General features: G+C 67.1%; 53 protein-coding genes and 2 pseudogenes (1 of these 55 cut by a window edge). 25 read left to right on the forward strand and 30 right to left on the reverse strand.

Going from position 1 to position 57373, the window contains the following annotated elements; genetic code table 11:
* The 13 genes from aceE to dctA all read right to left on the reverse strand — a co-directional run.
* The coding region (aceE, locus tag G9373_RS03400; RefSeq protein ID WP_346842801.1) for a pyruvate dehydrogenase (acetyl-transferring), homodimeric type at window positions 1-2123 on the reverse strand (2123 nt) is incomplete at its 3' end.
* 84 nt (window positions 2124-2207) lie between these two features.
* Window positions 2208-2936: an aspartate/glutamate racemase family protein gene (locus G9373_RS03405; RefSeq protein ID WP_005571378.1), complete on the reverse strand. Its 729-nt coding sequence runs from the start codon at window positions 2934-2936 to the stop codon at window positions 2208-2210.
* A gap of 12 nt (window positions 2937-2948) precedes the next feature.
* Window positions 2949-4472, reverse strand: a complete 1524-nt coding sequence (locus G9373_RS03410) for an NCS1 family nucleobase:cation symporter-1 (protein WP_167113870.1) — start codon at window positions 4470-4472, stop codon at window positions 2949-2951.
* Between the two features lie 201 nt (window positions 4473-4673).
* Window positions 4674-6017: an allantoinase AllB gene (gene allB, locus G9373_RS03415; protein ID WP_005571373.1), complete on the reverse strand. Its 1344-nt coding sequence runs from the start codon at window positions 6015-6017 to the stop codon at window positions 4674-4676.
* Window positions 6010-7407 (reverse strand): NAD-dependent malic enzyme, encoded by a 1398-nt coding sequence (locus G9373_RS03420; RefSeq protein WP_005571371.1) that lies wholly within the window; start codon window positions 7405-7407, stop codon window positions 6010-6012. The genes allB and G9373_RS03420 overlap by 8 nt, the downstream gene beginning before the upstream one ends.
* A gap of 36 nt (window positions 7408-7443) precedes the next feature.
* Complete coding sequence (alc, locus tag G9373_RS03425) at window positions 7444-8502, reverse strand: allantoicase (protein ID WP_005571369.1); 1059 nt, start codon at window positions 8500-8502, stop codon at window positions 7444-7446.
* Window positions 8499-9650: a glycerate kinase gene (locus G9373_RS03430; protein ID WP_065492301.1), complete on the reverse strand. Its 1152-nt coding sequence runs from the start codon at window positions 9648-9650 to the stop codon at window positions 8499-8501. Before G9373_RS03430 ends, alc begins: the two co-directional genes overlap by 4 nt.
* An 8-nt stretch (window positions 9651-9658) precedes the next feature.
* Window positions 9659-11464 carry a glyoxylate carboligase gene (gcl, locus tag G9373_RS03435; protein WP_005260931.1) on the reverse strand — a complete coding sequence of 602 codons (1806 nt, stop codon included), beginning with the start codon at window positions 11462-11464 and terminating at the stop codon, window positions 9659-9661.
* 36 nt (window positions 11465-11500) lie between these two features.
* Entirely contained in the window at window positions 11501-12385 is an 885-nt protein-coding gene (locus tag G9373_RS03440) for a 2-hydroxy-3-oxopropionate reductase (protein ID WP_005565676.1), read from the reverse strand.
* A 33-nt stretch (window positions 12386-12418) separates the two neighbouring features.
* Window positions 12419-13240: a TIM barrel protein gene (locus tag G9373_RS03445; RefSeq protein ID WP_005565677.1), complete on the reverse strand. Its 822-nt coding sequence runs from the start codon at window positions 13238-13240 to the stop codon at window positions 12419-12421.
* A gap of 26 nt (window positions 13241-13266) precedes the next feature.
* Window positions 13267-13674, reverse strand: coding sequence for a gamma-glutamylcyclotransferase (locus G9373_RS03450; protein ID WP_005565678.1), 408 nt, complete (start codon window positions 13672-13674; stop codon window positions 13267-13269).
* Window positions 13675-13678: 4 nt separating this feature from the next.
* The gene (locus G9373_RS03455) at window positions 13679-14461 is read right to left on the reverse strand and encodes an MTAP family purine nucleoside phosphorylase (protein WP_005565679.1); all 783 of its coding nucleotides are present in this window, start codon (window positions 14459-14461) and stop codon (window positions 13679-13681) included.
* Entirely contained in the window at window positions 14454-15887 is a 1434-nt protein-coding gene (dctA, locus tag G9373_RS03460; RefSeq protein WP_005260936.1) for a C4-dicarboxylate transporter DctA, read from the reverse strand. The genes G9373_RS03455 and dctA overlap by 8 nt, the downstream gene beginning before the upstream one ends.
* 213 nt (window positions 15888-16100) lie before the next feature.
* Here dctA and G9373_RS03465 point away from each other — a divergent pair, with 213 nt between their 5' ends.
* The 4 genes from G9373_RS03465 (at window position 16101) to G9373_RS03480 (ending at window position 18974) form a co-directional block, all read left to right on the forward strand.
* Complete coding sequence (locus G9373_RS03465; protein WP_005260937.1) at window positions 16101-16871, forward strand: IclR family transcriptional regulator; 771 nt, start codon at window positions 16101-16103, stop codon at window positions 16869-16871.
* A 59-nt stretch (window positions 16872-16930) separates the two neighbouring features.
* Window positions 16931-17146: a hypothetical protein gene (locus tag G9373_RS03470; protein WP_005565680.1), complete on the forward strand. Its 216-nt coding sequence runs from the start codon at window positions 16931-16933 to the stop codon at window positions 17144-17146.
* Complete coding sequence (locus tag G9373_RS03475; RefSeq protein WP_054248722.1) at window positions 17143-17634, forward strand: Clp protease N-terminal domain-containing protein; 492 nt, start codon at window positions 17143-17145, stop codon at window positions 17632-17634. The genes G9373_RS03470 and G9373_RS03475 overlap by 4 nt, the downstream gene beginning before the upstream one ends.
* Window positions 17635-17735: 101 nt before the next feature.
* Window positions 17736-18974: a LuxR C-terminal-related transcriptional regulator gene (locus tag G9373_RS03480; RefSeq protein WP_167113873.1), complete on the forward strand. Its 1239-nt coding sequence runs from the start codon at window positions 17736-17738 to the stop codon at window positions 18972-18974.
* Window positions 18975-19053: 79 nt separating this feature from the next.
* Here the strand turns inward: G9373_RS03480 and fdhD are convergent, their stop codons facing one another.
* Genes fdhD through G9373_RS03500 form a run of 4 tightly spaced genes read right to left on the reverse strand, consistent with a single transcriptional unit; the run spans window position 19054 to window position 23903 of the window.
* Window positions 19054-19875 (reverse strand): formate dehydrogenase accessory sulfurtransferase FdhD, encoded by an 822-nt coding sequence (fdhD, locus tag G9373_RS03485; protein ID WP_005260941.1) that lies wholly within the window; start codon window positions 19873-19875, stop codon window positions 19054-19056.
* Window positions 19875-22184, reverse strand: coding sequence for an FdhF/YdeP family oxidoreductase (locus tag G9373_RS03490; RefSeq protein WP_167113876.1), 2310 nt, complete (start codon window positions 22182-22184; stop codon window positions 19875-19877). The genes fdhD and G9373_RS03490 overlap by 1 nt, the downstream gene beginning before the upstream one ends.
* 4 nt (window positions 22185-22188) lie before the next feature.
* On the reverse strand, window positions 22189-22821 hold the full coding sequence (locus tag G9373_RS03495) for an MBL fold metallo-hydrolase (protein ID WP_167113879.1): 633 nt from the start codon (window positions 22819-22821) through the stop codon (window positions 22189-22191).
* Window positions 22818-23903 carry an S-(hydroxymethyl)mycothiol dehydrogenase gene (locus G9373_RS03500; RefSeq protein WP_005571858.1) on the reverse strand — a complete coding sequence of 362 codons (1086 nt, stop codon included), beginning with the start codon at window positions 23901-23903 and terminating at the stop codon, window positions 22818-22820. Before G9373_RS03500 ends, G9373_RS03495 begins: the two co-directional genes overlap by 4 nt.
* 256 nt (window positions 23904-24159) lie before the next feature.
* On the opposite strand from G9373_RS03500, the gene G9373_RS03505 reads away from it, so the two are divergent.
* The 5 genes from G9373_RS03505 (at window position 24160) to G9373_RS03525 (ending at window position 29156) form a co-directional block, all read left to right on the forward strand.
* Window positions 24160-25656, forward strand: a complete 1497-nt coding sequence (locus G9373_RS03505; RefSeq protein ID WP_005571859.1) for an aromatic amino acid ammonia-lyase — start codon at window positions 24160-24162, stop codon at window positions 25654-25656.
* Between the two features lie 65 nt (window positions 25657-25721).
* Window positions 25722-26837, forward strand: a complete 1116-nt coding sequence (locus G9373_RS03510) for an ATP-binding cassette domain-containing protein (protein WP_167113882.1) — start codon at window positions 25722-25724, stop codon at window positions 26835-26837.
* The gene (locus G9373_RS03515) at window positions 26834-27484 is read left to right on the forward strand and encodes an ABC transporter permease subunit (RefSeq protein WP_005250988.1); all 651 of its coding nucleotides are present in this window, start codon (window positions 26834-26836) and stop codon (window positions 27482-27484) included. Before G9373_RS03510 ends, G9373_RS03515 begins: the two co-directional genes overlap by 4 nt.
* Window positions 27481-28236, forward strand: a complete 756-nt coding sequence (locus G9373_RS03520) for an ABC transporter permease (RefSeq protein ID WP_005260948.1) — start codon at window positions 27481-27483, stop codon at window positions 28234-28236. The genes G9373_RS03515 and G9373_RS03520 overlap by 4 nt, the downstream gene beginning before the upstream one ends.
* 11 nt (window positions 28237-28247) lie before the next feature.
* Complete coding sequence (locus G9373_RS03525; protein ID WP_167113885.1) at window positions 28248-29156, forward strand: ABC transporter substrate-binding protein; 909 nt, start codon at window positions 28248-28250, stop codon at window positions 29154-29156.
* 18 nt (window positions 29157-29174) lie between these two features.
* Here the strand turns inward: G9373_RS03525 and G9373_RS03530 are convergent, their stop codons facing one another.
* Both G9373_RS03530 and G9373_RS03535 read right to left on the reverse strand, forming a co-directional pair.
* Window positions 29175-30314: an EstA family serine hydrolase gene (locus G9373_RS03530; RefSeq protein ID WP_007301550.1), complete on the reverse strand. Its 1140-nt coding sequence runs from the start codon at window positions 30312-30314 to the stop codon at window positions 29175-29177.
* A gap of 133 nt (window positions 30315-30447) precedes the next feature.
* The gene (locus tag G9373_RS03535) at window positions 30448-32226 is read right to left on the reverse strand and encodes a CocE/NonD family hydrolase (protein WP_269591688.1); all 1779 of its coding nucleotides are present in this window, start codon (window positions 32224-32226) and stop codon (window positions 30448-30450) included.
* 398 nt (window positions 32227-32624) lie between these two features.
* Here G9373_RS03535 and G9373_RS03540 point away from each other — a divergent pair, with 398 nt between their 5' ends.
* Entirely contained in the window at window positions 32625-33011 is a 387-nt protein-coding gene (locus G9373_RS03540; RefSeq protein WP_240960341.1) for an FCD domain-containing protein, read from the forward strand.
* A 57-nt stretch (window positions 33012-33068) separates the two neighbouring features.
* Window positions 33069-33413 (forward strand): annotated as a pseudogene (locus G9373_RS46200) (deaminase); the annotation flags it as partial.
* A gap of 70 nt (window positions 33414-33483) precedes the next feature.
* Here G9373_RS46200 and G9373_RS03550 read toward each other — a convergent pair.
* Window positions 33484-34671, reverse strand: a complete 1188-nt coding sequence (locus tag G9373_RS03550; protein WP_167113890.1) for a serine hydrolase domain-containing protein — start codon at window positions 34669-34671, stop codon at window positions 33484-33486.
* A 225-nt stretch (window positions 34672-34896) separates the two neighbouring features.
* Here G9373_RS03550 and G9373_RS03555 point away from each other — a divergent pair, with 225 nt between their 5' ends.
* The 5 genes from G9373_RS03555 to G9373_RS03575 all read left to right on the forward strand — a co-directional run bounded on the left by G9373_RS03555 (window position 34897) and on the right by G9373_RS03575 (window position 39443).
* Window positions 34897-35412 (forward strand): YlcI/YnfO family protein, encoded by a 516-nt coding sequence (locus tag G9373_RS03555; protein ID WP_167113893.1) that lies wholly within the window; start codon window positions 34897-34899, stop codon window positions 35410-35412.
* A 73-nt stretch (window positions 35413-35485) separates the two neighbouring features.
* Window positions 35486-36331, forward strand: coding sequence for a DUF4097 family beta strand repeat-containing protein (locus tag G9373_RS03560; RefSeq protein ID WP_167113896.1), 846 nt, complete (start codon window positions 35486-35488; stop codon window positions 36329-36331).
* 30 nt (window positions 36332-36361) lie between these two features.
* Window positions 36362-37318: a daunorubicin resistance protein DrrA family ABC transporter ATP-binding protein gene (locus G9373_RS03565; RefSeq protein WP_005566636.1), complete on the forward strand. Its 957-nt coding sequence runs from the start codon at window positions 36362-36364 to the stop codon at window positions 37316-37318.
* Complete coding sequence (locus tag G9373_RS03570) at window positions 37315-38145, forward strand: ABC transporter permease (RefSeq protein WP_005566633.1); 831 nt, start codon at window positions 37315-37317, stop codon at window positions 38143-38145. Before G9373_RS03565 ends, G9373_RS03570 begins: the two co-directional genes overlap by 4 nt.
* Window positions 38146-38216: 71 nt before the next feature.
* Window positions 38217-39443, forward strand: a complete 1227-nt coding sequence (locus G9373_RS03575; RefSeq protein WP_005566631.1) for a cytochrome P450 — start codon at window positions 38217-38219, stop codon at window positions 39441-39443.
* Here G9373_RS03575 and G9373_RS03580 read toward each other — a convergent pair.
* Window positions 39418-40236 (reverse strand): alpha/beta hydrolase, encoded by an 819-nt coding sequence (locus tag G9373_RS03580; protein ID WP_005566630.1) that lies wholly within the window; start codon window positions 40234-40236, stop codon window positions 39418-39420. The two genes, G9373_RS03575 and G9373_RS03580, sit on opposite strands and share 26 nt — an antisense overlap.
* Window positions 40237-40314: 78 nt before the next feature.
* On the opposite strand from G9373_RS03580, the gene G9373_RS03585 reads away from it, so the two are divergent.
* Window positions 40315-41226, forward strand: coding sequence for an amidohydrolase family protein (locus tag G9373_RS03585; protein WP_167113899.1), 912 nt, complete (start codon window positions 40315-40317; stop codon window positions 41224-41226).
* An 80-nt stretch (window positions 41227-41306) separates the two neighbouring features.
* Window positions 41307-42197, forward strand: a complete 891-nt coding sequence (locus tag G9373_RS03590; RefSeq protein ID WP_005260962.1) for an alpha/beta hydrolase — start codon at window positions 41307-41309, stop codon at window positions 42195-42197.
* A 9-nt stretch (window positions 42198-42206) separates the two neighbouring features.
* On the opposite strand, the gene G9373_RS03595 is transcribed toward G9373_RS03590, so the two are convergent.
* The 4 genes from G9373_RS03595 to G9373_RS03610 form a co-directional block, all read right to left on the reverse strand.
* Complete coding sequence (locus G9373_RS03595; protein ID WP_167113902.1) at window positions 42207-42662, reverse strand: hypothetical protein; 456 nt, start codon at window positions 42660-42662, stop codon at window positions 42207-42209.
* A gap of 5 nt (window positions 42663-42667) precedes the next feature.
* Complete coding sequence (locus tag G9373_RS03600; RefSeq protein WP_005260964.1) at window positions 42668-44614, reverse strand: primary-amine oxidase; 1947 nt, start codon at window positions 44612-44614, stop codon at window positions 42668-42670.
* Window positions 44611-46101, reverse strand: a complete 1491-nt coding sequence (locus G9373_RS03605; protein WP_167113905.1) for an APC family permease — start codon at window positions 46099-46101, stop codon at window positions 44611-44613. The genes G9373_RS03600 and G9373_RS03605 overlap by 4 nt, the downstream gene beginning before the upstream one ends.
* 169 nt (window positions 46102-46270) lie before the next feature.
* A complete protein-coding gene (locus tag G9373_RS03610; RefSeq protein ID WP_133985227.1) occupies window positions 46271-47776 on the reverse strand; it encodes an aldehyde dehydrogenase family protein in 1506 nt (501 codons plus the stop codon).
* Window positions 47777-48198: 422 nt separating this feature from the next.
* Here G9373_RS03610 and G9373_RS03615 point away from each other — a divergent pair, with 422 nt between their 5' ends.
* The gene (locus G9373_RS03615) at window positions 48199-49653 is read left to right on the forward strand and encodes an APC family permease (protein ID WP_346842799.1); all 1455 of its coding nucleotides are present in this window, start codon (window positions 48199-48201) and stop codon (window positions 49651-49653) included.
* On the forward strand, window positions 49650-50405 hold the full coding sequence (locus G9373_RS03620) for an IclR family transcriptional regulator C-terminal domain-containing protein (protein ID WP_005260968.1): 756 nt from the start codon (window positions 49650-49652) through the stop codon (window positions 50403-50405). Before G9373_RS03615 ends, G9373_RS03620 begins: the two co-directional genes overlap by 4 nt.
* A 2-nt stretch (window positions 50406-50407) precedes the next feature.
* Here G9373_RS03620 and G9373_RS03625 read toward each other — a convergent pair.
* Window positions 50408-50830 (reverse strand): annotated as a pseudogene (locus G9373_RS03625) (SDR family NAD(P)-dependent oxidoreductase); the annotation flags it as partial.
* Between the two features lie 204 nt (window positions 50831-51034).
* Between G9373_RS03625 and G9373_RS03630 the strand changes: the two are divergent.
* The 3 genes from G9373_RS03630 to G9373_RS03640 all read left to right on the forward strand — a co-directional run bounded on the left by G9373_RS03630 (window position 51035) and on the right by G9373_RS03640 (window position 52817).
* Complete coding sequence (locus G9373_RS03630; protein WP_167113913.1) at window positions 51035-51892, forward strand: SGNH/GDSL hydrolase family protein; 858 nt, start codon at window positions 51035-51037, stop codon at window positions 51890-51892.
* Window positions 51893-51968: 76 nt separating this feature from the next.
* The gene (locus G9373_RS03635) at window positions 51969-52268 is read left to right on the forward strand and encodes a hypothetical protein (protein ID WP_054247699.1); all 300 of its coding nucleotides are present in this window, start codon (window positions 51969-51971) and stop codon (window positions 52266-52268) included.
* 243 nt (window positions 52269-52511) lie between these two features.
* Window positions 52512-52817 carry a WhiB family transcriptional regulator gene (locus G9373_RS03640; protein ID WP_005260971.1) on the forward strand — a complete coding sequence of 102 codons (306 nt, stop codon included), beginning with the start codon at window positions 52512-52514 and terminating at the stop codon, window positions 52815-52817.
* Between the two features lie 21 nt (window positions 52818-52838).
* On the opposite strand, the gene G9373_RS03645 is transcribed toward G9373_RS03640, so the two are convergent.
* Window positions 52839-53351: a PadR family transcriptional regulator gene (locus tag G9373_RS03645; protein WP_005260972.1), complete on the reverse strand. Its 513-nt coding sequence runs from the start codon at window positions 53349-53351 to the stop codon at window positions 52839-52841.
* Here G9373_RS03645 and G9373_RS03650 point away from each other — a divergent pair.
* The gene (locus G9373_RS03650) at window positions 53341-53853 is read left to right on the forward strand and encodes a peptide deformylase (protein ID WP_005260973.1); all 513 of its coding nucleotides are present in this window, start codon (window positions 53341-53343) and stop codon (window positions 53851-53853) included. The two genes, G9373_RS03645 and G9373_RS03650, sit on opposite strands and share 11 nt — an antisense overlap.
* Before the next feature lie 398 nt (window positions 53854-54251).
* Here G9373_RS03650 and G9373_RS46205 read toward each other — a convergent pair whose 3' ends face one another.
* Window positions 54252-54818, reverse strand: a complete 567-nt coding sequence (locus tag G9373_RS46205; protein WP_231137704.1) for a hypothetical protein — start codon at window positions 54816-54818, stop codon at window positions 54252-54254.
* Between the two features lie 52 nt (window positions 54819-54870).
* Here G9373_RS46205 and G9373_RS48085 point away from each other — a divergent pair, with 52 nt between their 5' ends.
* Window positions 54871-56505: a protein kinase gene (locus tag G9373_RS48085; RefSeq protein ID WP_005260975.1), complete on the forward strand. Its 1635-nt coding sequence runs from the start codon at window positions 54871-54873 to the stop codon at window positions 56503-56505.
* Here the strand turns inward: G9373_RS48085 and G9373_RS03665 are convergent.
* On the reverse strand, window positions 56483-56917 hold the full coding sequence (locus tag G9373_RS03665) for a response regulator transcription factor (protein ID WP_043787868.1): 435 nt from the start codon (window positions 56915-56917) through the stop codon (window positions 56483-56485). The two genes, G9373_RS48085 and G9373_RS03665, sit on opposite strands and share 23 nt — an antisense overlap.
* Window positions 56918-56972: 55 nt before the next feature.
* Window positions 56973-57373: the end of a DUF4118 domain-containing protein gene (locus G9373_RS03670; RefSeq protein ID WP_005260977.1), read on the reverse strand. 1141 nt of this gene lie beyond the right edge of the window; 401 of the gene's 1542 nt are visible here — the last part of the coding sequence; the start codon falls outside the window, past its right edge; its stop codon occupies window positions 56973-56975.

Genomic DNA, 57373 nt, shown 5'->3' on the forward strand with positions numbered 1-57373 from the left:
CGGCGCAGCCCGTCCTTGACGATGTGCGCGATCTCGTAGGAGAACGCCGGGTCGTAGGCGACGGCGGCCGGGTTGGTCGAGGCCAGCAGCAGCGAGTGCCCGTCGGCGTGCTGGAGGCCTTCGCCGGTGAGGGTGGTGCGGCCGGCGGTGGCGCCGAGCACGAAGCCGCGGGCCATCTGATCCGCGGCGGCCCACAGGCCGTCGCCGGTGCGTTGGAACCCGAACATCGAGTAGAAGATGTACAGCGGGATCATCGGCTCACCGTGGGTGGCGTAGGAGGTGCCGACCGCGGTGAACGAGGCGGTCGAGCCGGCCTCGTTGATGCCCTCGTGCAGGATCTGCCCGATCTCCGACTCCTTGTAGGCGAGCATCAGGTCCGCATCCACCGCGGTGTACAGCTGGCCGTTGCGGTTGTAGATCTTCAAAGAGGGGAACCAGGAGTCCATCCCGAAGGTGCGGGCCTCGTCCGGGATGATCGGCACGATCCGCTTGCCGATCTCCTTGTCCCGCAACAATTCCTTCATGATCCGCACCAACGCCATGGTGGTCGCGACCTGCTGCTTGCCGGAGCCCTTGCGGACCACGTCGTAGGTCGAGTCCGCCGGCTGCGGCAACGGCGCCGGGCTGGTGCGGCGCTGCGGCAGGAACCCACCCAACGCGCGGCGCCGGTCGAGCATGTACTGGATTTCCGGGGCATCGGGGCCGGGGTGGTAGTACGGCGGCATCTTCGGGTCCTTCTCCAACTCTTCGTCGGAGATCGGGATGCGCTGCAGGTCCCGGAAATTCTTCAGATCATCGAGGGTCAGCTTCTTCATCTGGTGGGTGGCGTTGCGGCCCTCGAAGTGCTTGCCCAGGGTGTAGCCCTTGATGGTGTGCGCCAGGATCACCGTCGGCTGCCCCTTGTGCGCCATCGCCGCCGCATACGCGGCGTAGATCTTGCGGTAATCGTGGCCGCCGCGCTTGAGGTTCCAGATGTCCTGATCGGACAGGTTCGCGACCAGTTCCTTCGTCCGCGGATCCCGGCCGAAGAAGTGCTCGCGCACGTACCCGCCGTCGTTGGCCTTGTAGGTCTGGTAGTCGCCGTCCGGGGTGACGTTCATCAGGTTGACCAGGGCGCCGTCGCGGTCCGCGTGCAGCAGTGCGTCCCACTCGCGGCCCCAGACCACCTTGATCACGTTCCAGCCGGCGCCGCGGAAGAACGACTCCAACTCCTGGATGATCTTGCCGTTGCCGCGGACCGGGCCGTCGAGGCGCTGCAGGTTGCAGTTCACCACAAACGTGAGGTTGTCGAGGCCCTCGGTGGCCGCCACATGCGCCAGACCCCGCGATTCGGGTTCGTCCATCTCGCCGTCACCCAGAAACGCCCACACGTGCTGGTCGGAGGTGTCCTTGATGCCGCGGTCGTGCAGGTAGTGGTTGAACCGGGCCTGGTAGATCGCGTTCATCGGGCCCAGACCCATGGACACGGTCGGGAATTCCCAGAAGTCCGGCAGCAGCCGCGGGTGCGGGTACGACGGCAACCCGCCGCCCTCGTCGGCGTGCGAGTGTTCCTGCCGGAACCCGTCCATCCGCTCCGCCGGGATCCGCCCCTCCAAAAAGGCGCGGGCGTAGATGCCCGGCGAGGCATGCCCCTGAATGAAGATCTGATCCCCACCACCGGGATGATCCTTGCCGCGGAAGAAGTGGTTGAACCCCACCTCGTACAGCGCCGCCGACGACGCATACGTCGAAATGTGGCCACCGACCCCGACCCCCGGCCGCTGCGCCCGGGTCACCATCACCGCCGCGTTCCACCGGATGAACGCCCGATACCGGCGCTCGGTCTCCTCGTCACCCGGGAACCACGGCTCGTTCTCCGTCGGGATGGTGTTCACATAATCGGTCGACGTCAACGCCGGCAGGGCGACGTGCTTCTCCCCGGCCCGCTCGAGCATCCGCAACATCAGATACCGGGCACGGGTCGGTCCGGACCGGTCCAACAGTCCGTCGAACGATTCCAACCACTCCGTGGTCTCGTCCGGGTCGATATCCGGCAGATAAGACGCAACACCCTCACGGATGACGCGAACCGAGCCGGCGCGGCCGGTGTCTACGGAGGTCGTGGTCTGTTCGAGCAAAGGGATACTCCATCGTTGCGGGCGCGGGATAGGGCGCCGTAGTGGCCGTCCGGGGTGAGGACGAAGCTGTACAACTCACTGCACAGGTGACTACCGCGGTTTCGCGAGCGGCCATCCCGTGATCTGCTTGGGACGCGGGGGCGCGTAGGTGCGCACCTTCGAAGTCGAGAGACCCAACCCTACAAGAGATTCCGCTAACTTGACAGCCGCACTGACGCCGTCGACCACCGGAACGCCGGTGCGATCCCGGATTCGGTCGTCGAGGCCGGCCATTCCACCGCAACCGAGGCAGATCACCTCGGCCTTGTCTTCGCGCACAGCAGCTTCGGCCTCGTCGACGATCGCCTCGATCGTGCGCTCGGGGTCGGATTCCAGCGCGAGGACGGGCAGACCGCTCGCGCGTACACTCGCGCACTTGACGTCGAGGCCCGCGAGCCGGAGCCGGTCTTCGATGAGCGGCACGGTGCGGTCGAGCGTGGTGACCACGGAGTACTTGTGCCCCAGCATCATTGCGATACTTGCGGACGCCTCGGTGATGTCGACGACGGGTACGTCGAGCAACTCCTGCAGGCCTTCCCGGCCGTGTTCGCCGTATCCGGCCTGGATCACCGCGTCGTACGGTTCCGGGTACGACCGCACCCGGTCCATCACCGCGATCGCGGCGAGGTAGCTCTCGAAGTTTCCTTCCACGGATTCCGCACCGATCTCCGGTGTGAGCCCGACGATCTCGGTACCGGGTGCCGCGGCGGCCTCGGCCTGTTTGGCGATGGCGTCCGTGATGGACGTGGTGGTGTTGACGTTGACGACGAGAATGCGCATCGAAAGCTCCTGTCAGTGGTCGCCGTGGCCGCTGTCCACGGCGATGGACTCGCCGGACACGTCCACGTACTGCCGGGTGCGGTCGCCGACGACCGCGTAGATTGCTGCCGCCAGGCCGGCGCCGATGAACCAGGAGAACGGGGCGACGAGATGGAAGGCGGGGACGATCGCGAACAGGGTACTGACGAGCGCGGCGGGAACGAGGGCATAGATCGCCCGCAGGTTGAATCCCTTGCGGTAGTAGTAGGGTCCGGTCGGGCTGTCCGAGTAGAGGGCGGGTACGTCGACCTTCGTGCGGCGGATGAACCAGTAGTCGACGAAGATGATGCCGAACAGCGGGCCGAGGACGGCGCCGAGGCCGCCGAGGAAGTAGTTGATCACCACGGGGCTGTCGTAGAGGTTCCAGGGCAGCAGGACCACGCCGATGCAGGCGCTGATGATGCCGGCCTTGCGGAAGCTGATCTTCTCGGGTGCGAGGTTCGACAGCACGTACGACGGTGCGACGAAGTTCGCCATGACGTTGACGGCCATCGTCACGATCACGAGGGCGAGGCAGGCCAGCGACAGGAACAGGGTGTTCGGGATCGCCGCGACGATGTCGGTGGGGCTGTCGATGATGGTGCCGTCGATCTGGAACTGGGCGCCGCACAGGATGAACGCGATGACGGCGAACGCGAGGACGTTGACGAACAGTCCCCAGAAGTTGCCGCGCACGACGGCGGTCTTCGACGGGGAGCGCCGCGAGAAGTCGCAGAAGTTGAGGATCAGGGTGCCGTAGATCGACATCCAGAGGGCCGCGCCTGCGAAGACCTGCCGCCACATCTCCCCGCCCGAGGCGGGCTGATCGGACGTCCACGCGATGGAGAAGTCGGCGCGGAACAGCATCCACAGGGCGAGCGAGCCGACCGTGACCAGGATCAGCGGGCCGGCCAGGCTCTCGAATCGGCGCACGGCCTCCATCCCGTAGACGAGGACGACGATCTGGATCGCCCAGATCCCGATGAAGCAGATCCATCCGAGGCTGGAGAGTCCGAGGATCGAGTTCTGGTCGAAGCGGTCGAGCGACGGCGCCACGGCGACGAGGAAGATCCGGAAGACGATCGACGCGAGGTAGGTCTGGATTCCGAACCAGACGATCGCGATGACCGCGCGGACGATGGCGGGAATCTGGGCGCCGCGGATTCCGAAACTGATCCGGCTCATCACGGGGAAGGGCACGCCCGTCTTCTGTCCCATGAAGCCGGCGTAGGTCATCGCGACGCAGACGATGACCGCTCCGATCATGAGCGACAGGATCATGTGGCCGCCACCCAGTCCGAGCGCGAACAGGCCGATGGCGAACGAGTAGTTCGCGATGTTGTGGACGTCGTTGGTCCACAACGTGAAGATGCTGTAGCTACCCCAGCGGCGACCCGAGGCCTTCGTGGGTGCCAGGTCCAGGTTGTAGAGTGTGGTACTCGTCTTGGTCGCTGTCGGCGTCGGCGTCGGCGTCGCGACGGTAGCGGTGTGCCGCGAGACTGTGTCGTCTATGAGCATGTGCCTGTCCTTGCGTGGCGGCGAACGAACTTCCGTATCACGGAAAGCTTGTTCCATTGTCCCTCCAAGTGTGAGCCAGGCAACAGTGACCGGTCAATGATTTCCGCAGGATATATCTTGGTTCCCTACCACCCGGAACACGACAAACCCGCTGTAGCACTAGATCTTTCGGATCCAGACCCATGCAAGGGTGCGGCGGCGTCAGGCCAGACCGCGGCTGAGCAGCCGGCCCCGGGGGGCCTCGTCGAGGTCGATCCGCTTGCCGGCCAGCCAGGTACTGCGCACGACGCCGGCGAGGGCACGCCGGTCGTAGGCGGAGACGGGATTCTTGTGCTGCAGGGCGGCCGCGTCGACGACGAACGCCTCCTCGGGCGCGAACACGGCGAAATCCGCCGCATACCCCAGCGCGATGTGCCCTTTCGTGTTCAGCCCGACCTGTTCGGCGGGGTTCTCCGCCATCCACCGGACCACGTCGTTCAGGCTGTGCCCGCGACGTTTGGCCTCCGACCACACCGCGGACAGTGACACCTGCAGCGAGGCGATGCCGCCCCACGCCACACCGAAGTCGCCGATGTCGAATCTCTTGAGGTCGACCGTGCACGGGGAGTGATCGGTGACGACGCAGTCGATCACGCCGTCGGCCAGTCCCTGCCACAGCAGCTCACGGTTCCCGGCCTCGCGGATCGGCGGGCAGCACTTGAATTGCGTTGCTCCCGAGGGAATCTCCTCCGAGACGAACGACAGATAGTGCGGGCACGTCTCCACGGTGAGCTTCACGCCGTCCTTGCGTGCCGACGCGATCATCGGCAACGCGTCGGAGCTCGACAGGTGCAGAATGTGCACCCGGCACCCGGTCCACCGCGCCAGCTCGATAACCTCCGCGATGGCGAGATTCTCGGCGCCCCGCGGCCGCGAGTCGAGGAAGTCCGCATAGTTCTCGCCGCCGGGTGACGTCGCGCGGTCGATGGCGTGCGCATCTTCCGCGTGCACGATCATCATCGCCCCGAACCCGGCGATCTCCTTCAGCGCCAGTTCGAGCTCGGCCGGATCCAGCGGCGGAAACTCGTCGACGCCGGAGTGCAGAAGGAAGCACTTGAACCCGAACACGCCCGCGTCGTGCAGTGCCCGCAGGTCCGGGACGTTGCCGGGCACTGCGCCGCCCCAGAACCCGACGTCGACGTACGCCTGATCGGCGGCGACCCGGCGTTTCACGTCCAGTGCCAGGGCGTCGACGGTCGGTGGGATGCTGTTGAGCGGCATGTCGACGATCGTGGTCACTCCACCGGCGGCTGCGGCCCGGGTCGCGCTCGCGAACCCCTCCCACTCGGTGCGGCCCGGTTCATTGACGTGCACGTGCGTGTCCACGAGACCGGGGATCAGCACCTCGTCGTCGCCCAGCTCGACCACCACCTCGGCGTCGAGCTGAGCGCCGATCGGTTCGATGACGACGATCCGGCCGTCCCGCACACCCACGCAGCGGGCGACCTCTCCCGCCGCGGTGATCACCCGCGGGGCACGGAACAGCAGGTCGAGCCGGTCAGACATCGTCTTCACGACCTGCGCCGGCGACGCCGCGCACCGCCGCCGCCACGGCCGGGGCGACTGCGGCATCGAACACGCTCGGCACGATGTACGTGGGGTTGAGTTCCGACGGAGACACCGAATCGGAGATCGCGCGGGCGGCCGCGATGAGCATGTCGTCGGTGATCTCGACGGCGTGCGCGTCGAGCAGGCCCCGGAACACGCCCGGGAACGCGAGCACGTTGTTGATCTGGTTCGGGAAGTCCGACCGGCCGGTCGCGACGACCGCCGCGTGCCTGCCGGCCGCGACCGGGTCGACCTCGGGCACCGGGTTGGCCAGTGCGAACACGACCGACCGCTCCGCCATCGTCTCGATGTCGCTGCCGGTCAGGATGTCCGGGGCAGAGACACCGATGAACACGTCCGCGCCGACCAGTGCGTCCCGCAGCGATCCGGACCGCGCTTCCGGGTTGGTGTTGTTCGCGATCCAGGAACGGAACGAGTCGGACGTGTCGTCCGGCGAGAGGATTCCGTTCCGCCCGCACGCCACGATGTTCGTCGCACCCTGCGCGACCAGCAGTCGGATGATCGCGTGTCCGGCGGCGCCGACACCCGAGACCACGATCTTCACCGTGTCGAGGCTCTTCTCGACCACCCGCAGGGCGTTGGTCAGTGCGGCGAGAACCACGATGGCGGTGCCGTGCTGATCGTCGTGGAACACCGGGATGTCCAGCATCTCGCGGAGCCGTGCCTCGATCTCGAAGCAGCGCGGGGCGGAGATGTCCTCGAGGTTGATTCCGCCGTACACCGGAGCGAGGGCCCGGACGATCTCGACGATCGCGTCCGTGTCCTGGGTGTCCAGGCAGACCGGCCACGCGTCGACGTCCGCGAACTGCTTGAACAGGGCCGCCTTGCCCTCCATCACGGGTATCGACGCGGCGGCGCCGATGTTGCCCAAACCCAGCACGGCCGAGCCGTCGGTGACGACCGCGACGGTGTTGCGCTTGATCGTCAGCCGCCGCACGTCCTCGGGGTTCTCCGCGATCGCGGTGCAGACCCGGGCGACGCCGGGTGTGTACGCGCGGGACAGGTCGTCGCGGTGCTTGAGCGGAACCTTCGGCACCACTTCGAGTTTCCCGCCGAGATGGAGCAGGAACGTGCGGTCACTGACCTTGCCGACCACGACGCCGGGCACGTCGGCGATCGCGGACGCGATCTGCTCGGCATGTTCGACGTCGGAGGCGTCGCACGTCACGTCGATGACCATGTGGTCGGGGTGGCTCTCCACCACGTCCAGCGCGGTCATGGCGCCCTTCACGGAGGCCACCGCCCCCGCGAGAGTCGAGGTGGTGCCTGCGCCGACCGGGGCCGTGACGCGAACGGTGATGGAGTAACCGGGACTGGGATTGGGCATGCGTGTTTCCTCGGGTTCGTCAGGTAGGGGCTCGGACTAGCGCGGCGCCTGGTCGGCGACGAGCGCTTGATGGCTCTGGGGAAGGGCTTCCCACCAGGTGCGGCGCGTCTCCGACAGCGCGGTCGCGTCGAGGTCGCCGAACAGCCGCAGCCGGGACAGGCCGCCGTCGGGGTAGACGTCGAGTCGCAGGTGCGTCGCCGCATCGGTGGCGTCCAGAACGAAGCGGTGCCTCGTGTCGGGCTGCACGGCTGTGCGGGACAGCAGTTCGGTCCACGCGCTCTCGTCCGCGATGTCGGCGGTCCGCGCGTCGGCGGTGCTCAGCCGCACCCAGCCGGGCGCATTCCCCACGTAGTAGCTGGTGTCGATCTCGACGTGCCGGGGAATGCCGGCCGCGGCCAGCGAGAACACCGCGAAGTCGTTTCCGCCGCCACGACGCCGGGAGTTCTCCCAGCCCTCCCCCATGTTCCGCGCCCGCCCGGGAAGGATGATGTTCGCGGGCGACGCGTAGAACGCGTCGGAGCAGCCGACGAGGCGTCCGCCGTTCTCCGCGGCCAGCAGGTCCACCGTCCCGTCGAGGAACCGGGGGTCGGGCACGACCTCACCGTGCACACGCAACCGCGCGACGCCGCCGTCGGGGTAGATCGACAGCCGCACGTGTGTCCACCGGTGCCGGTCGGCGACGGCGTAGGCGTTCGCGGCATCACCCTCGGCCGGGGACTTCTCGACGATGGTCTGCCAATCCGCCTTCATGACCTCCTCGATGGACGGGTAGCCCTCGATCGACGCCGCCTCGATGGAGATGAAGGGCGGGTAGTTGCCCTTGAAGTGCGCGGTGTCCACGACGATCCCGTGGATGACGCCCGCGGCCCCGAGTCGGACGATCGCGTAGTCGTGGCCGTCGTCGCGGCGGCGGCGGGTCTCCCACCCGTCGTACACCTTGCCCTTGTGCCCGAAATCGGACGGGTCGAAGAACGGCGCCTCCGCCTTGATGAGGTTCTCACGCTGGGCGAACAGTTCGTCGTTGGCCGCGGATACGCTTCCGCCGAGGGCGCGTGAGGCGAGGTCGGGTAGTGCGGTGAAGTCGGGTGACGTCATGATTCTCCTCGTGTGCTGAGTGGTGCGGGTTCGGCAGTCGATGCCGCGATCGTGCAGCCGATCCGGCGCAGTAGTTCCGCCGCATCCCTGATCGATCGATGAAGGTCCGGTTCCAGGTCCGCGAGCGCGTATGCCGCGGAAATACCGGCGCTGTGCAATTGAATGTCGCTGAGCAGGTTTCGGCCACATACGGCGAGGACGGGGATTCCGGCCCTGCGCGCCTCGGTCGCGACGCCGATCGGCGCCTTGCCGTGGAGGCTCTGCTCGTCGAGTGACCCCTCACCGGTGATGACGAGGTCCGCCCCCGCGAGTCTTCCGGGAAAGTCGACGAGCCCGAGGACCGTGTCGATGCCGGGCCGGGTGTCGGCCCCCAGCACCGAGATCGCGCCGAACGCCGCGCCTCCCGCAGCGCCCGCCCCCGCGACCCGGCTGTCGTCGCGGCCGGTCGCGGCGCGCACGACCTGCGCCCACCGGGTCATGGCGTCCTCGAGCACGACCAGTTCTTCTGCGGCCGCGCCTTTCTGGCTTGCGTACACGGCGGTGGCCCCGGTCGGGCCGAGGAGCGGATTGTCGACGTCGCAGGCGAGCCGGAAGTGCGCCGCACGCGCCGCCGGGTGGAGACCGGTCAGGTCGACCCGGGCGGCCCGGCGCAGCGCCGCTCCCCCCCGCGCGACCTCGTTGCCGTCGGCGTCGAGGACTCGCACGCCGAGGGCCTGTAACAAGCCGGCACCGCCGTCGGTTGACGCGCTGCCCCCGAGACCGACGGTGATCTCGCGAGCTCCCCCCTCCAGCGCGTGCCTGACGACGGTGCCGAGTCCGAATGTACTGGCACCCAAGGGGTCCGCCACACCGTCCGGGAGCAGCACCAAGCCCACGGCCGAAGCCAGTTCGACGACAGCGGTCGAGCCGCGCACCGCGTAGGACGAGGTGACGGGCCGACCCGTCGGCCCTGTGGTGGCCACCGTGACCGGAGACCACCCTGCGGCGACGGCCGCAGCGACGGTGCCGTCGCCGCCGTCCGCGACCGGGACACGATCGATCACCCAGGACGGATCACCGGCCAGGAGTCCGTCGGCGAGGGCGTCCGCCACTTCCGCGGCCGTGAGAGACCCCTTGAACTTGTCGGGTGCGACCAGTACACGTGTCACGGTGCCCCCTAGTCCAGCAGCATGAGGGCTGTGGGAGCGTGCTCCCAGCTCTCCGCCAGATCCTCGAACTCGGCGACGTTGTCGAGTTCGGTTCCCATCGCGATGTTGGTGACCCGCTCGAGGAAGACCTCGACCACCACCGGCACCTTGTGCTCACCGGCGAGCTCACGGGCCTTCTCGAGGGCGCCGGCGATCTCGCCGGGCTCGGTGACCCGAAGCGCCTTGCAGCCCAGCCCCTCGGCGACCTTGACGTGATCGACGCCGTACCCCTTCGGGACCGCGGGCAGCACGTCGTGTTCGGTTGCTTCCTGGGTGTTGATGTTGTCGAAGCCCAGCTGCACGCAGAAGTCCATGTCGAAGGCGCGCTGCGCCTGACGGATCAGTCCCAGGTAGGAGTTGTTCACCACGACATGGATGTACGGCAGGTTGAACTGGGCGCCCACCGCCAGTTCCTCGATCATGAACTGGAAGTCGTAGTCACCGGACAGCGCCACGACGGGCGTCTCCGGCTCCGCGGCAACCACTCCGAGGGCGGCGGGGATGGTCCAGCCCAGCGGCCCGGCCTGCCCGCAGTTGATCCAGTTACGCGCCTTGTAGACGTGCAGGAACTGGCCGCCGGCGATCTGCGAGAGCCCGATCGTACTGACGTACCGGGTGTTGCGCCCGAAGACGCGGTTCATCTCCTCGTACACCCGCTGCGGTTTGACCGGGACGTCGTCGAAGTGGGTCTTGCGCTGCATGGTCCGCTTCCGGGTGGCACAGTCCTCGACCCAGGTGCTGCGGTCCGCGAGGGTTCCGGCGGCCTTCCGCTCCTTCGCGACGGCGACGAACAGTTCGAGCGCCGCCTTGGCGTCGGACACGATCCCGTAGTCCGGTGCGAACACGCGCCCGATCTGGGTGGGTTCGATGTCGACGTGAACGAACTTGCGCCCCTTGCGGTAGGTGTCGAGACCGCCCGTGTGCCGGTTGGCCCAGCGGTTGCCGATGCCGAGGACGAAGTCCGACGCCAGCATGGTGGCGTTGCCGTACCGGTGGGCGGTCTGCAGACCGACCATGCCCGCGGCGAGGCGGTGGTCGTCCGGGATGGTTCCCCAGCCCATCAGCGTCGGCACCACCGGAACGTCCAGCAGTTCCGCCAGTTCCACGAGCAGATCCGCGGCGTCGGCGTTGATGATGCCGCCGCCGGCGACGATCAGCGGGCGGTCGGCGGCCCCCAGCATGTCGAGGGCCTTCTCCGCCTGCGCCCGGGTCGCGGCCGGCTTGTACACGGGCAGCGGCTGGTAGGTGTCCGGGTCGAAGTCGATCTCCGCCAGTTGCACGTCGATCGGCAGGTCGATGAGAACAGGTCCGGGCCTGCCGGACCGCATCAGGTGAAATGCCTGCGCGAACGCTCCCGGAACCTGGGCGGGCTCGAGCACCGTCATCGCCATCTTCGTGACCGGCCCCGCGATCGCGGCGATGTCGACGGCCTGGAAGTCTTCCTTGTGCAGACGCGCGACCGGGGCCTGCCCGGTGATCGCGAGGATCGGGATCGAGTCCGCCATCGCCGAGTACAGACCGGTGATCATGTCGGTCCCGGCCGGCCCGGACGTCCCGATGCAGACGCCGATGTTCCCGGCCTTGGCGCGGGTGAATCCCTCGGCCATGTGGGATGCGCCCTCGACGTGGCGGGCGAGGACGTGCTTGATCCCACCGTGGTCGCGCATTGCTGCGTAGAACGGGTTGATCGCCGCACCGGGGAGGCCGAAGGCCTGGGTGGCACCTTCGAGTTCCAGAATCTTGACCGCTGCATCAGCGGCGCGCATACGAGGCATATCAGTTCTCCATCGAGGATTACGAGTTGAGGCGGGTCACTGGGAGGGGCGGCCGGACAGCCGCTCCACTCCGCGCAGCAGACCCGAATGATCCAGGCCACCATCACCGTTCGCACGGGCGGAGGCCATCAGCTGGGCGACGACGGCGCCGAGGGGTGTCACGACGCCGGCCTCACGGGCAGCGCTGGTCACGATGCCGAGATCCTTGTGGTGCAGGTCGATACGGAATCCGGGTTCGAACGACCGGTCCAGCATCTTCTGCGCCTTCTGGTTCAGGACGGCCGATCCGGCGAGCCCGCCGCCGAGTACCTCCACCGCGGCCGCGGTGTCGACACCGTAGGCCTCGAGGAAGATGATCGCCTCGGCGAGCAGCTGAATGTTGCCGGCGACGATCAGCTGGTTCGCTGCCTTCACCGTCTGCCCGGATCCGTTCGGGCCCACGTGGACCACCGTCTTCCCGACGACGTCGAGGATCGGCCTGGCCGACTCGAAGTCTTCCGAGGCGCCGCCGACCATGATCGACAGTGCGGCGTTGACCGCCCCGGCCTCGCCACCCGATACCGGGGCGTCGATCAGCCGGAATCCACGCTCGGCCGCCTGCGCGGCGAGTGCGGTGGTGACGTCGGGCCGGATGCTGGAGAAGTCGATGATCAGAGCGCCTGCCGGGGCGTGCTCGAAGACTCCGTCCTCACCGGCGAGTACGGCCTGCACGTCGGGCGAGTCGGGGACCATCACGGCCACGACGTCGGCGCCGGCGACTGCCTTGGCGATGGAGTCCGCTGCGGTGCCGCCGGCTTCGACGAGTGCCGCGGTGCGCTCGGGCGAGCGGTTGTATCCGACCACCCGGTGGCCGGCCTTGGCGAGATGAACGGCCATGGGGCTACCCATGATTCCGAGTCCGATGAATGCGATAGTGCTCACGAGTCTCCTCGATTCCGTCGAAAGTGGTGTGTGTCAGTGGGCGGCGCGGGACGCGCGCTGTTCGCGGGGCAACCAGTCGAAGGTGTCCGGCCGGGTGGACTTGTATTCGAGCCCGACATATCCGCGGTAGCCGTGTCCGGCGAGCCTCTTCAGGTAGCCGTCGATGTCGAGCGTTCCGGTGCCGGGTTCTCCGCGTCCCGGAGCATCCGCGATCTGGACGTGCCCGATGCGGTCGGCGTACGCGTCGATCGCGGCGCCGACGTCGTCGCCGTTGACCTCGAGGTGGTAGAGGTCCGCGAGGAGCCGGAGCGAGTCGACACCGTGCTCGGCCTTCACCCGGTCGATCACGGCGATCGCCTCGGCCGCGCTCTTCAACGGGTACGCCGGCGTGCCGCTGACCGGTTCGACGAGCACGACCGCACCGATGCGGTCCGCCGCCTTGCCCGCCTGGGCGAGGTTCTCGGCGGCCGTGTCGTCCTGAATCTTCGGATCCGTGCCGTCGATACGATTACCGTACAGGGCGTTGAAAGCTTTGGTGCCCAGTCGTTCTCCGATTCCGATGGTGATGTCGATGTTGTCGCGGAACGCCGAGACCTGCGCCGGGTCGGACAGCAGTCCGCGGTCCCCCGCCGGCATGTCGCCCGCCGCGAAGTTCAACCCGGTGAGCTGCACTCCGGCGTTCCCGATCGCGGCCACGAACGCGTCGACGTCGCTGTCCCGCGGTACGGCGGTGTCGAAGGGCCACCAGAATTCGACGGCGTCGAACCCGGCGTCGCGGGCAGCCTGCGGGCGCTGCAGGAGTGGCACGTCGGTGAGCAGGATCGAGCAGTTCAAAGTGTAGGCCAAGGCATCCATCGGTTGTTCTTTCACTTTCCGGGTGTTCAGGAGACTGTGGTGTTGTCGGGCTCGGGCAGGCCGCGATAGCGTCGCCAGCCGCCGTGATCGGTGATCTCGGTGAGCTCGCCGGCTCTGCTCTCGAGGAGGCCCGGTCGCAGACCTACCGCCAGAACCGAACGGCCGTCGGACAGTTCGATCACGGTGAGCTCGAGTTCCTCGGGCTCCTCGGGGAGGAAGTCGGTGCGAATGTCGCCGATCGGCACGTCGTAGAGCTCGCCCTCGATCGAGGCTCCCCCGGCCTCCGCCAGCAGTAGCGCGGGGAATTCGTCACGTACGGAGAAGAATCGGTACTTCGGTGCGGTCCGGACCGTGCCGAGGAACGTGTGCGCGGACACGTTGTGATGCAGGTTTCCGCCACGCATCGCTCCCCCGTTGCAGAACAATTCGGCCATCGTGTCAGCTCCTTCTTCCGTGGGCAGGTGTCGCCGGTTCGGGCTTCCCTGCCAGTTCGATCGCTACCTGAAGCAGCGCTTCGCGTAGTCGTTTGGTGTTGGCGTCGAGTTCTTCGCGCACCAGGTCCTGGGTGACCGGCCACGGGGTGTCGCTGATGACGTCGTGATCGGTGACCAGGGCGATGCAGGTGTAGGACATGCCCAGTTCACGGGCCAGCGCCGCCTCCGGGTACGGGGTCATGCTGATCAGGTCCCATCCCTGGGCCGCGTACCAGCGTGATTCGGCGCGGGTCGAGTATCGGGGACCGCGGATCGCCACCATCACGCCGCCGTCGTTGACCACCCATCCGCTCCTGCGGAGCGTCGAGACCGCCGCCTGGCGTCCGCGGACGCAGAACGGCTCCGCGAAGGACACGTGGACGTCGTCGTCGTGGAAGGTGTCGTCGGTGCGGCAGGTGCGGTCGACGAGCTGGTCGGGCACGACGACCGAGCCGACGCCGATCGCCGGTCGCAGCGAGCCGGACGGGGTGGGCGCGAGGATCGTGCGCACGCCCAGGCTGTGCAGGGCCCAGATGTTCGCGCGAGCATTGATGCGGTGGGGCGGGATGTCGCGGTGCCGTCCGGTGCGGGTCAGGTAGGCGAGCCGGCGGCCCCCTGACGACCCGAGGACGATGCTGTCCGACGTCGGACCGTACGGGGTGTCGACCCGAACCTGCTCGGCGTCGTCGAGGAGTCCGTAATAACCCCAGGTGCCGAGCACTGCGACGGTGGGCTGGGTGTCAGGCATGGTGGTTCACCGTTCCTTCCGAGGCCCCGTTCGTGGTCAGCGCTTCGCGCCTCTCGATCGCCGGCCGTGCCGGGCCGTCCTGGAGGTGTTCGTGCCCCGGGTGCGGGTGGATGGTGACGTCGTCCGGGTCGTCGGGTGTGACCTTCCCGTCGAGAACCGCTCGCATCTTGTCCTTGTCGAGCATGCCCTCCCAGTTCGCGACCACGAACGTGGCGAGGCAGTTACCGAGCAGGTTCGTGAATACGCGCATGGAGTCCATGAGCCGGTCGGCGCCGAGCAGCAACGCGACGGCGGCCACGGGGAACGCGCCGATCGCGGCAGCGGTCGCGGACAGGGCGACGAAGGCCGACCCCGGCACACCCGCCATACCTTTGGAGCTGAGAATGAGGATGCCCATGATCGCGAGCTGCTCGCCGAAGCCGAGGTCCACCCCGACCGCCTGCGCCAGGAACATCATCGCCAGCGACAGGTAGATCGCGGCTCCGTCGAGGTTGAACGAGTAGCCGGTAGGGATCACCAGACCGACGACGGCGCGGTCACATCCCGCGTTGTCCAACTTCTTGATGATGCGGGGCATGACCGCCTCGGACGATCCGGTGCCCAGGGCGAGCATGAATTCTTCGCGGCAGTACTTGATGAACTTCCACGCGTTCACTCCGGTGATCAGCTTGACCACGATCGACAGGACGACGATGAAGACCAGTGCAGCGCCGTAGCACGCCAGGATGAGTACTCCGAAGGACTTCAGCGAGCCGGCGCCGTAGTTGCCGACGGTGAAGGCCATCGCACCGAACGCACCGAGCGGTGCCAGGTACATGATGTAGCCGACGATGCGGAAGATGACGTGCAGCGTCTGGTCGATCACATCCATCAGGATCGGCGGAGCCGATTCGCTGAAGGACGCGAGCGCGACACCGAACAGGATCGCGAACAGCAGCACCTGCAGCAGGTTGTTCTGTGCGAACGCATCGAACACGCTGGTCGGGATGATGTGCATGACGAACTCGACGCCACCCGGCAGGTGGCCGCCCTGCGTCTTCTCGTCCAGGGCGCTGGTGTCCAGCGTGGCCGGGTCGATGTTGAGCCCGCTACCCGGCTTGACGAGGTTTCCGACGAGCAGGCCGAGCCCGAGCGCGAAGGTCGTCGCGGCCGTGAACCAGAGCAGCGCCTTGCCGCCGATCTTTCCGAGCGCTTTCATGCTGCCGACTTTGGCGATGCCGGTGACGATCACCAGGAAGATCAGCGGGGACACGACCATTTTGATCAGCTTGATGAAGCCCTCACCCAGCGGCGCCAGGTGATGGGAGAACTCCGGAAACAGGATTCCGGTGGCGATGCCCAGGGCAATTCCGATCAGGACCTGGACGAAAAGTGATCTGTACCAACGCTGCTTTGTGGGTTTCGCAGCGATTTCGACTTCAGACACGGGGCCCTCCCTCGGGGCTTGGTGTTTTCCATATTATGGAAGTTGTATTTCGTATCTCGATATAGTGAACGCCGTCACACCGAGGTTTGTCAACCGATGTAGCGAAGGAATCGTCGCGATCCGCCGCGCCCGCGCTATCGTCATACGGAGCGCCCTTTCCGTCTGACGGAAAGAATGTGGGGGCTCTCGGGCAGTCAGAGGATGGAGACAGACATGACGAACGGTCAGAGTCCGGCCGGCGGCGTGCAGTCGGTCGAGCGCGCATTCGACATACTCGAGATCATGGCGAGCGCCGGCGGGTCCATCGGGGTCAGCGAACTCGCCGACCTGGCCGGACTCCCCCTCCCGACCATCCACCGGCTCATCCGCACACTGATGAACCGCGGATACGTGCGGCAGCTACCGACCCGGCGGTACGCGCTCGGGCCCAAGCTCATTCGCCTCGGCGAGAGCGCCACCCAGCTGATCGGCGCTTGGTCACGGCCGCACCTGTCCGAACTGGTGCGAGGCACCGGCGAGACCGCGAACATGGCCGTCCTCGACGGCACCATGGCCGTCTACGTCGCACAGGTGCCGTCCGAGCACGCGATGCGCATGTTCACCGAGGTCGGCCGACGCGTCTACCCGCACTGCACCGGCGTCGGCAAGGCCATCCTCATGCAACTCTCGAATGACGCCGTGCGCTCACTGGTCGGCCGGACCGGCATGACGACGTACACCGAGAACTCCCTGACCGACCCCGACATGCTGATCGCCGATCTCGAATTGAGCAGAAACCGCGGGTTCGCGATCGACGAGGGCGAGCAGGAGATCGGTGTCCGCTGCTTCTCGGTGCCGGTGCCGAACGCTCCGACCCCCACTGCCATCTCCGTCTCCGGCCCCGCGGCCCGGGTCACCCTCGAGTCGGCCGACCACATCGTGCCGCTACTCAAGCGCGTGGCAAAGGAACTCGGCACCGAGTTCGACAAGAACGCCGCGCTCTGAAGCCGGACGACCCATCAACAAAGGTTGACGGATCCGGATCATCAACTTAAGTTGATAGTGTGAGTGACGATCCGAACCCGGCGACCGCTTTCGCTGCCGTCGTCGCGCTGCGGCGTCAGGCCGATCAGCTCGAGCGTGACGCCGTCGCACACGCACTGTCCGCCGGCTGGACCTGGGCGGACATCGGTCAGGCTCTCGGCGTCTCGGGTCAGGCGGCGCACAAACGCCTCGGCCCCGGACGATCCTCCGACACGAAGACGAGGGGCACACGATGAAGTTCACCCGGGCATGGCGCGACATGCGGACGATGAAGACGCTGTTCTCCGAAACGGAGGCCGAAGCCGACCGGCTGGGCGACCGGGAGCCGGGCCTCGAGCACCTGCTGCTCGCCTCGTTCGCGCTGCCGGACGGTACGGCACGCCGGGTGTTCGAGCGTCTCGGATCGAACCGGGACGCACTGCGCGAGGAGGTCATTCGCGTACACGGGGAAGCCCTCGCGGCGGCAGGCATGACGGACGCGCGCGTCGCCACCAGCGCACTGAGCCGCCCCCGCACCGGGCCACTGCGGCTGACCGAACCGGCCCAGGCCGCGTTCCGAAATGCGGTGGCGCTCGCGAAGTCGGAACGGCGACCGATCGTCGGAGCCGACATCGTCGCAGCCGTCGCCACCATCACGCACGGCACCGCGGCGCGGGCACTGGAATCGCTGGGGCTCGTCCGGTCCGACGTCGTCGACGCCGCCCGGGCCGAACCGGCATCGTGAGCGGACGGCCCAGGCCCGGTGTTCGCCGCCTGCGCGGATAGGCTCGACACGTGGTTCTTCCCAGCTCGACTTCTGTGTCCCCTGCAGATGTTCTCGGTTCCATGCGGGACGTCATCGACGGTCCGCTGCCCGACATCGCCGTCCGCTTCTCCAAGTTCCTCGCCGACATCTGGCCGCACACCGCGCTGGTGATCTTCACCCGGGAATGCACGGGACGCCCCCGCAAGGTCAGCGGCGATCCGTCGGTGGTCGAACGCGTCACCATCGCCGAACTGGAGGCGTTGCGCACCCGCCTGACGGAAGGCACCCCGTTCGACGACCAGACCGTGATTGCCGGCGTGAAGCGGAAGGTGTGGGCGCTGCTGGACGCGACGGGCACCCTTCTCCTCGTTCTCCCGAAGCCGCGGCAACGCATTCGTGAGGTCCCGCTGGTGGCCGGCGCCTTCGGCGTCGTCGCCGTGTCGATCCGGCATCAGGTGGCGCAGGCGAGCCCCGCGTACCTGGCGGAGTCACGGGCGGCGTCGAGCGAACGGGCCAGGACCATCGTGGAGCTGACGGACCTGCACGCGGCGACGCTCGAATCGATCCTGTCGACGCTGCGATCCAAGGACCTCGACGACCGCCGGTCGCGGATCACGGCGAGCGAGACGGCGTCCGCGGCGCTGGTGACCCTGCGTTCCGCGGGCGAGTCCGACCGCAACCTCGCGGAGGAAGCCGTCACCACCGCGTTCGCCCGGCTGCAGGGCGAACTGCGGCCGCTGCTCCAGCACCGGCCCGTGCGCGTCGACTACGTCGATCCGCCGGTGGACGGTCGCGCGCTGCCCGGCGAGGTCGCCAGCGCGGCGCGGGCCGTCGTGCGGAGCGCCGTCCTGGCGTTCGCGGCGCAGGCCGCCCTGGAGCGAATCCGCATCGCCTGGGACTGCGACGGCGCGAACCTCCTCGTCGAGGTCCGCGACGACGGCGACGGTGGTCTCGACACCGACGCGCTGGTGCGGCAACTCTCCGGCCGGGTGCACACACTCGGTGGCCGGATAGACGTCGAGTCGGTCGACGGGTGGGGCTCCCGGGTGGCCGTCGCGATCCCACTCGACATACCGATGGCGCGACCGGACGAACAGCAACTCGGCGACCTCAACCCCCGCGAACTCGAGGTCCTGGGTCACCTCGCCACCGGAAAGCGGAACAAGGCGATCGCCGACAGTCTCGGTATCAGCGAGAGCACGGTCAAATTCCATGTCGCGGGTGTGCTGAAGAAGCTCGGGGTGGCGTCCCGAGGCGAGGCGGGCGCGATCGCCCTCGAGGCCGGCATCCGCGCCGACACCACCGGCAGGCACGCATGAGCGTCGAGGCGCTGCCGATCCGGCACTGACCCCCGCACGTGAGTGGCAAAGTGTGCGTGCGCACGCTTTGCCACTCACGTCAGGTGATGCGGTCCGGGTGGGTGTAGATGTTCATGGTGGTGCCGCGGAGGAACCCGATGAGGGTGAGCCCGGTGTCGTGGGCGAGGTCGATCGCCAGCGAGGAGGGGGCGGACACGGCGGCGAGGACCGGGATGCCGGCCATCACCGCTTTCTGCGCCAGTTCGAACGACGCCCGGCCGGACACGAGCAGGATGCTGCCCCGCAGCGGGATCCGGTTCTGCTCGGTGGCCCAGCCGATCAGCTTGTCGACGGCGTTGTGCCGCCCCACATCCTCCTTGATCGCGAGCAGTTCCCCGGTCCGGGTGAACAACCCGGCCGCGTGTAAACCCCCGGTGGTCTCGAACACCTTCTGTGCGGCCCGCAGCCGGTCGGGCAACTCCGAGATCGTCGCGGCCGGCACCCGCACCGTGTCGGTGGCCGGGGAGTGCTTCGTCCGCTGCCGGATCGCATCCAGCGACGCCTTCCCGCACACCCCGCACGAGGAGGTGGTGTAGAAGTTGCGTTCGATTCCGGTGTCGGGCAGAAACACCCCGGGCGCGAGATCGACGTCGAGGACGTTGTAGGTGTTGACACCGTTGTCGTCGACGCTGTTGCAGTAGCGGATCGACGCGATGTCCGCGCGGTCGGCGATGATGCCCTCGGTCAGCAGGAAACCCTGCGCCAGTTCGACATCGGAACCGGGGGTGCGCATGGTGACCGCCAGCGGTGTCCCGTTCACCCGGATCTCGAGCGGCTCCTCCACCACCACGGTGTCCGGTCGGGTGGACTGCCGGGTGTCGGTGATCCGGGTGACCGGGGTCCGGGTGGTCACACGCCCCATCAGGGCCGCCGTTCGAGGCGGATGGTGATCGCCTTCGACACCGGGGTGTTCGATGTGCGGGCCACGTGATCGAGCGGGATCAGCGGATTCGTCTCCGGGTAGTAGGCGGCGACGTTCCCGACCGGCGTCGGGTAGGGCACCAGCCGGAAATCATCGGCGCGGCGCTCCTGCACCGTCCCGTCGGGGGTGGTCCATTCGGAGATCAGGTCCACCCGGTCGCCGTCGGTGTACCCGAGGGCGGCGATGTCCTCGGCGGCGATGAACAGCACCCGGCGGCCGCCCTTGACGCCGCGGTAGCGGTCGTCGAGGCCGTAGATGGTGGTGTTGTACTGATCGTGGGAGCGCATCGTCTGCAGGATCAGCTTTCCCTGCGGGACGGGCAGCCAGTGCAGCTCGTTGACGACGAAGTTGGCCTTGCCCGTGTCGGTGACGAACCGGCGTTCGTCCCGCGGTGGGTGCGGCAGCCCGAATCCGTCCGGCCCGCGGACTTTGGTGTTGAAGTCCTCGAACCCGGGAATGACCCGGGCGATGGAATCGCGGATGCGGTCGTAGTCGGCGGTGAATTCCGCCCAGGGCACTGAGTGGTCGGGTCCGAACAGGGCCTGCGCGAGCCCGCAGACGATGGCGACCTCGCTGCGCAGATGGTCGCCGGCGGGTGTGAGGCTGCCGCGGGACAGGTGCACCATCGACATCGAGTCCTCGACCGTGACCTGCTGTTTCTTCCCGGACTGCACGTCCTTGTCGGTGCGGCCGAGCGAGGGCAGGATCAGCGCGGTCCGCCCGGTGACCAGGTGGGAGCGGTTCAGTTTCGTCGACACCTGCACCGTCAGCGCACAGCCCCGCAGCGCGGCCTCGGTGGTGTCGGTGTCCGGGGTCGCCGAGACGAAGTTGCCGCCCATTCCGATGAACACCGACGCCGTCCCGTCCCGCATCGCCCGAATCGAGTCGACCGCGTCGAGGCCGTGCTCGCGCGGTGACCGGATACCGAATTCGGCGTCGAGCGCGGCCAGGAACGATTCGGGCATCTTCTCCCAGATGCCCATCGTCCGGTCGCCTTGGACGTTGGAGTGCCCGCGGACCGGGCACACCCCGGCCCCGGGTTTGCCGATCATCCCGCGCATCAGCAGCAGGGCGACGGCGTCCTGGATGGTCGCGACCCCGTGGGTCTGCTGGGTCAGGCCCATCGCCCAGCAGATGATGGTCTTTGTCGAGGCGATCAACGCCTCCGCGGTCTGCTGGATCTGGGCCAGGGTCAGTCCGGTGGCGGCGATGACGGTGTCCATGTCCACGCTCCGGCGGAGGTGGGCGGCGTAGTCGTCGAACCCGGCGCAGTGCTCGCGCAGGAAGTCGTGGTCGAGGACGGTGCCCGGGGCGGCGTCCTCGGCGTCGAGGACCAGTTTCGCCAGTCCCTGGAACAGGGCCTGGTCGCCGCCGATCCGGATCTGCAGGTACTCGTCCGCGATCTGCACACCGTCGCCGACCACCCCGTGCACCTTCTGCGGGTCCTTGAACCGCAACAGTCCGGCCTCGGGCAGCGGGTTGATCGCGATCACCTTCGCCCCGTTGGCCTTCGCCTTCTCCAGGGTCGAGAGCATCCGCGGGTGGTTGGTGCCGGGGTTCTGCCCGGCGATCAGGATCAGGTCGGCGTTCTCGAGGTCGGGAACCGACACCGACCCCTTCCCGATCCCGATCGTCTCCACCAACGCACTGCCCGACGATTCGTGGCACATGTTCGAGCAGTCCGGCAGGTTGTTCGTCCCGAACGCCCGGATCATCAACTGGTACACGAACGCCGCCTCATTGCTGGTGCGGCCGGACGTGTAGAACACCGCCTCGTGCGGTGACGTCAACGCCCGCAACTCGCCGGCGATCATCGCGAACGCCGCGTCCCAGCCGATCGGCTCGTAATGCGAGGCCCCCGGCAGCAGCACCATCGGATGCGTCAACCGGCCCTGCTGACCCAACCAGAACTCGGTCCGACCCAGCAGATCCGACACCGAATGCGCGGCGAAGAACTCCGGCGTCACCGTTCGGGTGGTCGCCTCCTCCGCGACCGCCTTCGCCCCGTTCTCACAGAACTCCGCATGCTTGCGGTGCCCCGGAGTCTCCGGCCACGCACACCCCGGACAGTCGAACCCGTCGCGCTGGTTCAACCTCATCAACGTCCGGGCCGTGCGCACCGGACCCATCTGCTCGAGCCCACGACGCAACGACACCAACACCGCAGGAACACCTGCCGCATAGGATTTCTCGTGCGTGACGACGACATCGTCCTCGTCGAAGGTGTACCTGTCGGTGGTGTCGGTCATGGAGTCAGTTTCCTCGTGCAATCCATTCGGCGAGGTGCGGGGCCTCGGTGCCGATCGTGGTTCCGTCACCGTGACCGGTGTGGACGAGTGTTTCTTCGGGAAGAGCGAACAACCGGTCCCGGATCGACCCGATGATGGTCGGGAAATCCGAGTACGACCGGCCCGTGGCGCCGGGGCCACCCGAGAACAGGGTGTCACCGGAGAACAGCGCCCCCGCCTCGGGCAGGTACAGGCACACCGACCCGGGCGAGTGACCCGGTGAGTGGATCACCTGGATCTCGGTGCCCGCGATCGCGATCCGCTGTTCGTCCTCGAGCTGCCAGTACTTGGCGTCGGGGTGGCTCATCTTCCACAGCACATCGTCCCCGGGGTGCAGCAACACCGGGGCGTGCAGACGCTCGGCCAGTTCGGGGGCGACGGTGACATGGTCGTTGTGACCGTGGGTGCAGATCACGGCGTTCACGTGCCGGTCCCCGACCGCGTCGATGATCGGCTGCGCGGTATGGGCGGCGTCGACGATCACGACGTCGGTGTCGTCACCGATCAGCCAGATGTTGTTGTCGACGTTCCACTCCCCGCCGTCGAGGGCGAACGTTCCCTCGGTGACGACCCGCTCGATCCGCAGCGCCCCGCTCACAGGACGACCACCGAACGCAGCACCTCACCGGCGTGCATGCGGTGGAACGCCGCCTCCACCTCGTCGATCTTGATGCGCTCGGTGACGAACTTCTCCAGCGGCAGCCGTCCCTGCTGGTACAGGTCGACGAGCATCGGGAAGTCACGCTCGGGCAGGCAGTCGCCGTACCACGAGGACTTCAGGGATCCGCCGCGGGAGAAGAAGTCGATCAGCGGCATCTCGAGGGTCATGTCGGGGGTCGGGACACCGACCAGCACGACGGTGCCGGCGAGGTCGCGGGCGTAGAACGCCTGCTTCCACGTCTCGGGGCGGCCGACCGCATCGATCACGACGTCGGCGCCGAAACCGCCGGTGAGTTCCTGGACCGCCTCGACGGCGTCCACCTGGCCGCCGTTGATCGTGTGCGTCGCGCCCAGGTCCTTCGCCCACTCGAGCTTCTTGTCGTCCCGGTCGATCGCGATGATCTTCACGGCGCCTGCCAGGCGGGCGCCCATGATCGCGGCGTCGCCGACACCACCGCAGCCGATGACGGCGACGGTGTCACCGCGGGAGACGTTGCCGGTGTTCACGGCGGCACCGAGACCGGCCATCACGCCGCAGCCGAGCAGTCCGACGACTGCCGGGTCGGCGGAGGGATCCACCTTGGTGCACTGTCCGGCGTGGACGAGCGTCTTGTCGGCGAACGCGCCGATCCCCAGGGCGGGCGTGAGTTCGGTGCCGTCCTCGAGCGTCATCTTCTGCGCAGCGTTGTGTGTGTCGAAGCAGTACTGCGGGCGACCACGCTTACAGGCGCGGCACTGACCGCAGACGGCGCGCCAGTTCAGGACGACGAAATCACCGACCGCCACCGACGTCACACCCTCACCGACACTCTCGACGATCCCCGACGCCTCGTGGCCGAGCAGGAACGGGAACTCGTCGTTGATCCCGCCGTCGCGATAGGTGAGGTCCGTGTGGCACACACCGCACGCCGCGATATCGACCACCACCTCACCCGGACCGGGATCCGGAATGTTGACGGTCGCGATCTCGACGGGGGCACCCTTGGAGCGGGCGATGACGCCTCGTACCTGCTGCGGCATTGGACTCATTCCTTCGGTCGATCAGTCATAGCGGGATCGATGCATGGCCATATATGCACCTCTCCCGAGACCCTACGTTCTGGAACATCACGGAGGGACTGATCGAAGTGAGAGGTTGACCTAGCCGGAATGCCAGCCGCTCGCGGCGGTATTGCGATAGAGGTCATGGCGGGAAACTGACGGTTGACACGTCGCGGTATATACAGGACTATACATCTCGACGAGTGAGGCACACCACATCGATCACGGAGTTCTGATGACCCGGAGAGATTCCAGCTCGACCGAGGAACCGCACCCGCCCCTTCCGGTGGTGCTCGACGGCGCCCAGCTCACCGTCGACCAACTCACGGCGCTCGCCCGGGAGCCCATCGTGATCGAGCCCGACCCCGCAGCGCTCGACCACACACGCCGTTCGTGGGAGACAGCCGTGCGCATCGCCGAACGGCAGCCCATCTACGGACGCACCACGGGCGTCGGGGGCAACCGGGACACCTCCGTCTCCGACGGCGTCGACCAGGACCTTCGACTTCTCCGCAGCCACGCCACCGGCTCGGGCCCCTCGCTGCCGGATCACGTCGTCCGAGCCGCCATGATCATTCGCGTCAATCAGATTCTCAACGGCGGATCCGGTCTGCACCCCGACATCGTGACCGCGCTGATCGCTGCCGTCGCGGCGGACGAACAGCCCACCGTGCACGCTCGCGGGGCGATAGGCACCGGCGACCTCAGCGCGTTCTCCGAGATCGCGCTCGGGTTGATGGGCGAGGCACCTCTGCGGGACGGTCGATTCGTCAGCCGGTGGACCGCACACCAGGGTGACGCACTCCCGCTGATCTCGACCAACGCGATGACGGTCGCGCTCGCGGCCTCGGCCACCGACAGCGTCGCGAACTGGCTGGAGCACTCCCTGATCGTCGGTGTGCTGTCGCTGTTGGCGACGCGCAGTTCCGTCGAGCCGTTCGCGGCACGGGTGCAGGCTGCCCGCAGGCACCTCGGCCAGGAGGAGGTGGCCGGCCGGGTCCGGGAACTCCTCGCGGGCCACCGCGTACAGGCTGCCCGCGTGCAGGATTCCTACGGGTTCCGCGCCCTGCCGCAGATCCTCGGGGCGACCTGGCAGGCGCTGCAGCGGTTGCGAGGCACGCTCGCGATCGAGATGAACTCGTCCTCCGAGAACCCCCTCATCTCCGTCGAGGACGACGCCGTGTTCCACAACGGGAACTTCCACGGAATGCCGATCGCGCTCGCCGTGGACGAGGCGAAACTCGCGCTGTCGAGCGCGGCGCTGTTGTCGCAGTGCAGGCTTGCCAATCTCTCGGATCCGGTGGTCACCGGACTCCGGCCGTTCCTGGCCGACGGTCCGGCCGGCAGCAGCGGCACCATGCTGCTGGAGTACACGACGTCCGCGGCCATCGCCGAGATCCGGATGGCCGCGGCGCCGGGGTCTCTCGGACACACCGTGATCTCCCGCGGAACCGAGGACCACGCGAGCTTCGCCTCGCAGGCCGCCACCCAGCTCACCGACATCCTCGCCCAGTCCCGCATCGTGCTCGCGTGCGAACTGATCTCGGCGGTACGCGCCCTCGGCCAGCAGAACCACGAACTCGACACCACAACCGAACTCGGCGCGTACCTCGACCGGGCGCGCAGGTGCCTGGACCCGCGGACGACCGACCGGCCTCTGAGCGACGACCTGAAAGCAGCGGTGAAGTTTCTGGAACAGATGCCGAATCCGGAGAAAGACGTTACTCGGTAAAGCAATCCCACGAGGCCGAACTTCCGAGTGTGTCACCACTCGGATTACACGAAAGTAGCACGCGAATGATCACATTCGACAAAGTCACCAAGGCGTACCCGGACGGCACGAGAGCGGTGAACGAACTGGACCTCGAGTGCCCGAGCGGGAAGATCACAGCACTCGTCGGGCCGTCGGGATGCGGCAAGACTACGTCGCTTCGCATGATCAACAGACTGATCGAACCGACCTCCGGAACCATCTCCCTCGACGGCGAATCCACGGCGGACATGGATCCCGCGCTGTTGCGCAGGCGGATCGGGTACGTCATCCAGCAGGCCGGACTGTTCCCGCACCGCACCATCGTGGACAACGTCGCGACGATGCCGAAATTGCTGGGAAAGACGAAGAAGGAGGCCCGAACCCGGGCGATGGAGCTGCTCGAGACGGTCGGTCTCGCGGCGAACTTCGCGGACCGGTATCCGTGGCAGCTCTCGGGTGGCCAGCAGCAGCGAGTGGGGGTCGCGCGCGCCCTCGCCGCGGACCCGGCCTTCATGCTGATGGACGAACCCTTCAGCGCTGTCGACCCGGTGGTCCGGAGCCAGCTCCAGGACGAATTCCTGAGACTGCAGAAGGACATCGGCAAGACGATCATCATCGTCACGCACGACATCGACGAGGCCCTCAAGCTCGGCGATCAGGTCGTCGTGTTGCGGACCGGCGGGATCCTGGCGCAGTCGGCGACGCCGCTGGAGTTGCTGACCGAACCCGCCGACGAGTTCGTCGCCGACTTCGTCGGACGCGACCGCGGCTACCGTTCGCTGGGTTTCTCGAACCTCGACGGCCGCGTGGAGACGGTTGCCGAACCCGTTGCGCGTCTCGGTGATTCGGCATCCGACGCCCGCACGCGGACCACGGACGACTGGTTGCTCGTCGTCGACCCGGCGAACAAGCCGATCGGCTGGGTGCAACCGGCGACGGTCGTCGACCGCATTCGCCCGGACGACGTGAATCTCAGTGGCACGGTCGCCGATGCGCACGGGACGATGCGGGCCCTACTCGACGCCGCCCTGTCCGCACCCAGCAAGCGCGGTGTCGTCGTCGACGGCGACGGTGTGCTCGTGGGAACCGTGACGGCACACGCGGCGGTGGCGGCGATCGAGTCGGCGGATCTCGTGGCCACGGAGGCGATGGCCCGATGAACATCGAATGGCTGGGCCGCCAGTCCGATCGCATCGCCGAACTGGTCGGCTGGCACATCCTGCTCTCGCTCGTGCCGCTCGTCGTCGGCGTGATCGTCGCGTTGCCGATCGGCTGGCTGGCGCATCGCAGTCGCCGGATCAACCCCTATGTGGTGGGGACGGCCGGCCTGCTCTACACGATCCCGTCGCTGGCGCTGTTCGTCCTGCTCCCGCCGATCCTCGGAACGAAGATCCTCGATCCGATGAACATCGTCGTCGCGCTGACGATCTACACCGTCGCCCTGCTCGTCCGCGTCATCGCCGACGCCCTGGATTCGGTGCCGCAGGAGACGGTGCTCGCCGCCACGGCGATGGGCTACCGGCCCTACCAGACTCTGCTGAAAGTCCAGCTGCCGGTGGGCGTTCCCGTCATCTGCGCCGGACTGCGCGTCGCGGTCGTGTCGAACGTCAGCCTCGTTTCTCTCGCCGCGCTGCTCGGGATCCCGCAGATCGGGTCACTGTTCACCCAGGGCTTCCAGTTGCGTTTCTACACACCCATCATCACCGGTATCGCGCTGTGCCTGCTGCTGGCGCTGGTTCTCGACCTGCTCATCGTGCTCGCCAATCGGTTACTCACACCGTGGACCCCGAAGGTGGTCGCATCATGATCGACTTTCTGCTCGACGGTGCTCATTGGACCGGGCCCGAAGGCATTCCCGCTCTCCTCCTCCAGCACCTGATGTACACGTTCCTCGCCCTGTTCGCGGCGGCGCTGATCGCGGTTCCGCTCGGTCTGTACATCGGGCACACCGGTCGCGGCGCGGTCGTCGTCGCGGGCCTGGCCAACTCGCTGCGCGCCCTTCCCACCATCGGCTTGCTGATCCTGCTGGTGCTCGTCATCGCGCCGTCGTTCTCGACCAAGCTGGCCTATCTGATTCCGAGCCTGATCGTGCTGGTCTTGTTGGCCATCCCGCCGATTCTCACCAACACGTACGCGGGCATTCGCTCGGTCGACCCGGCCGCCGTGGACGCTGCGAGGGGCATGGGGTTCCGGTCGATGCGGATCCTCACCGAGGTGGAGATGCCGTGCGCGCTGCCGCTGATGCTGTCAGGTGTGCGCAGCGCCGTGCTGCAGATCGTCTCGACCGCGACCGTCGCGGCCTACATCTCGCTGGGCGGACTGGGACGTCTCCTCATCGACGGCAAGGCGCAGAGCGACTACGCGCAGATGGCCGCCGGAGCGGTCCTCGTGTCGCTCCTCGCGCTCGCATTCGACCTGGCGATCGGATTCCTCACGGTTCGGGTCGTCTCACCCGGCCTGACGCGACGCGTCCGGAGCGGCGCGACGAAGCGATCCGGTTCCGACGACACCGCAGTCGCGGCCCGACCCACATCCGCTCCCGAGCCCTCGCTGATCTGAAGGACATCATCATGAAGAAGGCATTGATCGTCGCGCTGACCGGCGCCACCCTGATGTCGTTGACGGCATGCGGGATCGGCAAGGACCCGTTGTCGTCCGACGACGGCGGAAGCAGTGACGGCGCCATCGTCGTCGGCTCCGCGGACTTCCCCGAAAGCCAGCTGATCGCGACGATCTACGCGGAGGCGCTGCGCGCGAACGGCATCGACGTCACCGAGAAGCTCAACATCGGGAGCCGGGAGGTGTACGTCCCGGCCATCCGGGACGGCTCCATCGACCTGCTGCCCGAATACTCGGGTGCGTTGCTCCAATACCTCGACAGCGCCACCACCGCGACCGCCTCGGACGAGGTGACCGCGGAGATCAAGGCCAAGCTGCCCGCCGGGCTCGTCGCACTGGAACCGTCCCCTGCCGAGGACAAGGACGTTCTCGCGGTGCGGCAGGAGACCGCGGACGAGTACTCGCTCGAGACGATCGAGGACCTCGTGCCCCACGCCGACGAACTGACCCTCGGCGGCCCGCCCGAGTGGAAGACCCGGGAGAACGGCGTCGCAGGCCTGAAGGACAAGTACGGCCTGACGTTCAAGGAGTTCCTGGCACTGGACGCGGGCGGTCCCCTGACGCTCAACGCCCTGCTGAGCGGCCAGATCGAAGTGGCGGACGTGTTCAGCACCGACCCGGCGATGCGTTCGGAGAACCTCATGGCGCTCGAGGACACCAAGCACCTGTTCCTGGCGGAGAACATCACCCCGATCATCAACGAGAACAAGGCAGGCGACGACGTCCGCGGCGTCCTGGCCGACGTGTCGGCCGCATTGACGACCGAGGATCTCATCGAGATGAACCAGCGGGTGGCCGACCTCGAGGACATGGGCGACATCGCCCGGGAATGGCTGGAGGACAAGGGGCTGGCGTCCTGATCACGCCCCGGGCGCGCGTCACCTCAGCGCATCGAACGTCGCCGTCGCATATTGGGCGGTCCGGTCGGAGCCGAGAAGTCCCGGACCCATCTTGTTCATCACGTACGTCATGGTCATCCGTCGTTCGGTGTCGACGACGACCTGCGAGCCGCCCCAGCCACCCCAGAAGCAGATGCGGCCCTCGGGGACGAACGGCACGGACACGGGCGTCGGCAGTCCGTAACCGATGCCGAATCGAATCGGTTGCCCCAGAGCCAGATCCACACCGTTCGACTGCTCGTCGAAGATCAGGGAGATGGTGTCCGGCGACAGCAGACGGACGCCGTCGAGCTCGCCCCCGCAGGCCACGACGGACTGGATCCGGGCGAGCGACCGGGCGTTGCCCTGGCCACCGGCCGCACCGTTCTCCGCCTTGCGCCACTCGTCGGACCACGACGCGGACGCGTCCGGTCCGGGGCCGGTGAACGTCCTGACGATGACACTGGCGGGGTCGAGGGAGGCCAGGTCGATCGGCAGCGGAGGCGGCGGGACCACGTTCGACACCCGGCCGAACTCCGACGGGTCCAGTCCGATGTGGAAGTCGGCACCCAGCGGTCCGGCGATCTCCTCCGCGACGAAACGGCCGAGCGTGCGCCCGTCGATTCGGCGGACGACCTCGCCGATCAAATGGCCGTAGTTCAGCGCGTGATATCCGGACGCCGTGCCCGGCTCCCACCACGGCGCTTGGGCGGCAAGTCGTTTCGTCGACCCGGCGAGGTCGAACGTGTCCTCGACCGTGATCGGCTGATCCCATCCCGAGACACCCGACGTGTGCGAGAGGAGATGGCGGACCTCGACGCGTTCCTTGCCTGCCGCGGCGAATTCCGGCCAGTACTTCGCGACGGGCGCGTAGACATCCAGCAGTCCGCGATCGACGAGCATCAGTGCGGCGAGCGCGGTGACCGTCTTGGTGCACGACCACACATTGGTGATGGTGTCGCGCTCCCATTCGGTGGCGTGATCGGTGTCGGACCATCCGCCCCACATGTCGACCACCGGATCTCCGTCGAGGGTCACGACGATCGACGCGCCGAGTTCCTCACCGGAGTCGAGGTTGTCCTTCAGGGCCTCCTGCAACGCCGTGAAGCGCTTGTCGCACACTCCTCCGAGCTTGGTCACCTGCGGTTCCTCTCCACCAGCCGATGCAATTGATCTTGACATCGGGTTCAATTGAGGGTTCCAGTGTGAGCCCGCTCCTCGTGTGATGTCAATCACTCGTTCGTGACGACTCGCGTCCGGACGGGGCCCGACCTCAGCCGGTCACGGGCAGCATCAGCGCCTGACCCGGATCACCCGAGGCGATGGTGACCTGGTGCGGCACGAGACTTCCACGGAAGCTCGGGTCTCCCCCGGATACCACGAGGCGTACGCGGTGGCCCTCATCGAAGCGGTGGACGATGGCCGGCATCGTGACGCGGACGGGCTCACCGGGTGCCACGATGCGCACCGGCGCGACCTGTCCGTTGATCAGCGTTTCCGTGCCGTCGGGAGCCACGTCGTACAGCTTCGCGAAGACCACGACCGAATCCTCGACACCGGCGACCGCGGGTGCGGCCGTGACGCGGACGTCGAGCGTCGGGGCTCCGACCACGTCCACCGGGGCGCCGAGGATGACGGACGACCATTCGGCCTGGGTGCCGGGGACCACGCCCTGCGGGACCTGATTCTCCGGCCGGGTGTCCGGCGCTTCCCGGTCGGTGGGGAGGCCGACCGGCAGCGTGTTCAGCGTCTGTGCACCGGGAACGATGCCGTCGAGGCGGTCGGTGAGTGCGCCGTCGCCGGAGAGGTAGAGCGAATAGTCCTGGCCCACCGAGACATCCGAGGATTCGGCGTACGCGGGTGCGGCGTTGCCGGTGTAGTCGACCCAGTTGCGGAAGTAGCTGAACACCGGCCCGGTGTCGACCTCGCTGTCCTTCAGATAGTGGTCGAACCAGTCGACCATCCGGCCCGTCTCGTACTGGGTGTCGGGGTTCGGATTCTTCATGCTGATCTCCCCCTCGGCGGGAGTGAGATCGGAATGACCCCAGCTGTGCCAGATCATCTTCACGTCGTTGCCCTGCGCCTGCAGGGTCTCGAACGTGGCCGTCGATTCGTTGAGATCGAACAGGGTGTCCTGCTGTCCCTGCATGATCAACACCGGGATCTTCACCCGGTCCGCGTACGACACCACGGACGACTGGCGCAGGAACTCGACGGACCCCGGGTCCGGGTAGCCCTGCACCGCGGACTGCGCCAGTGCGGGGCACGCGGGGTCGGCGAAATTGGGGCAACCGAAGGCCCGCGCGGGGTCCTGCGCGTAGCCCTCCGCCCGGGGGTTGGTCGCGCCGATGGCCCCGAACATGAGCGACCACACCACCTTCGACGCCCCGGGAATCGACGTGCTGACCCCGGTCGTCTGGTCGGTGCCGTTGGGCGCGAGCGAGTAGCTGAGGTCGTTCCAGGTGATCATCGGGATGATCGTGTCGATCCGGGGGTCCACCGAGGCCGCGGCGAACTGCACGGCCCCACCGTAGGAGCCGCCGACCATGCCGACCCGCGGATCGTGCGCCTCGGCGGCGCCGTGGTGCGCGGTCGCGTCCTGCACCACGTAGTCGAGACCGGGGACGGGAACGGTGTGCGCGGGATCGACGAACGCCATCCCGTCGCGTCCACCGAGGAAGCTCACCAGTTCACTCGCCGCTCGCCCGTCGTACTCGGGATTGTCCATGTGGATCTTGCAGCCGGAACCGCCGAAGCCCAGCCCGGAGTACGCGAGCACCGCGTAACCGCGGGACGCGAGGAACGAGGCGATACCGGCCTGGTCATTCTTGGAACCGCCGAAGCCGTTGGTGGTGAGGACGGCGGGCACCCGATTCGACGCCGACGCCGAATCGGGCTTGTACACGTCGCCGATCACGTCGCACGGCTCGTCTCGGTTCGGTCCGACGAGAACCTGGAAATGGAGCGTGGTCTTCGTGAAACCGAGCGGATCGGCTGTCGCCGGAGCCGCCGCCGCGATCGGTGTCAGTACCGCGGCCGCCGCCGTCACCACCGCCAGAGTCGATCTACGCGCCCTGTGTTTCACAGCCCACCCGCCGTCCGTCACTCCGCCCCGAGCACCTCTGACGAGCGTAAACGCTCTGGACGCACGACCAACTCAGGCTGCCGGTGTGTCGCGGGCATCGGTGTGGACCGCGGCTCGCAGACTCGCGCAGGTCGTCTGGCACACGGCTGCGCCCCTCGTGCGGTTTATATGTGAGCTGTGGTAGTGACCAAGCGCGCCGAAACGTCCCTGTTGACCGACCAGGTCTACGAGACGATCCGACGGCTCGAGGAAGCCGGTCTGGCCGAGCGTGTCCCCCACAAGGGCGCGGTCGTGAAAGGCCTGACCCTGGCCGAACTGGTGCATGCCTACGACGTCCGCCGGTTGCTCGAGGTGGAGGCCCACGATTGGGCGCCCAGCAGATCGGCCCCGCCGACGTCGACCGGATGCAGACCGAGTACGAACTCATGCGGGCCGCCATCGCCGAACGGCGGGTGGTGGCGCTTCTCGATCACGACGAGGCACTGTTGACCATTCTCTACGAGGCGGCAGCGAACCCCGTGCTCGTCGATTCCATCCGTTCCCTGTGGCAGCACTGCCGCGCCTACAAGATCGTCGGCGCGCAGGGCACCCTGGACACGGCGGGAGACGACTCGTTGTGGAGGTACCAGGAACGTCTCGTCGAGGCCGCCCGCAAGGGTGACGCCGACGCCGCGGTCGCCGTCAACAATGAATCGTTGATCGATGACGTCGCGGATCAGGATTCAACTCGCCACTCAACAGGATGCCGGTAGCGCCAGCGACAACGGATCTCACCGATCATCGAGAGCGCAGGAGGACACACCGACCCTGGGAAAATGTTCGCCTGGGCCGGTGCCACGGCGAGCTGGCCCATGCGAACCGACCCCGGCGGAAGCCGCGGCCTCGACGACTACTTCACGCGGGACTTCACCCGCAACATCGGCGCCGAGTTCATGGGCCGCAACAAATTCGGCCCGCAGCGCGGTCCCTGGCACGACCACGGCTGGCGCGGCTGGTGGGGTGACGAGCCTCCGTTCCACACTCCGGTGTTCGTGTTGACCCACCACACCCGTCCGTCGTTCACCCTCGGCGACACCACGTTCCACTTCGTCGACGCCGATCCCGCAACGGTCCTCGATCAGGCGCGGGATGCGGCCCAGGGCAAGGACGTCCGGCCACCATCTGTTCTGGCGAAAGTCGCACTAGACCACGAACGGTCCGGCGACCACGCCGGTGCCGGTTCGATCAGGGCACCTTCGGCGGGTTGTCAGGGAAGAGGAGTGCACCGATCTCCTTGCCGATCGGCACAGTGTTATTGGCGTTGGCATTGGCCGTCGGTCCGAGCGTGGCGTAGACGACGATCGTGGTCTTCGACTCCGTTTCGTAGAGGGCGATGCCGTTGTAGCCCCCGAATGCCGGGTTCATGAGCAGCCAACTGCCCAGGTGAACGGTTCCGAATGCGAAGTACTTGTCCGCAGTCAGCGGGCCCAGCCCGGCGGTCTTGTCCGCCATCATCTCCGTGAACGCCGTGTCGGACAGGAGTTCGCCGGTGCCGAGCGCACGAACCCACCGCGCGACTTCGGCCACCGTCGAGTTCATGTTGCCGCTGTTGAGGAACGCCGTGGGATTCCAGAACGTGGAGTCCTCGAAGACGCCACGTTCGTTGGTATAGCCGTGCAGGATCGGTTCACTCATCTGGGGTGTCAGCACCACGCTGCTCGCGTCCATCCCCAGCGGCGTGAAGATCCGCTCCTTCAGGAGGTCGCCCAACGGCTTTCCCGCCGCCTTCTCGAGTACCACACCGAGCAGGCACAGGTCGCTGTGCGCGTAGGCAAAGCTGGTTCCCGGTTCGAACAGCGGCGGGCGGGCGTTCGCCAAGTCGAAGATCTCCTGAGACGTAAAGCCTTTGATCGGATTTGCGTAGAAGATCTTCAGGAAATCGGGGTTGGTCACGTAGTCCGAAATGCCGGTGGTGCTGTTGGCGAGCATCCGCGGGGTGATCTTGTCGGCTCGCGGAAAGTCGGGCACCCACTTGGCGATCGGCTCGTCCAGGCTCAGCGTTCCGGCCTCGCCCAGCTGCAGCAGAATTGTCGACAGCATCGGTTCCATCGGCTGGCCGACTCGCAGTTGCATGTCACGCGTCGCGGGAACGCCGAGCGGAGACTCCCCCACCGCCCCGGCGGCGATCTCCTCGTCGCCGCGCCACACACCGAATACGGCGCCGCTGAGATCGAGCTCCGTCAGCTTGTCGCGAACGATAGCGACGATCTTGTCGGCGTTGGGATCATCGGTGTGCGCGACGTCGGGACCGTTTTCCGCTGATTGCTGTTCGCCGCTGCGACCGTCCGATCCGCACGAAACGGTGGCGAGGGCAAAAACGATGCTGAGCGCGGTGGCCGTTCGACGCAGCCGGCTACGAGTCGACAAGCTCATGGGGTCGATCCCTTCGTACGCAGAGGTCGAGTGGGAGTCGCTGCTCACTGGGATTCTAGGCGCAGACCGTCGTTGCCCAGGGAGGTTCCGGCCGTTATCCGATCGGCTGGTCGAGCGGCAACAACCAGCACTTTTCATCCCAGAACGGCCAGGTGATGCCATGTGGCACCACACTTGAGCCACTTAACCCTTGTGGTGATGCCATTGTTGTGCCACGATGGCACCATGGATTTGACACCGTATGTGAGCAACCTCGGACGTGAATTCGCCACCCTCGCCGAAGCCGGCGGTGACGAATCCCGTGCGTTGGTCGAGCGCCTCACCGGGTCGCTCGAGTCGGCGATCCGGATGACGCTGCTGGACGCGCTGTCCGCTGCCACGGACGAGATCACCCAAGATCTGGCCCCGGGATCGGTGGAGTTGCGCCTGCGCGGACGCGATCCGAACTTCGTCGTGACCGCACGGCCCGCCGAGCCGATCGAGGAAGCGGCCGAGGACGATGCGGCACCGGCCGACAGCGGCACACCGATCGCCGAGGACGGCCCGACCGCGCGGATCAACGTGCGCCTCCCCGAACAGCTCAAGGCCGCGGTCGAGGAGGCCGCAGCCAAGGAGGGGCGCTCGGTCAACGCCTGGCTGGTCCGCGCGGCCTCGACCGCGCTGCAGCAACCGGACCGCGTCCAGCACGCCCAGCAGCGCGGCAAACAGACCAAGCAGAGCCTCACCGGCTGGGTGCGCTAGCCACACCGCCCACCACCACACCACGTCCCCGACCTGCGGGGATGTTTCACCAACTCATCCCGAGGGGACAGCTATGCCCAATTTCGATACACCCGAACCGATTTCCGTCACGCTCGAACTCGGCGTCGGCAATGTGCGGATCACCGCGAGCGACCGCACCGACACCACCGTCGACGTGCGCCCGAGCGACGAATCCGATGAGTCGGACGTGCAGGCCGCCCAGCGGGTCCGCGTCGACTACGCGAACGGCGTCCTCCAGGTCATGGGGCCGAAAGCGCGCGCTCTCGACTTCTCCCGCAAATCCAGGTCGGTGGAGGTGTCCATCGACCTGCCCAGCGGTTCGCAGGTTTCCGGCGAGGTGCAGGTCGGAGACGTCAGCGGCACGGGCCGGCTCGGGCAGTGCAGGTTCAAGACCTCCGCCGGAAACGTCCGGCTCGAGCAGACCGGTCCGTTGCGTGTGGATACCGCGGCCGGTCACGTCACCGCGGACGGCGTCGCGGGCAACGCCGAAATCCGCACCGGCTCCGGGAAGGTCCGCATCGGCGAGATCGAAGGCTCCGCAATCGTCAAGAACTCCAACGGCGACACCACGATCGCCGCGGTCACCGGCGACGTCCACGTGCGCTCGGCGAACGGCGACATCTCCGTCGACCGCGCCGGCGCGAGTGTCGAGTCGAAGACGTCCAACGGCAGCATTCGCCTCGGCGAGGTGGCCCGCGGTTCGGTCGAGCTCGGGACCGCGATGGGCGACCTGGAAATCGGCATCGCCGAGGGCACCGCCGCCTGGCTCGAGGTGAACACCAAGTTCGGGCAGGTACACAACCTGCTGGACAACACCGCCCGGCCCGAGGCGTCCGACGAGACCGTCGAGGTCCGCGCGCACACCTCGTTCGGCGGCATCACGATCCGCCGTTCCTGATCCACTTCTGACCCTCGAGAAAGGGAAACCATGACCACCAGGCAATCTCAGCCGGCCATCGCGGTGACCGGGTTACGCAAGTCGTTCGGCGACCACGTCGTGCTCGACGGCATCGATCTGACCGTCCCGCAGGGAACGGTCTTCTCCCTGCTCGGCGCGAACGGCGCCGGGAAGACCACCACGGTCAACATCCTGTCCACATTGATCAGCGCCGACGCCGGTGTTGCCCGGGTCGCCGGCCACGACCTCACTCGCGAATCCGACGCGGTGCGCGCCGCGATCGGTGTCACCGGCCAGTTCTCGGCGGTGGACAACCTGCTCACCGGCAGGGAGAACCTGCTGCTGATGGCGGATCTGCACCACCTCGCCCGCAGCGACGGCCGGCGGCGCGTCGCCCAGCTGCTCGAACAGTTCGACCTGGTCGATGCGGCCTCGAAGCCGGTCTCGACATACTCCGGAGGCATGCGGCGGCGGCTCGACCTCGCGATGACCCTGGTCGGCAGCCCGCGCGTGATCTTCCTCGACGAGCCGACCACCGGCCTGGACCCACGCAGCCGCCGGGCCATGTGGCAGATCGTCCGGGACCTGGTGGCAACCGGCGTCACCATCTTCCTGACCACCCAGTACCTGGAGGAGGCCGACGAACTGTCCGACCGGATCGCGGTCCTCGACCACGGCCGCCTGGTCGCCGAGGGAACCGCGGACGAGCTCAAGCGCCGCATCCCCGGGAGCCACGTCCGCCTGCAGTTCGCCGACCCGCGCGGCCTCGAAGCGGCCGAGCGGGTCCTCGACCAGGTCGCGCGCGACCCCGACGCGCTCGCCCTCCGTGTGCCCAGCGACGGCAGCCTCCGCTCGCTCAAGACTCTGATCGACCGGCTCGACGACGAGGCCATCGAGGTCGACGAGCTGTCCGTGCACACCCCCGATCTCGACGACGTCTTCCTCGCCCTCACCGGCAACCCCCACAACGAGAAGGTGACCTCATGAGCGCCCCCGCCCCCACTCTCGCCGGGCCGGCCCCGGCGGACCTCCGGTTCCACCCGCTGCGCGACTCGGCAACGATGCTGCGCCGCAACCTCAATCACATGCTGCGGTACCCGTCGATGACCGTGACTCTCGTCGGAATGCCGGTCGTCTTCCTGCTGCTGTTCGTCTACGTGTTCGGCGGCACGTTGGGCGCAGGGCTCGGCGGGGTGTCCGGCGGGCGCGCCGAGTACGTCAACTACGTCGTGCCCGCGATCATCCTGATGACCGTGACGGCCGCGGTGCAAGGGACAGCGATCTCGGTCGCGATGGACATGACCGAGGGCATCATCGCCCGGTTCCGCACCATGCACATCGCCCGCGTCTCGGTGCTGACCGGACACGTGCTGGGCAGCGTGATCCAGGCGATGCTCAGCGTCGCGATCGTGATCGGCGTGGCGCTGCTGGTCGGCTTCCGGCCCACCGCGGGGGTGGGCGCGTGGCTGGCCACCGCCGGGTTCCTGGTGGTGGTGACGTTCGCGCTCGTCTGGCTCTCCGTCGCGCTCGGCCAGGTGAGCAAGACCGTCGAGGCCGCGAGCAATGTGGGTATGCCGCTGGTCCTGCTGCCCTTCCTCGGCAGCGGGTTCGTCCCCACCGACTCCATGCCCGCCGGGCTGCGCTGGTTCGCCGAGTACCAGCCGTTCACCCCGATCATCGAAACCCTGCGCGGCCTGCTCATGGGTACCCCGATCGGGAACAACGCATGGATCGCGCTCGGCTGGTGCGCCCTCATCACCCTCGGCGGATACCTCTGGTCGAAAAAGCTCTTCAACCGCGAGTACTCGCGGTAGCGGCACGGCCCCGAGCCAAACCGGTCTGCAGCACCGCCGTCGACAGACCAACCGTCACGAAAGGAAATCCGATGAGTAGAACGGTCGCCATCCCGTACGGCCTCCCGATGGAGCGCGATGCGGGACCCTTCGACCCGCCCCAGCAGATCACCCGGCTGCGCGAGTCTCGCCCGGTCAGTCCCATGATCTTCCCCGACGGTCACGAGGGCTGGCTCGTCACCGGCTACGACGCGGTCCGCCGGCTCATGGCCGACACCCGGTTCAGCTCCCGCCAGGACATCGGTATTCTCCACGTGCCGTACGAGACTCCCGGCATGCCCGTCGCCACCGAGCCGTCGCCGCAGGTGCCGGGCCTGTTCATCGCCATGGACCCGCCGGACCACACCCGGCTGCGGCGCACACTCACCGGCGCCTTCACCGTCAAACGCATGAAGCAGCTCGAAGACCACATCATCGACGTCGCCGAGCGGCAACTGGACGAGATGGCGCGCCTGACCCCGCCGGTCGACCTGGTCGAGGAGTTCGCGCTGCCGGTGCCCTCGCTGGTGATCTGCGAACTGCTCGGTGTCCCCTACGCGGACCGGGAGAACTTCCAGGTCAACTCCGCCAAGTTCCTGGTCAAGGACCAGCCGCTCGACGAGAAGATGGGCGCGTACATCGCACTGACCACGTACCTTTCCGAACTGGTCACGCGCAAACGCGCCGCCCCCGGCGACGACATCCTGTCCGATCTGGCCCGCGACGACGACCTCACCATCGAGGAGCTGACCGGTGCCGCCTTCCTGTTGCTGCTCGCCGGCCACGAGACCACCGCCAACATGCTGGCGCTGGGCACCTTCGCGCTCCTGGAGAACCCCGAGCAGCTGGCGGAACTACGCGCCGACCCGGACCTGCTCCCCGACGCCGTCGAGGAACTCCTGCGCTACCTGTCCGTTGCCGACATCTTCTATCGCTACGCCACCGAGGACATCGAACTCGGCGGTGAAACGATCCGGAAGGGATCGACGGTAGTCGTCTCGTTGCTGGCCGCCAACCGCGACCCCCAGCGCTTCGACAACCCCGACACCCTCGACATCCGCCGCAAGGCCCGCGGTCACCTGTCCCTCGGCCACGGCGTCCATCTGTGCCTGGGCCAGCAGCTGGCCCGCGTCGAGATGCGCGCCGGCTTCGAGGGATTGCTGCGCCGCTTTCCGACCCTGGAGCTCGCCGTCCCCGCCGGCGACGTGAAACTCAGGACCGACATGAACATCTACGGCGTCCACGAACTGCCGGTCACCTGGACGGAAACGGCCCGGTAGAACCGTCGGCCGAGCGCGTCAGCCGATCCAACCAGTCACCGAACAGGGCGGCGAGCAGTTCTGGCCGCTCGTGCATCAGCGCATGGCCGACGTCGTCGACGACTGCCAGGGTGGCGTGCGGGTAGCGCTCGAGCAATTCGGCCGCGTCCGCGTACCCGACGATCGAATCACGACGGCCGGCCACGATCAACGTCGGCCCGGAGAACGCGCTCGACCCGACGTCGACCGTCCACCCGGCGAAGATACGTCCGAGCGCATCCTCGTCGACGAGCGTCGTACCCGGCACCACCTGGTCGCGGTAGCGGCGCGCAGTGGACGGCGTGCGCACGACGAAGTACTCGTCGAACCCCGCCCACTGTGCACGTTCGAGTTCGTCGTAGGCATCGGCGTCCTGGCGAACCACGGCGTGGTCGGGCACGTGTCGTGACTGCTCGGTGACCGGGCACATCAACGCCAGGCCGAGCACCGTGTCCGGTCGCTGTGCGGCCACCCCACGTGCCAGATAGGCGCCGTAGGAATGTCCGACCAGCAACACCGGGCCCACGCCCAGGCTGTGGATGAAGTCGCCGAGCAGCGTCACCACATCGTCGTTGCTGGTCAGCCCGTCGGTTGTCGAGAGGCCCATCCCCGGCAGGTCCGGATAGATCCGCCGGTAGCCCGTGCCGGGAACGATGGCCTCGATCGCTGCCTCGATCTCACGATGATCCACACCGGCGCCGTGCAGAGCCACGAGCGGCACGCCGCCGCCGTGCTCGACGTAATGGACCAGGGCTTCGTCGATCCGGCGCTCCATGTCAACACCTTAACGATCCACGCCGACCACACGAGCCGCGCTCAACCAATTGCCCGGTCCCCCGTCGACAACTGAAATATGCTGCGTGAGGTGGACATTGTCGATGCTCATCATCATTTCATCAACCTGCCCGACCTCGAGTACCCGTGGATCGACAGTCGCCCACCCGCGCTCACCGCCTTGCTCCCGAACTACTACGACGCTGCGCACCGGTACCTGCCGCACGACTATCGGGCACAGGTCGAGGGGGCGCCCGTCACGGCCTCCGTCGCGTGCGAATTCGGTGCAGCAGACAGTGTCGCGGAGGCCGTCTGGATTCAGCACTGCGCCGACCGTGTCGGTGTTCCGAACGCCTTCATCGCGGCCGTTCAGCTCGATTCAGACGATCGCGCAAGCGTTCTCGCGCGATATCGGGATCTCCCCGTGGTCCGGGCGGTGCGCCAGCCGCTGTACTGGGCGGCCGACCCGATCAAGCGCCTGGGTGCGCGCGGCGACTACCTGTCGGACCCGGCCTGGTTGCGTGGATTCGAGCAGGTCGCCGATGCGGGGCTGGTGTGGGATCTGCTCGTATACGACGAGCAGCTACCCGCCACTCACGAGCTCATCGCCGCGTTTCCCGAGACCACCTTCGTGCTGGAGGCGGTCGGGTGGCCGGTCGACCTCACTGCCGAGGGCTTCTCCCGTTGGGAAGAACGCATCACTGCGGTGAGTCGGTTTCCGAATGTCGTCCTCAAGTTGCAGGGAATCGCCCTCATTTTCGGAACATCCCTGGAGGGGATCGGTAAGTGGATCCGGACGGCGCTCAGCATCTTCGGCGCCGGGCGATGTATGTTCGCCTCTCATTACCCGATCGACCATCTGCTGTGGGATACCGAAACCATGGTGTCCACCGTCCAGGCAGCCCTGGGCGACTTGTCGTCGACAGAACAAGCGCACTTCTTCGGCGAAACCGCACGACGGGTGTATCGCCTGCCCGCCGGTGACGCCTAATATGAGGGAGATCGGAGTACCTGCAGTTTCGACGCCGCCAATCCAGTTTCGGGTTCCGGTCCACACTGTGAGGAGTCCACGTGACACGAGAGGGAAGTATCCGGGTCGGCGACCGGACCATCACGTATCTCGAAGCCGGTGACCCGGGCGGGCCACTCGTGCTGCACAACCACGGGGGACCCTCGAGCCGACTGGAGGCCGAACTGTTCGACCCGTATGCGAAGGCCAACGGACTGAGATTCGTGTGCGCGGACCGGCCCGGCATGGGCGGGTCAGACCTTCAGCCGGGCCGCACCTTCGAAGGCTGGACCGATGACCTCCTGCTGCTGGCCGACTCCTTCGGCGCACAGCGATTCGCGGTAACCGGCTGGTCCGAGGGTGGACCTTGGGCCCTGGCGGCCGCCGCGTATCTGGAACCCGCGCGCTTGGTCGATGTCGTGTGCATCGCCGGTGGCAATTACGGAACGTTCGGATCGAACTGGGCCGCGAAGTATCTCAGTAGCGTCGACGCGCTGGGCGGCCGCCTGGCGCTTCACTTCCATCCCGGCTTCACACTCATGTACGACGTGCTCGGTATCAGTGCCACACATTTCGCGGATCGCTACGCGAAGGCGATCACACAGTCGGCGTGCACCGCGGATCGGGAGGTGCTGGCTGACGAGAAGGTCCTCGACGCGTTTCTGAGGGCAGGGCGCGAATGCTTTCGACATGGCGCGGACGGACTCGTCGCCGACGCCACGATGCTCTACAAGGCCTGGCCTTTCGACATGACGAAAGTGACGCGCCCCGTGCACTTCTGGCAGGGAAGCTCCGACACCCTGGTGCCTGAGATCATCAACAAGACAGTAGCGGACAAGACCCCGGGCGCCGTCTGGCACCCGATCAGTGGTGGTGGTCATTTCATTGCCGTCAGCCACGCGGACGACATTCTCGCGTTGGTAGCGAATCATCTTGCGCCAGACGAACACTGACGCTCTTCGTCAGGCCGGGACGTCTCGGGCGTCGAGCCGAGTCTGGTAGAACAGCACCGTCACGGCGACGACCGCTTCGAGTGCGGCCGTCGCGAGCGCCGCCACCATCGGCGTCGACATCGAATGACCCATCGGAGCCGACGCCGCCGCATGCATCACGTGCCCGTGGTGGCCGCCGCCACCGGAACCGGGACTCATCACGGTGACGTGCAACGCGATCATGCCGACGTTCATCAGCGCGACGAGACCCCAATCCCGGTGCGAACCACGCATCCACAGGTGCCGTGCGCAGTACAGGCATCCGAAGATCATCGCAACGGTCACCACGGCGACCAGCGGCGACGACGTCGCATGCTCACCGAGCGACGCGGCGTGGAGCCCGGCCGCAGCGACCGCGAGGGCCGCGGCCGCCCGCCGCAACCAGTGGCTGGTGCGGCGGGCGATCGAAGGAAAGACGGCGGACACGACTTCTAGCCTTCGCAGCAGTGCTTCGCGGTGCTCGCCGGCACGTCGAGCGCGGGGTTGCGGTCGAAGAATCCGACCGGCTTCAGCGTGAACCCGGCATAGTCGACCGGCATGACCGGCCAATCCTCGGGCCGCGGGAAGTGCGTCAGCCCGAACGTGTGCCACAGCACCAGGTCTTGCCCCTCGATGTCCCGGTTGCCCGCCACGAACGTCGGCAGACCGGCCTGGCCCGGGTGCTGGTTGACGAAGTCGCCTGCGGGATAACGCTCGGACTCGTCGTATTGCGTGACCCACAGGTGCTTGGTCGCGAACGCGGCACGGGAGGCAATCGAACTCGACGGGTCGGCCAGGAGCACCGGCTGACCTTCGGGGTGCAGCGCGTACCCGACATCCTGCCCCAGCCGGTTCTGCTTGGTGGGATTGGTTATGTGCCAGACCCGGGCCTTGAGGTTGTCGGCGGTCCGTTGCCCCTCGGATTCGGTGGTCAGCTTGGTTTTCTGGCAGCGGAAGGCATTGCCCCACGGGTTCTCCGGGCCCATCGGGACGGGCACGGCATCCACTTCCTCGACGGTGTTCACATTGCCGTCGACGGCCATGTCGAGCCGGGCGGAGAAGAGGTGCTGGTGGAACGGGGCGCCGAGGCCGGGCGCCATCTGTGTGGAGAATCCGTCGGCACCGCGGTAGGCGGAGGTGAAGACGATTCCGGTGGCCTTTGCCTCGAGTTCGATGGTGCCGTCGAGGTAGAGGTACCAGTAGAACCCGTAGTCGTAGTTACCGATGGTGAGGAAGAACGAGATGACGAGGCGGCGCGAGCGGCGGGTCTCGGTCATGCCGTTGAACATGTCCGTGTGCTTCCACAGGACGCCGTAATCCTCCTCGTGGAGACAGATCGCGTTCTTCATGACGCGCGGGTCACCGGACTCGTCAGCGATCGTGACGTCGAAGTACTGGATCTCACCGAGACAGTCGCAGCCGAGTTCGAGCGAGTTGGTGTACCGGCCGAACAGGTACTCGCCCTGGTCGAAGTAGTTCTGCCAGTATCGAACCGGGGACGGATCGGCGTAGGGAACCACCATCTCGGCGATCGAGGCACGATAGATCACGGGACGTTCCACTCCCCCGTCGTCGAACGAGAGCTGGTGCAACGTCAAGCCCTCGCGCACATCGAAACCGAAGCGGAACTTCCAGTCGGCCCAGGTGATCTCGTTGCCGTCGACGGAGAAGCTGGCACCTTCGGGTTGAGTGATCTCGATGGGTTTGAGGTCGGTGCGGGTGGGTGTGGCGTGCGGTTCGGCGTTCCATTCGCCGCGCTCGGCTGGGACGGGAAGCTCGATCTCGTCGACCACCTTCACGACGCGACGCTCGGTGAGGTCGACGTAGGCCACGACCCCGTCGATCGGGTGCGCCCACGGCAGGTCCGCCTTGTCCTCCTGGTGGAAGGCGAGGACGCGGACGATGCGGTGCCCGACCTCGTCCTCGTGGCCGAACACGCCGGCCGACAGGGGAACCGCCCGGACCTTCGACGGTTCGATGCCGCGCTTGGCCATCGCCGCGAGCCAGTCGGAGCTGCCGAGCAGGAACGCTTCGATGTCCTCGAACTCCTCGTCGAGGATCGGCACGTGGCCGTCGGTGGCGGAATCGACGGTGGCCCTGCTGATCACGCGGTTCTCCGTCACCGACACGACGAGGTCGGTGCCGATGCCGGTGGAGCGATCGAGCAGCAGGATCCGGGCGCGCCGCTCGATCGGGTCGCCCGGCGTGAACGCGAGGACCGTGGACTTGTGCGGCTCGGCGAGTGCGACGAAGACGAAGCGCACGTGCTCACCGATCAGTCCCTCGTCGGTGAGGAGTGCTTTCGCCGACCGGATCTCGTCCGCCGACAACGGAGTGAGCGGATGGTCCGGGGCGGCGGAACCGATGGCGGCCGGGGTCTCGGTGGTGGCGGTACTCATCGTGCGATCTCCTTGTCGATGATGGTGTCGTTCGTGTCGTGCTGCGGTAGAGCGGTGTCGTGGCGTGCGGCGTGGGGTCGGAGCACGGCGACGGCCGCTCCACCGGCGAACGTTCCTATGAGCAGAACCCCGATGACGGCGGCGAGAGTGCTCGACCCGCCGACGAGAAGGGGAAGGTTGGCGACGGTCATGATCAGAAGCCCGGCCAGGCCGACGAGGCCGAGCAGTGGTGCGATCACGGTGTTCCACACCCGCCGGTCCACCCGGGTCCGGCCGAAGTAGACGAGGACGGCGACGGAGGTCAGGGTCATCAGTGCGACGATGCCGACCGAGGACACACCGGCGAACCACGCGAACACCTCGGTCACCGGATCGAGTCCGGCAACAGCGGACGCGACGATCAGGACGAGAGCCGACGCCGTCTGCACAACCGACGCGATGTACGGCGACGCGTGCTTGACGTGCGAGCGACCGCATCCCGCCGGCAGGGCCGCGCTGTTCCCGAGGGAGAAGATGTACCGGGAGAGCACGTTGTGGAAGGACAGCAGGGCGGCGAACAGGCTCGTGATCAGGAAGATCTGGACGAGGTCGCCGGCGATCGCACCCACGTAGCGGGTGGCGGTCTCGGTGATCATCCCTTCCGGATTCTCGGTCGCGACGGCCACGGCACCCTCGTCGCCCCACGCATTGACCATCGCCCAGCTCGACAGTGCGTAGAAGCCGCCGATCACCAGCAACGCCAGGTAGGTGGCCCGGGGAATGGTGCGGCCCGGGTCGCGGGCCTCGTCCCGGAAGACGGCGGTGGCCTCGAAGCCGATGTACCCGGCGATGGCGAAGATCAGTGCGATGCCGGGTGCTCCGGAGAAGAACTCGGCGGGGTGGAACGCCGCCGTCGAGAATCCCTCGTCGCCGCCGCCCCGGACGATGACGGCGGCGTCGACGACGAGGACGATCCCGACCTCGCAGACGAGCAGTACGCCGAGCACCTTGCCGGACAGGTCGATGTGCCGGTATCCGAGGATCGCGACCACGGCCGTCACGGCCAGGGCCCACACGTACCAGGGAAGTTCGGGGCCGCCGTGAGCGGTGACGAAATCGTTGACGGCGGCTCCGATGTATCCGTACACCGCGCCCTGGACTGCCGTGTAGGACAGCAACGCGAGGAATGCGGAGCCGAGACCGGCATGCCGGCCCAGGCCCTGCGTGATATAGGTGTAGAACGCGCCGGCGCCGGGGAGGTGCTTGGCCATCGCCGTGAATCCGACGGCGAAGAACAGCAGTACCACCGTGCAGACGATGTAGGACGCGGGGTAGGCGGCGCCGTTGCCCGCTGCGATGCCCAGAGGGACGGTTCCGGCGATCACGGTCAACGGGGCCGCCGCTGCGACGACCATGAACACGATGGCACCCGGACCGAGGGTGCCTGCCAGTCTGCGAGGGGTGCCGTCGCTGACCGCACTCGAGTGCGTGGGGGCGTTGGTTGTCATGGTTTCCTTCGACTTTCACGAGGAGAGGGTCTGCGTGGATGCTCCGCGGTGAGCTCTGGGACGAGCATGCGACTGCGGGTTGTCGGCGCAGTTGCCGAAGCGTCACAGTCCGTCGACAGCAAATGAGAACGCACGCAGGACGATTCTCATTCGGGTCCGGTCGAGGTATCTAGAGGGCGATGTTGACGGACTTGCTCTGGGTGTACTCGGCGATGGCACCTTCACCGAGTTCGCGTCCCCACCCGGACTGCTTGTAGCCGCCGAACGGAAGCGCCGTGTCGAAGGCATTGTGGCAGTTCACCCACACCGTGCCCGCCTTGATCTCGGCGGCCACCTCGTGGGCGCGGGACACGTCCCGGGTCCACACGCTGGCGGCGAGGCCGTAGGGGGTGTCGTTGGCGGCCGCGCGGACGCCTTCCTCCCGGTTGAACGGCACCGCCACCGCGACCGGGCCGAAGATCTCCTCCTGGTACACGCTGAAGTCACGGTTCACGTCGACCAGCAGGGTGGGCTCCACGTAGAAGCCGGTGTCGCCGTGCCGCTGCCCACCGGAGAGCGCGCGGGCACCGTCGGCGAGTCCGGCGTCGATGTATCCGGTGACCTTGCCCAACTGCTCCTCGGAGATCAGCGGGCCGATGTCGTTGGTGGGGTCGAGTCCGGGTCCGATCTTCTGCGCCTTCGCGAAATCAGCGACACCGGACGTGAATTCGTCGAAGATCCGGTCTTCGACGAGCAGACGCGTTCCGGCCGTGCAGGCCTGGCCGTGGTTGAACAGGAACCCGCCGGCGACGCCCGGGATCGCAGCCTCGAGGTCGGCGTCGGAGAAGATCACCTGCGGGCTCTTGCCACCGAGTTCGAGGGACACCTTCTTCAGGTTCCCCGACGCGGCATTGACGATCTTCTTTCCGACCTCGGTCGAACCGGTGAACGCGACCTTGTCGACGTCGTCGTGACTCGACAGCGCCGCGCCGATGTCGCCGAAACCGGTGAGCACGTTGAACACGCCGTCGGGGACGCCGGCCTCGGCGATCACCTCGGCGAGGAGCAGCGCGGTGAGCGGTGTCTGCTCGGCAGGCTTGAGGATCATGGTGTTCGAGCAGGTCAGCGCGGGTGCCACCTTGAACGCGGCCATCACCAGCGGGAAGTTCCACGGGATGATCTGTGCGCACACACCGACCGGTTCACGGGTGGTGAACGCGTGGAATCGGGCTCCGGGCGCCCACGGCACCGACACGGGGATGGTGCGGCCTTCGATCTTGGTGGCCCAGCCGGCGTAGTAGAAGAAGATCTCCGCCGCCCACGTCACGTCGACGGCCTTCGCCACCGCCACGGACTTGCCGTTGTCGATCGACTCGAGCTGCGCGAACTGATCGGCCCGGGCCAGAATCCCCTCGCCGATCTTCCAGAGGATCCGCTGACGTTCCGCGGGGGTGAGCGAGCGCCACGGCCCGGACTCGAAGGCCCGCCGGGCCGCCGCTACCGCCCGGTCCACGTCTTCGATTCCGGCGTGCGGCACCGTCGTGATCACCTGTCCGGTGGCGGGATCGACCGTCTCGAACGTCCTGCCCGACGCGGAGTCCACCCATCGGCCGTCGACGAACATGCGCTTCGGCGACGAAACGAAGTCGACGACCCGGGGGTCGAGTCCGGCGGGGGTGTGAACGACTGCAGTCATCATGTCCTCTTCGATGGAGTGAATGAATCTGTGAATGAATCCGGCTTCTGCAGAACACTTTTGGCGGAATATTTCGCCTCGTCGTGCTGCGGCCTGAACCCACGATAAACCCCGAATGTGTCGCCGGTCACTACTAAATCCGGATGGGAATCAGCGACTGCGGCATTCTCATTCGACTTTTCCGGCCACGACGGCGCCGATTCTCATTCCGGCTTTTCGGGTCGGTGCAGCTGATCCGCCGTGTGCGCCGGCGCAGGCTCCGGAATCGGGAACGCATTCTCCGGCCATTCTCATTCGAGGTGATCGAAAATTAATTCCGATCGGCGCATCGCGCTCGTCTCCTGCGCTAGCGTGCAACTCATGCAGCCCCGGGTTGATCACTCGCGCGGGGCCGGCCGGAAAGTGTGGAGAGCAGGTGCGTGGTGTCCGGTACACCGAGAATCAGAAGTAGATCACCGGTCGCCGGTCTCGAGCGGGCACGTCTGAGTTTCGTCCAGGTGCTCGGGCAGTCCGTTTCCGCGGTCGCACCGTCGGCCGTGATGGTCACGCTGCCTGCTCTCGTCATACCCGACGCGGGCCGGGCGACCATTGCGGTGTTCGTCGCGGCGGCGATTCTGATGACGGCGGTCGGCTACTGCATCGGACAGTTCGCCACCCGGATGGTGGCCGTCAGCGGTCTCTACAGCTACATCGTGAAGGGACTCGGGGCGGTGCCCGGCTTCGGCGGGGGCTGGTCGCTGCTCGTCGGTTACGCGGCCGCGGCCATGGCGAGCACGCTCGGTGCCGCGAGTTACCTCGCCGCGCTGCTCGGCCGAGTCGGGCTTCCGGCGGGGTCGCCCCTCATCGCGGTCCTCGCGGCGATCGTCGGACTGCTGGCCCTTCTCCTCATGGTCCGGGGCGTGCAATTGTCGGCGCGGATCATGCTCGCCATCGAGGTCTTCGCGATCGTGGCCGCCTCCGCCGCGCTGGTGGTCGCGTTCGTGCAATCGGTCCGCGAGGGCGCGACCCCGGCCGCGGGCGGCGCGAAGTCAGGATCCGCGGTCGGGTTCGCCGTACTGCTCGCGATCACGTCGTTCGTCGGATTCGAGAGCGCGGGCACGGTGGCGCGGGAGGCCCGCAACCCGTTCGTCGCCGTCCCGCGCGCCATCCGGTGGACCCCCATCGCGCTGGGCGTTCTGTACGTGTTCGCGGCCGCCCTGCAGTTGCCGGAGCCGGTGCGGCAGGGAGTCGACTCGCTGCCGATCGTCCTCACGTTGCCCGACACGTCCGGCGCAGGTTCGTCGGCGCTGTCGATCGTCATGGAACTCGGCATCACCGCCTCCTGGTTCGCGTGCGTCCTCGGTTCGACGACGGCGCTGTCGCGCACCCTGTTCGCGATGGGCCGCGAAGGGGTGGTTCCGAGTGTGTTCGGCCGGACGCACCACCGGTTCCACACTCCGCATGTGGCGTTGACGGCCGCGATGCCGGTCGTCGTCGCGGTGCCCGTCCTCTATCTCTTCGTCAGCGGTTCGAGCCGCGACGTCCTGATCGGACTCCTCGCCGTGTCCGCCCACGGCTACGTCCTGGCGTATGTCCTGTTGTGCGTCGCGACGCCGGCGTTCCTCCGACGGATCGGCGAACTCACTCGACTTCCCGTGATCGTCGGCGTGGTGACGGCGACCGCGATGGTGGCACTGGTCGGGTGGGCGGCGTTCTCGCGGACGTATGTCGCGGGCGCGGCGACCGCCGTCTACGTGCTTCTGATGCTTGTCGGCGCCGCGGTCTTCGCGATCCGCGCGCGGCGATCCCCCGGAATCGGAGAACGGATGGGTGTGTACGACGAGGCCGTGGCCGAAGACCTGCTCGGCCGGTACCGACCGTGGGAGGTCCGCCGGTGAGCGCCGACGACAGAGCCCTGTCGGGGCGTCAGCCCAAGGCCGTCACCAGCGCCCTGCGGGTGCTAGAGGAGGTGGCCCGGGCCGGCTCGGGTGTCACAGCGAAAGACATCGCGGCCCGCCTGTCGATGCCGTCGGCGACGACGTACCGCCTGCTCAACATCCTCGTGGGCGAAGGTTATGTGGTGCGGCTCCCCGACCTGTCCGGGTTCGCGCTGGGCCAGAAGATCGGGATCCTCGTCGACGCGGCCGTCGTGCCCACCGTATGTGCGGCGGCGCGTGAGGTTCTCGCCGAACTGCGACTGTCGGTGCGCTTCGGGGTCCACCTGTTCTTCTACACCAACGTCGCCGTCCGCACGGCCGACGCGGACCCCGAATACCCGCCGCCGGAGGACGAGTCGTTTCTCAACCAGCACCTCTACGCGTGTGCGGTCGGCAAGCTCCTTCTCGCGGAGAAGTCGGAACTCGAATCCGTGATTCCCCGTTGGGAGCCACGGGCGCTGACGGCCCGCACCATCGTCGTAAGGAGCGAGCTGCTCGCGAATCTGGACCTGATCCGGAGCCAGGGCTTCGCCACCCAACTCGCGGAACTCCAGGACGCGTCGGCCTGCGTGGCCGTCCCCGTCCGGTCCGGAACGGGGGCCCTCGTCGGCAGTCTCGCACTGTCGGGACATGTCGATCACGAACACCTCATGCTGCGCCACGTCCCGTCGCTGCGGGAGCATGCGGAGCGGCTGGCACCGCTGATGGCGTAGCGCTACGGCGTCCGCGACTGACGGGCGAGCCGGCGGTCGTAGTCGGCGCGCCCCACGGGGTCGACGGCAGTGAGCGCCCGCCGGTCGTCGATCAGACGGCGGCCGAGATCGAGGAGACGCTCCGGGACCACGGCGTCGATCAGATCCCACCCGGCGAGGTACCGGGGCACGGCGGTTTCGGCGCGACGATGGTCCAGCGTCCGGACGATGGCGTCCGCGACGTCTTCCGGGTCGACGGTCGGCATCCCGCCGCCCAGCGGCACACCCGACGACAGTCCGGTGCGCACCGCGCTGGGAAGTACGGTGCTCACACTGACGCCGGCGGGAGCGAACTCCGCCCGGACGGAGGCGGAGAGCCCCACCGCCCCGAACTTGCTGGCGTTGTAGACGGCCATGCCGGGCACGGGCAGCTTGCCGGCCATGGAGCGCCGTCCAGGTCGATCACGGGATAGTTCCGGCCGCCGAAGATGCTCATATTTCGGAGACTAGTAGTATCTGAGTTACGTCGGTAGGCCGAATTTTCCTCCGAGTCCGTCGAAGCCAGGCGATATCCGGTGCGCGGAAATAAGATGAGTGATGACGAAAAACGCGCCGGCCCCACACCATCCGGTCGTCCTCGAAGCCCTCCCGTGAAGTCGACTCTGTCGTCGATCCTCGTCGGGTGCGTGGTGGCGCTCGCACTCCCGTGGGCGCATCTCGCGGTGGCCGACGCCGCGCCCGACTCCGCCATCCGGTACGTCGCGTTGGGTGATTCGCGAGCCACCGGGTCGCTACACGATCCGTTGTCGATCCGAGACGGGTGCTTCCGCACAGCCGACGCGTACCCGCAGATCGTCGCCGACACCCTGCGCGCGGAATCGTACGTCAGCAGGGCGTGCGCGGCAGCAAAGACCGAAAACATCACGGAAAAAACACAATTCACCATCACCGGACCTCAACCACCGCAGATCGGGGCACTCCGGCCGGACACGACGCTCGTCACCGTCAGCATCGGGGGAAACGACATCGCGTGGTCGTCGTTGGTGGAGCCCTGCTACACGCTCGCCCCGGGGCTCGACGCGAACTGTCGCTCCGACGCCACCACGGCCCAGCGCATGAACGACGCTCTCACCGTGCTCGGCCCGAAGGTGTCCGCCACCCTGGCTGCGATCACCGAGAAGGCCCCCGCTGCGACCGTGCTCCTGGTGGGGCACGGCGGCATCTTCGGCGACCGCGGTTGCTGGCCCTACATCCCCACCAGCGATGCCGACGCCGCCTTCGTGGTGCAGTTCTTCGTGAGAATGAACAGCGCTCTCGCCGACGCGGCACGGAGTAACGGCGCGTACTTCGTCGACGTGGCCGCCGCCGCGGTAGGGCACGATGCATGCGCCGGATCCGATCTCCGGTGGTTCGAAGGCCTCGTCCCCCGATCGTTCACGATGCCCCTGCACCCCACGCACGAAGGGCTGAGGGCAATGGCGGCACTCGTCGTCGCGACCCGTCCATGATCGGCCTGGTTGCGCCATTCCCTACGTCGTCAATTCGACCGACGACGCCGGAGCGAAGTTCCTCGACCAACCGGGGTTGACACTGATCCCGTTCGCCACGGCACAACCTGTCAGCAACATCCCCGGGCGTGCCCAGATCAGCACTGAACTACTCGCCGACACCGATGCCGATCTCATCCTGGCAACGAGTTCCAACGGCGCATTGGAGAGTCTGGAACAGCAGCCGGCATTCCAATCGCTCGGCGCCGTCGAACGCGGCGCATACGTGCCGCTGGCACCGACGCTGGCGCAGTCCATCGCCTTCCCCTCACCGCCCAGCCTCGATTGGGCACTGGGACAGGTGGTTCCACTCCTCGACTCCGCCGTGCAACGTTAACGACCGCGGAAGCCACTCCCGACACACTCGTCAATCCATCCGTAAACACGTCGATGCACCGCCGCACTACTGGACATCCGACCCAGTGGCGCAGGCGTGTGGTCGTCCGGTATATCTTTAAACAGGCCGTCCGGTTTGTTAACGGGAACGCTCGTAACCGATACCGGCGCTCACACGAAGAACATCGATATCTGTTTCCCGACACGTGGTTCTGTTCCACGCGCCGGGAACGGAAGGACCGCAGTGCTGTTGGCAGAAACGTCACGAACACCGGCCCCCGCGGCCGCGCCCCACCCCGAGGATTGGCGCGAGCTGGCCTCATGCCGCGGAGTCGCATCGTCGGTGTTCTTCTCCCCCGACGGCGAACGCGGTCATGCCCGCGCCCGTCGCGAAGCGAACGCCCAGCAGATCTGCCAGGACTGTCCCGTACTCGCCCAGTGCCGCGACCACGCCCTGGCCGAGGACGAACCGTACGGAATCTGGGGCGGGATGACCGAAGCCGACCGCCGACGGCACGCCCGCCGACTCCGTTCCGGCAGCCGCCGCTGACCGGCGCCTATTCCCCGCGGATCACCGTGCCTCCAGCTTGTCGATGTCGGCGAGGACTTTCTTGTGCCAGGCGATCTCGGTCTGGATGCGCATCTTGGCGTGGGCGACGATGAGATCGTCGGCAGTACTCTGGTCGGGCCATCGGCGATCGAGCTGGTGATCGAACTGCAGCTCGCGTGCCGCGAGGACGGCGATGCGGTCCTCGACGTAGCCGCGGAGCACCTCCCGGTCGAGATCTGCGCTCACAGCCAGGGCGAGGTCGACGGGGTCCGGTTTGAGTTCGAACTCGGTGAACGCCTCGTCGCGGAGCGCTCGGAGTTCCCTGGTTCCTTCCGCCGTGATCTCGTACACGGTTCTGGCGGGCAATGCTCCGTCCCGCTCTGTCCGCAACGGGCGGATCAGACCCTCGTCTTCGAGCCGATGCAACGCACCGTAGAGCGACCCGGGTTTCACCTGTGACCACAATTCGGCTCGATCCAGACGCGCGTCGCGTGCCGGAGACACCAGACTGACCACACCAGCGGTGACGGTCACCGCGTTCGACAGCGAACTCGCCGCCTTCGTCGACGACCTCTACGAGACCAACACCGCAGCTCACGGAGCCGGCCTGGCCGCCAACCAAGTCGGAGACCCGAGGGCGATCTTCGTGTACGACCTGGTCGAGGACACCCGGCGACATCGAGGGCACGTCATCAATCCGATGCTCGAGACTTCGCCGCTGCCCGAGACCATGCCCGACCCGGACGAACTCGAAGGATGCCTCTCCGTTCCGGGCGAGCGTTACCCTACGGGCCGAGCCGACTGGGCGAGGGTGGTCGGCGTGGACATCGACAACAACCCGATCTCCGTCGAGGGCACCGGTTATCTGGCCCGCTGCCTGCAGCACGAAACCGATCATCTCGCCGGGCATCTCTACCTCGACCGGCTCGTCGGACGCAATCACCGCGCCGCGCGCAAGATGATCAAACGGCGTCAGTGGACCGACCCCGGCAATACGTGGGTACCCGGAGCGGACCGTGACCCGTTCGGTTGGTGAGAGGCATGACGTCGGTTCCCTGCTCGGTGTAATAGATCTCGGTGCCATCAGCAGTGGCGACGTACGGCATGACTAATGCTCCTCGTGTGGGTGGTCGGTGACGGGTCGAAGTACTCGGGTCAGACGGCGGCGTCGACCGGATCGGTCCGCGCCACGGACGGGAGGTGCGCATCAATCGAACGACGATGCAGCCAAGTCGAATACATTGCCGAGCACCGCATCGCTCATCGCAGTGAAGCGTTGCGGTCGGCGTGATACATTTGGGTTCACGGATTGCGCTCGGGGCGAAGGTGATTCGCTTGATCGCCGGGACGTTCCTGCCCTTTTCTTCCATTCGGCTGTGCCCGCTCTCGGGCACAGCCGATCAGGGGTGGAGCACCCGAAACCGACGTCCGCGGCTAGAACCCACCGTGTCCACCGAAGCCGCCGAAGTGGCCGAAGTGCCCGAAACCTCCGAAGCCGCCGAACCCCCCGTGGAAGGGCCCGACATCCTGTCGTCCGGGTCCGAACGGCCCCGTCGCTCCCGGCCAGCCCCAGGGGAAACCGGAATCCGGGAGGTCCGTCACGGGCCCCGCATCCGGCACGACACGAGCAGCGGGTGTAACCACATCGGGTACTGTTGCGGCGGAAGCAGTTCCGGCACCGAGAGCGAGCAGGGGTGCGATTGCCGCCGCGGCGACCGCCGTGCGGATTGCGAACTTGTTCATTGTCCTCACCTTCATTTTCTTTCTGTGCTGCGCCGACTTGTGCGGTGCTTGCGATGGGTTGATGATCGAACGACCATTGATATAAATCGTCGCGGAAACGGAACCCCGCGTCGTCACTGCCAGCAGGAACTTGCGGATGCAACCAGCCGCAATCTCGGTCTTCCAGGTAGCTGCAATGCCATGATTGTTCGTTGTGTGCGAGACGGCGTCATGGCGTGTCGGGCCGGGCGCCGATGAAGTATTCTCGAAGTCGGTCACTTTCACGGTGATCGGGCGCTTTTCTCATGGACGGGGAAACTCGGGGTCGACGATGGCCGAATTCCATCCTCCGGCGACGCGGTCCGATCCGCTCGGGGCGATTGCGGTAGAGCTGGCCGCGGCCGGCTTCGACGATGCCCACGAAGTCGGACGCGGCGGTTTCGGAGCGGTCTACTGCTGCTGGCAGCGCTCGCTCGAACGCACTGTTGCCATCAAGGTGCTGACTGCCGCTGCCGCGCTCGACTCGGACAATCTCGACCGGTTCCTCCGCGAGCAGCACGCCATGGGCAAACTGTCCGGGCATCCCAATATCGTCAGCATCTTCCAGAGCGGTACCACGGAATCGGGCATGCCCTACATCGTGATGCAGTACCACCCACGCAACTCCCTCGACGCACTGATCCGCGAGGCAGGCCCTCTGAGCTGGCAGGACTGTCTGCATATCGGGGTCAAGATCGCCGGGGCGCTCGAGACGGCACACCGGCGAGGCACCCTCCACCGCGACATCAAGCCCGCGAACATCCTGCTCACCGAGTACGCGGAGCCTCAACTGACCGACTTCGGCATCGCACGAATCGCGGGTGGCTTCGAGACCGCCACCGGCCTCATCTCCGGTTCCCCCGCGTTCACCGCACCCGAGGTACTCCAGGGACAGACCCCCACACCGGCGTCGGATCTCTACAGCCTCGGCGCCACGCTCCTGTGTGCGCTCAACGGTCACGCGGGCATCGAACGCCCCCGAGCCGAGCAGACGGCCACCCAGGTGCCGCAGACCCCCGACGGAACGATGTCCAATGCGACGCAGACCGACATTCCCGCCGACGTGCGCTCCGCCATCAACCATGTGATGGCGGGCAACATCGAGGATCGTCCCGCGAGCGCCGCCGAGTTCGGGGAGGAGTTGCGGCGGATTCAGCGCCGCCACGGCCTGACCGTCGACGACATGGCGGTGCCCACCGACCTCGGCGACCCCCACGACCGCGACCATCCGCAATCGGCTCGGGCCCGGGCAAGCTCGGAGAGCAGGCCGGTGACGACACGTCTGCGGGTGATCCTGGCCGAAGACGACGTCCTGCTCCGCGAGGGGTTGGCGAGCCTGCTCACGCGCTCCGGCTTCGACGTGCTGGAACAGGCCGGCGACGCAACCACACTCCTCGAACTGGTCCGTGAGCGAGCCCCCGACCTGGTGATGGTCGATATCCGAATGCCCCCGACCCACACCACCGAAGGGCTCGACGCGGCCCGGGCGATCCGCGACGAATTCCCCGAAGTCGGCATCCTGGTCCTGTCCGCGCACGCCGACGTCGAACACGCGATGGAGCTACTCGCCAGCGGCCGCGGAATCGGCTACCTACTCAAGAGCCGCATCACCGACGTGGACGATTTCATCGACACCCTCCAGCGCATCGCCGCGGGGGCCTCCGTCGTCGACCCCGCGCTGGTTCAGGAGTTGGTCTCCGCCCGCAGGCGCAACGACCCGCTCGCCGCACTCAGCGCGCGGGAGCGGGAGGTACTGGCCCTCATGGCGGAGGGACGTTCCAACGCCGGCATCGCCCGCCGACTCTGGGTCACCGAGGGCACCGTCGAGAAACACGTACGCAGCATCCTCACCAAACTGAACCTCCCCGAGACCGGCGACGATCACCGTCGAGTTCTCGCGGTCGTCACCTTCCTCGAGGCCCGCTGACCGGAGCCACCGGCTCCCCTTCGGTTCCGTCACCGGCACCGAGCAGATCCCGGATCGCCTCGGACGACAGCTCGGACTTCGACACGAAACCCACCGCGGGGCTCCCGGCGATCAAGTCCGCCAGGTCCTGCTCGGCGTGGGTGGAAATCAAGATCACCGCAGCCGGGAACGCGTCCTCGTCGAGCCGCTCCGCGAGTTCGAATCCACTCTCCGCGCCGAGTTCGACGTCGACCAGGATGACATCGGGCTGCAACTCCGCGGCCGACCGGACCGCGTCGGCGGTGTTCGACGCAATGCCGACCACCGTGATGCCCTGCCGCTCGAGCAGTCGCCGAGCAGTATCCGAAAAACGTGGGCTGTCATCGACGATCAGGCACCGTAGACGACCGAATTGCAACACCATGTCTTCCATGGTTGACCTGATACTCCCGGGTACGCATTCCCGCTAGCAGGTAAATCCCGTTCGGTCACTCGTCGGCGACCGGGATGGTGATGTCCAGCATGGTCCCGTGACCGGGGGGACTCGTGATCAGCATGTGGCCGCCAAGGGCCTCCACACGGTCCTGTAGTCCGATGAGGCCGGAGCCCGCACCGGACGAGGCGCCGCCGACGCCGTCGTCCCCGATCACCAGGTGCAGAGTGCCGTCCTCCGCCCGCAGGGACACATCCACCTCGGAGGCGTGGGCGTGTTTGGCGGCGTTGGTGAGCGCCTCGGCGACCACATAGTAGGCGGCTACCTCGACCGATTCGGAGAACCGCCCCTCGATCGCGACGTCGAGAGCAACGGGGACTGCGGAACGACGAGCCAGCGTCCGCACCGCCGATCCCAGCCCGCCCTTCGACAGGATCGCCGGATGGATCCCGTGCG

It is taken from the genome of Rhodococcus sp. A14 (genome assembly GCF_011603105.1).
GTDB classification, from domain to species: domain Bacteria; phylum Actinomycetota; class Actinomycetes; order Mycobacteriales; family Mycobacteriaceae; genus Rhodococcus_F; species Rhodococcus_F opacus.

Excerpts from the sequence above, each read along its gene's own strand:
- G9373_RS03520 (WP_005260948.1), top strand. The coding sequence starts at position 27,481 with ATGATCGACTTTCTGCTCGACGGTGCTCATTGGACCGGGCCCGAAGGC.
- G9373_RS03510 (WP_167113882.1), top strand. The coding sequence starts at position 25,722 with ATGATCACATTCGACAAAGTCACCAAGGCGTACCCGGACGGCACGAGA.
- G9373_RS03410 (WP_167113870.1), bottom strand. The coding sequence starts at position 4,472 with ATGCTCATAGACGACACAGTCTCGCGGCACACCGCTACCGTCGCGACG.
- G9373_RS03500 (WP_005571858.1), bottom strand. The coding sequence starts at position 23,903 with ATGCCGCAGCAGGTACGAGGCGTCATCGCCCGCTCCAAGGGTGCCCCC.
- G9373_RS03445 (WP_005565677.1), bottom strand. The coding sequence starts at position 13,240 with ATGGATGCCTTGGCCTACACTTTGAACTGCTCGATCCTGCTCACCGAC.
- gcl (WP_005260931.1), bottom strand. The coding sequence starts at position 11,464 with ATGCCTCGTATGCGCGCCGCTGATGCAGCGGTCAAGATTCTGGAACTC.
- G9373_RS48085 (WP_005260975.1), top strand. The coding sequence starts at position 54,871 with ATGGCCGAATTCCATCCTCCGGCGACGCGGTCCGATCCGCTCGGGGCG.
- G9373_RS03610 (WP_133985227.1), bottom strand. The coding sequence starts at position 47,776 with ATGACTGCAGTCGTTCACACCCCCGCCGGACTCGACCCCCGGGTCGTC.
- fdhD (WP_005260941.1), bottom strand. The coding sequence starts at position 19,875 with ATGGGGCGTGTGACCACCCGGACCCCGGTCACCCGGATCACCGACACC.
- G9373_RS03605 (WP_167113905.1), bottom strand. The coding sequence starts at position 46,101 with ATGACAACCAACGCCCCCACGCACTCGAGTGCGGTCAGCGACGGCACC.
- G9373_RS03420 (WP_005571371.1), bottom strand. The coding sequence starts at position 7,407 with ATGCCCAATCCCAGTCCCGGTTACTCCATCACCGTTCGCGTCACGGCC.
- alc (WP_005571369.1), bottom strand. The coding sequence starts at position 8,502 with ATGACGTCACCCGACTTCACCGCACTACCCGACCTCGCCTCACGCGCC.
- G9373_RS03505 (WP_005571859.1), top strand. The coding sequence starts at position 24,160 with ATGACCCGGAGAGATTCCAGCTCGACCGAGGAACCGCACCCGCCCCTT.
- G9373_RS03405 (WP_005571378.1), bottom strand. The coding sequence starts at position 2,936 with ATGCGCATTCTCGTCGTCAACGTCAACACCACCACGTCCATCACGGAC.
- G9373_RS03450 (WP_005565678.1), bottom strand. The coding sequence starts at position 13,674 with ATGGCCGAATTGTTCTGCAACGGGGGAGCGATGCGTGGCGGAAACCTG.
- G9373_RS03455 (WP_005565679.1), bottom strand. The coding sequence starts at position 14,461 with ATGCCTGACACCCAGCCCACCGTCGCAGTGCTCGGCACCTGGGGTTAT.
- G9373_RS03490 (WP_167113876.1), bottom strand. The coding sequence starts at position 22,184 with ATGACCGACACCACCGACAGGTACACCTTCGACGAGGACGATGTCGTC.
- G9373_RS03565 (WP_005566636.1), top strand. The coding sequence starts at position 36,362 with ATGACCACCAGGCAATCTCAGCCGGCCATCGCGGTGACCGGGTTACGC.
- G9373_RS03550 (WP_167113890.1), bottom strand. The coding sequence starts at position 34,671 with ATGAGCTTGTCGACTCGTAGCCGGCTGCGTCGAACGGCCACCGCGCTC.
- G9373_RS03665 (WP_043787868.1), bottom strand. The coding sequence starts at position 56,917 with ATGGAAGACATGGTGTTGCAATTCGGTCGTCTACGGTGCCTGATCGTC.
- G9373_RS03525 (WP_167113885.1), top strand. The coding sequence starts at position 28,248 with ATGAAGAAGGCATTGATCGTCGCGCTGACCGGCGCCACCCTGATGTCG.
- G9373_RS03555 (WP_167113893.1), top strand. The coding sequence starts at position 34,897 with ATGGATTTGACACCGTATGTGAGCAACCTCGGACGTGAATTCGCCACC.
- G9373_RS03570 (WP_005566633.1), top strand. The coding sequence starts at position 37,315 with ATGAGCGCCCCCGCCCCCACTCTCGCCGGGCCGGCCCCGGCGGACCTC.
- G9373_RS03580 (WP_005566630.1), bottom strand. The coding sequence starts at position 40,236 with ATGGAGCGCCGGATCGACGAAGCCCTGGTCCATTACGTCGAGCACGGC.
- G9373_RS03585 (WP_167113899.1), top strand. The coding sequence starts at position 40,315 with ATGCTGCGTGAGGTGGACATTGTCGATGCTCATCATCATTTCATCAAC.
- G9373_RS03575 (WP_005566631.1), top strand. The coding sequence starts at position 38,217 with ATGAGTAGAACGGTCGCCATCCCGTACGGCCTCCCGATGGAGCGCGAT.
- G9373_RS03475 (WP_054248722.1), top strand. The coding sequence starts at position 17,143 with ATGAAGTTCACCCGGGCATGGCGCGACATGCGGACGATGAAGACGCTG.
- G9373_RS03515 (WP_005250988.1), top strand. The coding sequence starts at position 26,834 with ATGAACATCGAATGGCTGGGCCGCCAGTCCGATCGCATCGCCGAACTG.
- allB (WP_005571373.1), bottom strand. The coding sequence starts at position 6,017 with ATGTCTGACCGGCTCGACCTGCTGTTCCGTGCCCCGCGGGTGATCACC.
- G9373_RS03465 (WP_005260937.1), top strand. The coding sequence starts at position 16,101 with ATGACGAACGGTCAGAGTCCGGCCGGCGGCGTGCAGTCGGTCGAGCGC.
- G9373_RS03560 (WP_167113896.1), top strand. The coding sequence starts at position 35,486 with ATGCCCAATTTCGATACACCCGAACCGATTTCCGTCACGCTCGAACTC.
- G9373_RS03480 (WP_167113873.1), top strand. The coding sequence starts at position 17,736 with ATGCGGGACGTCATCGACGGTCCGCTGCCCGACATCGCCGTCCGCTTC.
- G9373_RS03600 (WP_005260964.1), bottom strand. The coding sequence starts at position 44,614 with ATGAGTACCGCCACCACCGAGACCCCGGCCGCCATCGGTTCCGCCGCC.